The sequence below is a fragment of the Dysgonomonas sp. PH5-45 genome, from assembly GCF_029893235.1.
Lineage (GTDB): Bacteria > Bacteroidota > Bacteroidia > Bacteroidales > Dysgonomonadaceae > UBA1309.
This window is the reverse complement of the sequence record NZ_JARXWE010000013.1, coordinates 1-57,671: the sequence shown is the minus strand read 5'-3', so window position 1 is coordinate 57,671 and position 57,671 is coordinate 1. Positions and strand designations below refer to the sequence as shown.

General features: G+C 44.2%; 54 protein-coding genes (1 of these 54 running past the window's edge). 29 read left to right on the top strand and 25 right to left on the bottom strand.

Annotated elements, in window-relative coordinates; translation table 11 throughout:
- Together M2132_RS06490 and M2132_RS06485 are read right to left on the bottom strand one after the other, a co-directional pair.
- A protein-coding gene (locus tag M2132_RS06490; RefSeq protein WP_280672406.1) for a hypothetical protein crosses the window boundary here: on the bottom strand, nucleotides 1–179 show its 5' portion. 397 nt of this gene lie to the left of the window's left edge; 179 of the gene's 576 nt are visible here — the first part of the coding sequence; its start codon is at nucleotides 177–179; its stop codon lies beyond the left edge, outside the window.
- A 130-nt stretch (nucleotides 180–309) separates the two neighbouring features.
- Nucleotides 310–1,152, bottom strand: a complete 843-nt coding sequence (locus M2132_RS06485) for a polymorphic toxin type 23 domain-containing protein (RefSeq protein WP_280672408.1) — start codon at nucleotides 1,150–1,152, stop codon at nucleotides 310–312.
- A gap of 346 nt (nucleotides 1,153–1,498) precedes the next feature.
- Between M2132_RS06485 and M2132_RS06480 the strand changes: the two genes are divergently transcribed.
- The 10 genes from M2132_RS06480 to M2132_RS06435 all read left to right on the top strand — a co-directional run bounded on the left by M2132_RS06480 (nucleotide 1,499) and on the right by M2132_RS06435 (nucleotide 11,323).
- Complete coding sequence (locus M2132_RS06480; RefSeq protein ID WP_280672410.1) at nucleotides 1,499–2,191, top strand: NrtR DNA-binding winged helix domain-containing protein; 693 nt, start codon at nucleotides 1,499–1,501, stop codon at nucleotides 2,189–2,191.
- A 404-nt stretch (nucleotides 2,192–2,595) separates the two neighbouring features.
- Nucleotides 2,596–3,003, top strand: coding sequence for a methylaspartate mutase subunit S (glmS, locus tag M2132_RS06475; protein WP_280672412.1), 408 nt, complete (start codon nucleotides 2,596–2,598; stop codon nucleotides 3,001–3,003).
- Nucleotides 3,004–3,013: 10 nt separating this feature from the next.
- Nucleotides 3,014–4,393: a methylaspartate mutase accessory protein GlmL gene (glmL, locus tag M2132_RS06470; RefSeq protein ID WP_280672414.1), complete on the top strand. Its 1,380-nt coding sequence runs from the start codon at nucleotides 3,014–3,016 to the stop codon at nucleotides 4,391–4,393.
- 41 nt (nucleotides 4,394–4,434) lie between these two features.
- Nucleotides 4,435–5,901, top strand: coding sequence for a methylaspartate mutase subunit E (locus tag M2132_RS06465; RefSeq protein ID WP_280672416.1), 1,467 nt, complete (start codon nucleotides 4,435–4,437; stop codon nucleotides 5,899–5,901).
- A gap of 32 nt (nucleotides 5,902–5,933) precedes the next feature.
- Entirely contained in the window at nucleotides 5,934–7,178 is a 1,245-nt protein-coding gene (locus tag M2132_RS06460; protein ID WP_280672418.1) for a methylaspartate ammonia-lyase, read from the top strand.
- A 29-nt stretch (nucleotides 7,179–7,207) separates the two neighbouring features.
- Nucleotides 7,208–8,578: an acyclic terpene utilization AtuA family protein gene (locus tag M2132_RS06455; RefSeq protein WP_280672420.1), complete on the top strand. Its 1,371-nt coding sequence runs from the start codon at nucleotides 7,208–7,210 to the stop codon at nucleotides 8,576–8,578.
- Nucleotides 8,579–8,590: 12 nt separating this feature from the next.
- A complete protein-coding gene (locus M2132_RS06450) occupies nucleotides 8,591–8,908 on the top strand; it encodes a DUF4387 domain-containing protein (RefSeq protein WP_280672422.1) in 318 nt (105 codons plus the stop codon).
- Nucleotides 8,909–8,938: 30 nt separating this feature from the next.
- A complete protein-coding gene (locus M2132_RS06445) occupies nucleotides 8,939–9,880 on the top strand; it encodes an alanine-tRNA synthetase second additional domain-containing protein (RefSeq protein ID WP_280672424.1) in 942 nt (313 codons plus the stop codon).
- Nucleotides 9,881–9,894: 14 nt separating this feature from the next.
- The gene (locus tag M2132_RS06440) at nucleotides 9,895–10,737 is read left to right on the top strand and encodes a fumarate hydratase (protein WP_280672512.1); all 843 of its coding nucleotides are present in this window, start codon (nucleotides 9,895–9,897) and stop codon (nucleotides 10,735–10,737) included.
- A 22-nt stretch (nucleotides 10,738–10,759) separates the two neighbouring features.
- Entirely contained in the window at nucleotides 10,760–11,323 is a 564-nt protein-coding gene (locus tag M2132_RS06435; protein WP_348523150.1) for a Fe-S-containing hydro-lyase, read from the top strand.
- Between the two features lie 193 nt (nucleotides 11,324–11,516).
- Here the strand turns inward: M2132_RS06435 and M2132_RS06430 are convergent, their stop codons facing one another.
- The gene (locus M2132_RS06430) at nucleotides 11,517–12,977 is read right to left on the bottom strand and encodes an aminoacyl-histidine dipeptidase (protein WP_280672426.1); all 1,461 of its coding nucleotides are present in this window, start codon (nucleotides 12,975–12,977) and stop codon (nucleotides 11,517–11,519) included.
- Between the two features lie 219 nt (nucleotides 12,978–13,196).
- Here M2132_RS06430 and M2132_RS06425 point away from each other — a divergent pair, with 219 nt between their 5' ends.
- On the top strand, nucleotides 13,197–13,811 hold the full coding sequence (locus M2132_RS06425) for an OmpH family outer membrane protein (RefSeq protein ID WP_280672428.1): 615 nt from the start codon (nucleotides 13,197–13,199) through the stop codon (nucleotides 13,809–13,811).
- Nucleotides 13,812–14,101: 290 nt separating this feature from the next.
- Here M2132_RS06425 and M2132_RS06420 read toward each other — a convergent pair whose 3' ends face one another.
- The 5 genes from M2132_RS06420 to M2132_RS06400 form a co-directional block, all read right to left on the bottom strand.
- Complete coding sequence (locus M2132_RS06420; RefSeq protein WP_280672430.1) at nucleotides 14,102–14,473, bottom strand: hypothetical protein; 372 nt, start codon at nucleotides 14,471–14,473, stop codon at nucleotides 14,102–14,104.
- 26 nt (nucleotides 14,474–14,499) lie between these two features.
- A complete protein-coding gene (locus tag M2132_RS06415) occupies nucleotides 14,500–14,871 on the bottom strand; it encodes a hypothetical protein (protein WP_280672432.1) in 372 nt (123 codons plus the stop codon).
- Between the two features lie 81 nt (nucleotides 14,872–14,952).
- A complete protein-coding gene (locus M2132_RS06410; protein WP_280672434.1) occupies nucleotides 14,953–16,857 on the bottom strand; it encodes a hypothetical protein in 1,905 nt (634 codons plus the stop codon).
- A 319-nt stretch (nucleotides 16,858–17,176) separates the two neighbouring features.
- A complete protein-coding gene (gene yidC, locus M2132_RS06405; RefSeq protein ID WP_280672437.1) occupies nucleotides 17,177–19,141 on the bottom strand; it encodes a membrane protein insertase YidC in 1,965 nt (654 codons plus the stop codon).
- 56 nt (nucleotides 19,142–19,197) lie between these two features.
- The gene (locus M2132_RS06400; protein ID WP_280672439.1) at nucleotides 19,198–20,808 is read right to left on the bottom strand and encodes a CTP synthase; all 1,611 of its coding nucleotides are present in this window, start codon (nucleotides 20,806–20,808) and stop codon (nucleotides 19,198–19,200) included.
- 402 nt (nucleotides 20,809–21,210) lie between these two features.
- Here M2132_RS06400 and M2132_RS06395 point away from each other — a divergent pair, with 402 nt between their 5' ends.
- Nucleotides 21,211–22,896, top strand: coding sequence for a hypothetical protein (locus tag M2132_RS06395; RefSeq protein WP_280672441.1), 1,686 nt, complete (start codon nucleotides 21,211–21,213; stop codon nucleotides 22,894–22,896).
- Between the two features lie 117 nt (nucleotides 22,897–23,013).
- Nucleotides 23,014–24,327 (top strand): Fic family protein, encoded by a 1,314-nt coding sequence (locus tag M2132_RS06390; RefSeq protein ID WP_280672443.1) that lies wholly within the window; start codon nucleotides 23,014–23,016, stop codon nucleotides 24,325–24,327.
- A 19-nt stretch (nucleotides 24,328–24,346) separates the two neighbouring features.
- Here M2132_RS06390 and ubiE read toward each other — a convergent pair whose 3' ends face one another.
- From ubiE to gldG, 9 genes are all read right to left on the bottom strand, one after another.
- A complete protein-coding gene (ubiE, locus tag M2132_RS06385; protein ID WP_280672445.1) occupies nucleotides 24,347–25,087 on the bottom strand; it encodes a bifunctional demethylmenaquinone methyltransferase/2-methoxy-6-polyprenyl-1,4-benzoquinol methylase UbiE in 741 nt (246 codons plus the stop codon).
- Nucleotides 25,088–25,094: 7 nt separating this feature from the next.
- Entirely contained in the window at nucleotides 25,095–25,301 is a 207-nt protein-coding gene (locus M2132_RS06380; RefSeq protein ID WP_280672447.1) for a hypothetical protein, read from the bottom strand.
- Nucleotides 25,298–25,864: a zeta toxin family protein gene (locus M2132_RS06375; protein ID WP_280672449.1), complete on the bottom strand. Its 567-nt coding sequence runs from the start codon at nucleotides 25,862–25,864 to the stop codon at nucleotides 25,298–25,300. The genes M2132_RS06380 and M2132_RS06375 overlap by 4 nt, the downstream gene beginning before the upstream one ends.
- 194 nt (nucleotides 25,865–26,058) lie before the next feature.
- Nucleotides 26,059–26,697, bottom strand: a complete 639-nt coding sequence (locus tag M2132_RS06370; RefSeq protein ID WP_280672454.1) for a class I SAM-dependent methyltransferase — start codon at nucleotides 26,695–26,697, stop codon at nucleotides 26,059–26,061.
- Nucleotides 26,698–26,787: 90 nt separating this feature from the next.
- Nucleotides 26,788–27,732 (bottom strand): phosphoribosylaminoimidazolesuccinocarboxamide synthase, encoded by a 945-nt coding sequence (locus M2132_RS06365; protein ID WP_280672456.1) that lies wholly within the window; start codon nucleotides 27,730–27,732, stop codon nucleotides 26,788–26,790.
- 56 nt (nucleotides 27,733–27,788) lie between these two features.
- Nucleotides 27,789–28,769, bottom strand: a complete 981-nt coding sequence (locus tag M2132_RS06360; RefSeq protein WP_280672458.1) for a PhoH family protein — start codon at nucleotides 28,767–28,769, stop codon at nucleotides 27,789–27,791.
- Nucleotides 28,770–28,846: 77 nt separating this feature from the next.
- Nucleotides 28,847–29,701, bottom strand: coding sequence for a DUF6794 domain-containing protein (locus M2132_RS06355; protein WP_280672460.1), 855 nt, complete (start codon nucleotides 29,699–29,701; stop codon nucleotides 28,847–28,849).
- Nucleotides 29,702–29,794: 93 nt separating this feature from the next.
- Nucleotides 29,795–30,376 carry a rubrerythrin gene (rbr, locus tag M2132_RS06350; protein ID WP_280672462.1) on the bottom strand — a complete coding sequence of 194 codons (582 nt, stop codon included), beginning with the start codon at nucleotides 30,374–30,376 and terminating at the stop codon, nucleotides 29,795–29,797.
- A gap of 315 nt (nucleotides 30,377–30,691) precedes the next feature.
- Entirely contained in the window at nucleotides 30,692–33,100 is a 2,409-nt protein-coding gene (gldG, locus tag M2132_RS06345; RefSeq protein ID WP_280672465.1) for a gliding motility-associated ABC transporter substrate-binding protein GldG, read from the bottom strand.
- 93 nt (nucleotides 33,101–33,193) lie between these two features.
- On the opposite strand from gldG, the gene M2132_RS06340 reads away from it, so the two are divergent.
- From M2132_RS06340 to M2132_RS06330, 3 genes are all read left to right on the top strand, one after another.
- Nucleotides 33,194–34,528, top strand: a complete 1,335-nt coding sequence (locus M2132_RS06340; protein ID WP_280672467.1) for a hypothetical protein — start codon at nucleotides 33,194–33,196, stop codon at nucleotides 34,526–34,528.
- 108 nt (nucleotides 34,529–34,636) lie between these two features.
- Entirely contained in the window at nucleotides 34,637–35,062 is a 426-nt protein-coding gene (mscL, locus tag M2132_RS06335) for a large-conductance mechanosensitive channel protein MscL (RefSeq protein WP_280672469.1), read from the top strand.
- A 102-nt stretch (nucleotides 35,063–35,164) separates the two neighbouring features.
- Nucleotides 35,165–38,056 (top strand): PD-(D/E)XK nuclease family protein, encoded by a 2,892-nt coding sequence (locus tag M2132_RS06330; protein WP_280672471.1) that lies wholly within the window; start codon nucleotides 35,165–35,167, stop codon nucleotides 38,054–38,056.
- 14 nt (nucleotides 38,057–38,070) lie between these two features.
- On the opposite strand, the gene M2132_RS06325 is transcribed toward M2132_RS06330, so the two are convergent.
- The 6 genes from M2132_RS06325 to M2132_RS06300 form a co-directional block, all read right to left on the bottom strand.
- Nucleotides 38,071–38,619, bottom strand: coding sequence for a hypothetical protein (locus tag M2132_RS06325; protein WP_280672473.1), 549 nt, complete (start codon nucleotides 38,617–38,619; stop codon nucleotides 38,071–38,073).
- 218 nt (nucleotides 38,620–38,837) lie between these two features.
- On the bottom strand, nucleotides 38,838–39,656 hold the full coding sequence (locus M2132_RS06320) for an enoyl-ACP reductase (protein ID WP_280672475.1): 819 nt from the start codon (nucleotides 39,654–39,656) through the stop codon (nucleotides 38,838–38,840).
- A 116-nt stretch (nucleotides 39,657–39,772) separates the two neighbouring features.
- A complete protein-coding gene (locus tag M2132_RS06315) occupies nucleotides 39,773–40,933 on the bottom strand; it encodes a porin (protein WP_280672477.1) in 1,161 nt (386 codons plus the stop codon).
- 33 nt (nucleotides 40,934–40,966) lie between these two features.
- Nucleotides 40,967–41,725, bottom strand: a complete 759-nt coding sequence (locus M2132_RS06310; RefSeq protein ID WP_280672479.1) for an ABC transporter permease — start codon at nucleotides 41,723–41,725, stop codon at nucleotides 40,967–40,969.
- On the bottom strand, nucleotides 41,722–42,447 hold the full coding sequence (locus tag M2132_RS06305; protein ID WP_280672481.1) for an ABC transporter ATP-binding protein: 726 nt from the start codon (nucleotides 42,445–42,447) through the stop codon (nucleotides 41,722–41,724). The genes M2132_RS06310 and M2132_RS06305 overlap by 4 nt, the downstream gene beginning before the upstream one ends.
- A gap of 22 nt (nucleotides 42,448–42,469) precedes the next feature.
- On the bottom strand, nucleotides 42,470–43,417 hold the full coding sequence (locus M2132_RS06300) for an ABC transporter substrate-binding protein (protein WP_280672483.1): 948 nt from the start codon (nucleotides 43,415–43,417) through the stop codon (nucleotides 42,470–42,472).
- 504 nt (nucleotides 43,418–43,921) lie between these two features.
- Between M2132_RS06300 and M2132_RS06295 the strand changes: the two genes are divergently transcribed.
- The 5 genes from M2132_RS06295 to M2132_RS06275 all read left to right on the top strand — a co-directional run bounded on the left by M2132_RS06295 (nucleotide 43,922) and on the right by M2132_RS06275 (nucleotide 50,952).
- Nucleotides 43,922–46,312 (top strand): TonB-dependent receptor, encoded by a 2,391-nt coding sequence (locus tag M2132_RS06295; RefSeq protein ID WP_280672485.1) that lies wholly within the window; start codon nucleotides 43,922–43,924, stop codon nucleotides 46,310–46,312.
- Between the two features lie 227 nt (nucleotides 46,313–46,539).
- Nucleotides 46,540–47,718: a PepSY domain-containing protein gene (locus tag M2132_RS06290; protein WP_280672487.1), complete on the top strand. Its 1,179-nt coding sequence runs from the start codon at nucleotides 46,540–46,542 to the stop codon at nucleotides 47,716–47,718.
- A gap of 178 nt (nucleotides 47,719–47,896) precedes the next feature.
- Nucleotides 47,897–48,733 (top strand): AraC family transcriptional regulator, encoded by an 837-nt coding sequence (locus tag M2132_RS06285; protein WP_280672489.1) that lies wholly within the window; start codon nucleotides 47,897–47,899, stop codon nucleotides 48,731–48,733.
- Nucleotides 48,734–48,817: 84 nt separating this feature from the next.
- The gene (locus tag M2132_RS06280; protein WP_280672491.1) at nucleotides 48,818–50,023 is read left to right on the top strand and encodes a multidrug effflux MFS transporter; all 1,206 of its coding nucleotides are present in this window, start codon (nucleotides 48,818–48,820) and stop codon (nucleotides 50,021–50,023) included.
- Nucleotides 50,024–50,130: 107 nt separating this feature from the next.
- Complete coding sequence (locus M2132_RS06275) at nucleotides 50,131–50,952, top strand: DUF5672 family protein (protein WP_280672493.1); 822 nt, start codon at nucleotides 50,131–50,133, stop codon at nucleotides 50,950–50,952.
- 92 nt (nucleotides 50,953–51,044) lie between these two features.
- Here the strand turns inward: M2132_RS06275 and M2132_RS06270 are convergent, their stop codons facing one another.
- Entirely contained in the window at nucleotides 51,045–51,518 is a 474-nt protein-coding gene (locus M2132_RS06270; RefSeq protein ID WP_280672495.1) for a MarR family winged helix-turn-helix transcriptional regulator, read from the bottom strand.
- A 184-nt stretch (nucleotides 51,519–51,702) separates the two neighbouring features.
- Here M2132_RS06270 and rpsF point away from each other — a divergent pair, with 184 nt between their 5' ends.
- The 3 genes from rpsF to rplI are packed head-to-tail and all read left to right on the top strand — an operon-like array spanning nucleotide 51,703 to nucleotide 52,787.
- On the top strand, nucleotides 51,703–52,050 hold the full coding sequence (gene rpsF / locus M2132_RS06265) for a 30S ribosomal protein S6 (RefSeq protein ID WP_280672497.1): 348 nt from the start codon (nucleotides 51,703–51,705) through the stop codon (nucleotides 52,048–52,050).
- Nucleotides 52,050–52,319 (top strand): 30S ribosomal protein S18, encoded by a 270-nt coding sequence (gene rpsR, locus M2132_RS06260; RefSeq protein ID WP_280672516.1) that lies wholly within the window; start codon nucleotides 52,050–52,052, stop codon nucleotides 52,317–52,319. The genes rpsF and rpsR overlap by 1 nt, the downstream gene beginning before the upstream one ends.
- Nucleotides 52,320–52,343: 24 nt before the next feature.
- On the top strand, nucleotides 52,344–52,787 hold the full coding sequence (gene rplI / locus M2132_RS06255) for a 50S ribosomal protein L9 (protein WP_280672499.1): 444 nt from the start codon (nucleotides 52,344–52,346) through the stop codon (nucleotides 52,785–52,787).
- Nucleotides 52,788–52,881: 94 nt separating this feature from the next.
- On the opposite strand, the gene M2132_RS06250 is transcribed toward rplI, so the two are convergent.
- The gene (locus M2132_RS06250; protein WP_280672501.1) at nucleotides 52,882–53,535 is read right to left on the bottom strand and encodes an ABC transporter ATP-binding protein; all 654 of its coding nucleotides are present in this window, start codon (nucleotides 53,533–53,535) and stop codon (nucleotides 52,882–52,884) included.
- Between the two features lie 114 nt (nucleotides 53,536–53,649).
- On the opposite strand from M2132_RS06250, the gene M2132_RS06245 reads away from it, so the two are divergent.
- The 5 genes from M2132_RS06245 (at nucleotide 53,650) to M2132_RS06225 (ending at nucleotide 57,525) form a co-directional block, all read left to right on the top strand.
- Nucleotides 53,650–54,330 (top strand): TatD family hydrolase, encoded by a 681-nt coding sequence (locus tag M2132_RS06245; RefSeq protein ID WP_280672503.1) that lies wholly within the window; start codon nucleotides 53,650–53,652, stop codon nucleotides 54,328–54,330.
- A 76-nt stretch (nucleotides 54,331–54,406) separates the two neighbouring features.
- The gene (locus M2132_RS06240) at nucleotides 54,407–55,462 is read left to right on the top strand and encodes an asparaginase (protein WP_280672504.1); all 1,056 of its coding nucleotides are present in this window, start codon (nucleotides 54,407–54,409) and stop codon (nucleotides 55,460–55,462) included.
- Entirely contained in the window at nucleotides 55,446–55,940 is a 495-nt protein-coding gene (locus tag M2132_RS06235; RefSeq protein WP_280672505.1) for a YkgJ family cysteine cluster protein, read from the top strand. Before M2132_RS06240 ends, M2132_RS06235 begins: the two co-directional genes overlap by 17 nt.
- Nucleotides 55,937–56,938, top strand: a complete 1,002-nt coding sequence (locus M2132_RS06230; RefSeq protein ID WP_280672506.1) for a phospholipase A — start codon at nucleotides 55,937–55,939, stop codon at nucleotides 56,936–56,938. Before M2132_RS06235 ends, M2132_RS06230 begins: the two co-directional genes overlap by 4 nt.
- A gap of 194 nt (nucleotides 56,939–57,132) precedes the next feature.
- Nucleotides 57,133–57,525 carry a hypothetical protein gene (locus M2132_RS06225; protein ID WP_280672508.1) on the top strand — a complete coding sequence of 131 codons (393 nt, stop codon included), beginning with the start codon at nucleotides 57,133–57,135 and terminating at the stop codon, nucleotides 57,523–57,525.
- Nucleotides 57,526–57,671: the final 146 nt, after the last annotated feature.

The following is a 57,671-nucleotide window of genomic DNA, read 5'->3' as shown; positions in this document are numbered from 1 at the left end:
TATACCGAAAAGAACGAAGAGTCGCACCCCATTGGCGAAACATAACAGCCGTTTATATTTATACGATTTTCTAAGCCTGTATCTTTACCATCATACAAACAGGTGAAATTTCGGGGGCCAGACGCGCATGCCGAAAAAAGGATTATAAACAACAAACAAACAGATATATTTTTCATCATTTAAGTTTAATATAAAAATTGCTCGCACGTTTTTGTCGTGCTGCCAACAGGAAGCATATCGTGTACATCAAAAGGAGATTCTTCACTTCGGACGACTCAATGACATACGACAATAAAAAAATTTCATCACCTAATACAATGTATAAGGCTTATCGACACCCGCTTGTATAAAGTGGTTCGACGAACTGCCCGTTCTGAAATCGGGAGTATTGAAAAACACCCTATGCCACAAGTTCTGCCCAAGGAATCCCCCTACGGGGCTGTTAAACCCATAGCGCACAATAAGGTCGCGGGTGGTGTAACCAACATACACCGGGCTCGACACTTGCCGCCCCTTGGCATAAACACCCAGACTATTATCCGGCGAAACATCCGTGCGCGCGTCTATATCGGTAGTATAAACATTTGTTCCCGCAAGGAAACCCTTGTACCGTACTTCGAGCGCAGCCGTGCGGTATCGGTCATATATCTTGAATCCGGCGAAGGGGAAAGCCAGAATATCGTCCTCAAAATTTATATTGAAGTCGCCCAGACGCACGCCCAAAAGCCCCGAAAGCTGCTTATCGCCCTGATGATATTTGTTCAGATAGTAGGATGCGCCATATCGGCCATCGTCGTAATTTAGCCCGGCAAACGATGTCCCCACGCCAAAGTCCTGCTTTGCTTTATAGGCATCCGCTCCTGCCGAGAAAGTCCAGTTGCCAACCCTTTGCCACAGGGTAAGGCCTGCCCCCAGCCTAAAGCCGTTGCGGTCGGCTGCACCCGCTGTAAACATCGCTACCAGAGAGAGCGATATGCCAAATCCGTCACGGTTTTTACCTGCGCCGAAAGCCATAGTTGCAGCGTGGTCATTATCGTAACGGAGCTTATGCTGCGAAAAAGCTTTCGGAGTCATCACCAAAAGACAAAGCGACAAAACAGAATTCCGAAATATTCGCGAAAAACAATTTATATGTTCCTTACCCAATGCCATACTTTGCGTATTGTTATCTATTAGTGCTTTTAAAACTTATATTCAATGTAAAAAATATTTATAGTTTTTATCAGTCTAAGATACTTCGTTTCTCTCAGTATGATAAGATGATATTTTATATTATATTTCTGATAGTTAGAGTTCTTTTTTAATTCACTATAGGCTAATACAATTCTTAACAAACAGCCGCAAAGATAGATATTTTTTATATCATTGTTGTTTTATGACAAAGAACAACAAATTTAACGTATATTTGAAAAGTTAAAGAAATGTAATAAGTGTAAATTTCACACGCGCGTATTGTAAGGCAAACAATAAGTGTAAGATTTACAATCAATGTAATTCCATGAGATCTCTAACCCTCGAAAAACAAGAACGATTCTACGTTGTTGCAGATTGTGTTATATTAGGATTCAAAAACGGCAAAATATTTGTATTAATTGCCAAAAGCGACATTGACACACTAAAAGACATGGACTCTTTGCCCAATGTTTTTTTGATGAGTAACAAAGGACTAACCGAAACGGTGGTTCAGTTGGTACAAAAATATACGGGCATTGAAAACACGTATATCTGTCAAGCCAAGGTGTATGATAAGACCCTGCAAAGCGACTACCAGGTTGTGACGGTAGCTTTTTTCGCCCTTATAAACATGCAAGAGTTTGATCAACAACTATTAACCATGCACAACACCCGTTGGGTGGAACTTAGCTGTGCAAAAAATCTGATTATAGACCAAGACCAGATATTGAAGGAAACGGTAGCTTTCATGCAAAAAAAAGCTGCTGCCGAGCCTATCGCCTTCAGCCTGCTCCCCAAAAGATTCACCTTGCCACAAGTACAAAACTTGTACGAAGCCCTCTTTCGGATGACATTCGACAAGAGAAACTTCCGAAAAAAAATATTGGATATGAATATCCTCGATAAGTTCGACGAAAAAGATCGTGTCGGGTCTAAAAAAGGAGCATTCCTCTATAAATTTAACGAAGACAAATTTCAACGGTTTCTGAAGAAAAAGCATATATTCTCTCTTCGCTAAAAACCTCTTCAAAGAGATACGAAACAAATACCGCAATCATAAAATTGGTTAAATATCCGATTCACCCGTATAGCCTGCATGTTATCATTTCAGGCTTTTCCGTGTGATTTTGCTCCTTACCTTCGCTTCATTTTATTATGTTGCAAACAAATTTGCGATTTTAACGCGCGCCGGTTTATTTCAGAAACAGTCATCTGCCCTCGCTTTTGTAAAAAACTCTCCGTATATTCTGCTGTAAAATACCTAAAATCAGTAACACATTATTCAGAAATTTGTACTTTTGTATCGGTTTAAGTATTGTTCTGATAAGGATATTCCAAACAGACCCAAAGCGATGTTTCAGGAATGCAGATTTGAAGGGCAGTGCCAACTTGTGTAAATTATAAAGTATTTTAAAAACTTTTATGGAAAGAAAAACCATTGTTACGGGTGTAATAGGCGCCGATGTACATGCTGTTGGTAATAAGATTCTTGCTTACGCACTGGAAGATGCCGGGTTCAATGTCGTAAATCTGGGTGTGATGGTATCGCAAGACGAATATATAGCCGCTGCCTTAGAAACAAACGCCGATGCTATCGTTGTGTCTTCATTGTATGGACATGGCGAAATTGATTGCAACGGCCTCAGAGAAAAATGCGACGAAGCCGGGCTAAAAGATATTCCTTTGTTGGCCGGCGGAAATCTTGTGGTTGGTAAACAAGATTTTGCCGAAGTAGAAAAACGGTTCAAAGCGATGGGCTATACCCGTGTATATCCACCCGGAACAACTATCGAAACAACTATTCACGATTTGCATGAACTGTTAGATTAAAGCAATCAAAATGAATTACTTGACGGTTGATTTTGGCAGTACATTCACTAAACTGACCCTTATAAACGCCGAACAAGAAACTATTCTGGGCACTGCCAGCGCTTTTACAACCATCGACGTTGACATCGTTAACGGGTTCAATCAAGCGCTGCAAAATCTGGAAAAGAAGATAGGCACATTCAGCTACGACAAAATGCTTTGTTGCAGCAGTGCAGGTGGCGGGCTCAAGATGGTTGCCCTTGGCCTTGTGCCCGAACTGACGGCAAAGGCGGCCAAGATGGCAGCATCGAGCGCGGGGGCAAAAGTGGTTAGGACGTATTCGTTCGAAATATCGCCAAAAGAACAAACCGAAATATACGATATCAATCCCGACTTGATTCTTCTTTGCGGAGGAACAGACGGAGGAAACAAAGATGTAATTGTGGCCAATGCTAAACGACTGTGCAGCATAGACCGCAATTTCTCGATTATTGCAGCCGGAAATAAATGCGCTGCTTACGAGCTGGAGGAGATATTCCGGGCTTCGGGCAAAGACTATGTCATTACCGACAATGTAATGCCCGTTTTCAACAACCTGAATATAGCTCCTGCCAAGAAAAGCATCACCAATCTTTTTATAAAGAAAATAATTGAAGCCAAAGGCCTTTCGGGCGCACAGCAGATGGCTGCAAACGAAATCATACCCACACCGTTGGCCGTGATGGACGCTTGCGAGCTGTTGAGCAAAGGGACAAAAAAGACCGAAGGCTTGGGCGAACTCATAGCCATAGACTTGGGTGGAGCCACAACCGATGTGTACTCGATGGCAAAAGGCAAGCCGGCACACGAAAACGTTGTGGAAAAAGGCCTGCCCGAACCCTTCAGCAAACGCACCGTAGAGGGCGATTTGGGTATGCGATACAGCCTTATCTCTCTGGTTGAAGAACTGGATACCGAAGAACTGGAGGAAAAGCACGGGATAGAAAGCGGCGCCATCGCCCGTTGGGTGGAACGCTGCGCGACCTGCCCCGATACCATTGCCACCACCGAGGCCGAGTTCAGCATAGAACAACTTTTGGCTCACTGCGCGGTAGAGATAGCCGTTGAACGGCACTGCGGATTCATGGAAAGTACATACTCGCCATTGGGCGAGATTTTTTCCATAACCGGCAAAGACCTCACCACCGTACCATATGTATTGGGCATCGGCGGAGCCATGATAAGCAGCAGCAACCCTGCGGCCATACTGGATGGCGCACAATACAACATCCAGAAATTCAACTATATGAAACCAAAAAGTCCGGCATATTTGTTGGACCAGAAATATATTATCGCGTCCATGGGGCTGCTCAGTGCCGAAAATCCTGAGTTGGCCTTAAAACTAATGAAACAAGAAATAAAACAATTATAGCTTAATCAACAACCTAACCAAAGGAGGGTTAAAAAACAAAAATGGAAATAAAGAACATTAAGTTATCGAACGATGATTTTTTTGCCGAACGGAAAGAAATTCTGGAGCAATGGCCAACAGGGAAAGGCGTAGATTTTGACGAAGCGGTAAAATACCAAAAAAGTATTCCCGAAGAAAGACACTTCGGCCGCAAGATGGAAAAAGCCGCCCAAGAAGGTGTAACCCTTATCCAGCCAAGAGCAGGGGTAGCCCTTTACGACAAGCACATCGAACTCTTGCAATATCTTGAAAGCGAAGGCGGAGCAGACCTCCTGCCAAGTACAATAGACAGCTATACCCGCTTGAACAGGTATAACGAAGCTGAGCTCGGCATACAAAAAAGTAAAGAATCGGGACGGTCTATGCTGAACGGTTTTCCGGCCGTGAACTACGGTGTGGATATCTGCCGTGTTGTAACCTCATCGGTTAAAAGCCCAGTACAGGTACGTCACGGAACTCCTGACGCCCGTTTGTTGACAGAAATCACTATTGCCGGAGGTTTCACCTCGTACGAAGGCGGTGGTATATCTTACAACATTCCTTACTCAAAAAATCATTCACTCGAAAGCACTATTGCCCACTGGCAATACACCGACCGTCTTATCGGTCTGTACGAAGAAGCCGGTGTTTCCATCAACCGTGAGCCTTTCGGCCCGCTGACCGGAACGCTTGTACCTCCTTGTATTTCCAACACGGTAGCCGTTCTTGAAGCCCTTTTGGCTGCAACGCAAGGCGTAAAAGACCTTACTGTAGGTTACGGACAGTGCGGAAACCTTATTCAGGATGTGGCGGCTATCCGTTCGCTTAACATCATGACACGGAAATATCTCGATAAGTTCGGATTCAACGATGTACGTGTAACTACCGTATTCCATCAATGGATGGGTGGTTTCCCTCAAGACGAATCTAAATCGTTTGCCGTAATTTCGTGGGGTGCTGCCGCCGCTGTTTTGGCAAAAGCCACAAAAGTGATTGTAAAAACTCCGCACGAGGCAATAGGCGTTCCAACAAAAGAGGCCAATGCAGCCGGACTGAAAGCCACAAAACAGCTTACATCCATGTTGCGCGACCAAAGCTTTGTTGACATACCCGCCGTTGTTGCCGAAAGCGATATCATAGAGCAGGAAATGGAATGTATGCTCCGCAAAATTGAAGAACTTGGCAAGGGCGACTATGCCAAGGGAACAGTTGCAGCCTTCGAGGCGGGAGTTATAGACATACCGTTTGCGCCAAGCAAATTTAACGCGGGCAAAGTTATGCCGGCTCGCGACAATACAGGAGCCGTGCGTCTGCTCGATCCGGGTAATATCCCTCTCACCGACGATTTGCGTGCCTTCCACCGTCAAAAACTGGAAGAACGCGCCGCCTACGAAAACCGTCCGGTTACCTTCCAGATGGTGATAGACGACGTGTATGCCATCGGTAAGGGCTTCCTTGTGGGGCGTCCAAACGAACATATGCATATTTAATTAACAACCAAAAATATTAAAACATATATCTCATGAAAATCATTGATGTTGTATGCGCTCAAGGGAAAACAGGTTTCTTCTTTGACGACCAGAAAGCAATAAAGGCAGGAGCAAAAAACGACGGAGCTTTTTATTTGGGCAAACCCATGACCGAAGGCTTCACGGCCGTACGCCAGGCAGGTGAGTCTATCTCCGTGCTGTTCATCCTCGAAAACGGAGCTGTTGCCCACGGCGACTGCGCGGCCGTGCAATATTCGGGAGCCGGCGGACGTGACCCTTTGTTCCTTGCGAAAGACTTTATTCCTATCATCGAAAAAGAAATTGCTCCTTTGTACAAAGGCAAAGATATAACCAGCTTCCGCGAGCTTGCCGACATCGTTGATAAGAGAGTGAACCCTGCAACAGGCAAGGTGTATCACACGGCTATACGCTACGGTGTTACCCAAGCTTGTCTTGACGCGGTTGCCAAAAGCAAATCGAAACTGATGGCGCAGGTTATTGCCGAAGAGTACGGAACAAAAATTTCGGACTCTATCATACCTATCTTCTCGCAATCGGGCGACGACCGCTATATGAACGCCGATAAGATGATTATGAAAGGCGCGGACGTATTGCCTCACGCTTTGTTCAACCATGTGGAAGAAAAAGTAGGTTTGAAGGGCGAAAAAATTCTTGCCTATATTGAGTGGTTAAGAAAACGCATCCTCGACTTTAAACCATACGAAAGCTATAACCCAACCATCCATATCGACGTTTACGGTACACTCGGGCCGGTATTCAACAACGATTTCGCTAAAATAGCCGACTACATCGGTACGCTCGAAGCGGCAGCCCAACCATTCAAATTAAGAGTGGAAGGTCCTGTTGATATGGGCGAACGCGAAGCACAGATAGACGCGCTTGCCGAAATCCGCCGATTGATGGAAGAAAAAGGTGTGAAAGCCGAAATCGTTGCCGACGAATGGTGCAACACCCTCGAAGACATCAAAGACTTTGCCACACGCAAAGCCGGACACATGGCTCAGATTAAAACTCCCGACTTGGGCGGTATAAACAACTCTATCGAGGCGGTTATCTACTGCAAAGAAAATGGTATGGGTGCTTATCTGGGTGGTACTTGCAACGAAACAAACCGTTCGACCGAAGTATGCGCGCACATCGCCATGGCAACCCAACCTATACAATACCTTGCCAAACCGGGTATGGGTGTTGACGAAGGCTATATGCTTGTTTTCAACGAAATGCAACGTGTATTGGCACTAAAAGACAAATTATAAAAACAACCAACTTAAAGATAAAAAATAATATGGAAGAAATCAGAATTCTTTCTCCTACGGCCATACTTGGCTACGGATTCCCGATGGAGTCGTTTGTAGAAGGTATGAAGAGAAAACCTCACGTAATAGCCGTAGATGCCGGTTCGACCGACCCCGGTCCTTATTATTTGGGAGCAGGAAAATCGTTTACCGATTACAACTCCGTGAAACGTGATTTGGGCATAATGATTCCCGCAGCCATCGAAGCCGGAATACCTGTCATAATAGGTACAGGCGGCGGATGCGGAGGGCATCCTCACGTTGAGTTTGTTGTTAAGATTATAGAAGAGATAGTACAGGAAAGCAGCCTGAGCTTCAAATTTGCCGTTATACATTCGGAGTTAGATAAAACCCTGATAAAACAAAAATTGGCAAAAGGCGAAATTGAGCCGTTGCACCCTGCAAAGCAAATCACCGAAAAAGACGTTGACGAAGCCGTGCGCATAGTTGCCCAGATTGGCGAAGAGCCATACATAAAGGCTCTTGACGAAGGCGCGCAGGTGATACTTGCTGGCCGTTCGTACGACCCTTCGGTGTTCGCAGCCCTTGCCATCAAGGAAGGTTTTGACAAAGGTCTTGCCATCCACTTGGGTAAAATTCTTGAATGTGCATCTATCGCAGCCCTTCCGGGTAGCGGTAGCGATTGTATGTTCGGATACCTGCAAAAAGACGGCTTCGTGCTCGAACCTCTATCGCCTATACGTAAATGTACAACCCTTTCGGTTGCCGCGCATACGCTTTACGAGAAAACCAACCCTTACATACTACCGGGTCCCGGTGGCGCTATCGACTTGCACAACTGCGAGTTCACACAAATAGACGACAATAAGGTGCGGGTTACTGGTAGCCGCTTTGTGCCCACCGACGAATATTTTGTAAAGCTTGAAGGCGTTCGCAGTGTAGGTTACCGCACTATTTCGGTAGCTGCCCTGAAAGACCCTATCATGATAGAAAAGATAGACGATGTGGTAAAAAGCGTTCGCGAGCGTGTTGTCAACAATTTTGAAAGCTACGGGATAAAAGATTTCTTCCTCGATTTCAAGATTTATGGCAAAAACGGAGTGATGGGCTTATTCCCCGGTTCGGAAACCCGTGTGGCTCACGAGTTGTGCGTCATTATCGAGGCTGTTGCCGCAACCCAAGACCAAGCCGACACCATTTGCGGTTTCGCACGCAGCACCATGTTGCACTTTGGTTACGAAGGACGTATTTCTACTGCCGGAAACCTTGCTTTCCCGTTCTCTCCGTCCGACTGTAAAGTGGGCGAAGTGTTCGAGTTCAGCGTTTATCATCTGATGAAGGTAGAAAGTCCGACGGAACACTTCCCGATAATATACAGGCAATTTACTAACGGTAAATAAAAACACGAAGTCATGGAATATAACTTAAAAGATATAGCATCTGTTATACGCAGCAAAAATGCTGGACCTTACGAACTTACGTTCGACGTCATTTTTAAAGACTTCGATATGTATAATAAGGTAAAAGCCGCTAAGGCAATCAACGAAAAGGAGTTTGCCCGGTTGTATAACATCAAGGAGTCGGACGTCATCGCATTGGTGTACTTCGACCCCGCCAAAGCCGTAAAAGTGACCATCGTCCGCCCTATCCCATCGGGAGCTTTGGGCGAAACCGATGTATATGGCGCGCAGCAGCATTCGCCGCTAATGAACTATAAGTTCAGCTTGTGATATATACCGTTTTACGTATCACCTTAAACTATGCGTAACCCGATACAAGAATATTCGGTTTTTTCGCAATACTTTGCCCCGCGTGGCAGGGAGCGTTTATTGTATTTGGGAGAACAGATTTCGCAACGACATCTGACTTTCAACGACAGGCTTATCGGTATTGTAGGAGATGCAGGATCAGGAAAATCATCCCTTATAAAAGGGATGTTTCCCGGTCTTGAACTCTCTAACGACGACGATACGCTCAATCCGCGAAAAATAATGCAAGTGCGCGACCTCTTCGAAGACGTCCACGAAGCAACCACCTATCATATAGACATGCGCTTCCAGACAGCCTTCACGCAGATGCACGAAATTGTTGATTTTGTGAACAACGCTCTGGAACGTAAACGCAGGGTGATTGTGGAGCATTTCAATCTGCTTTTCCCGGCCTTGGAGCGCAACGCCGATATGATTGTGGGGATAGGCGAAGAAATAATCGTTACCCGCCCCAGCATTTTTGGCCCGCTACCGCAAAGTATTTACGAAATTGTGCACGAATCGCTCTGGTACCGGAAGATGGCGCATACCATCGAAGACATTACCATACTGATACTAACCACCGAGTTTGGTGTTGACGACAGCATGTACTTCAGCTCCGATATGCGCAATGGTTTCGTTCTGAAGTTTTTTAAAGAAATAGATATCGACTTCGAACGCCTGTCGCGGAGGGTTTGGGAAAAGATAAACAAACACCTGCCCGTAAGCTATTACGACGAAGACCATATAAAAATAGGAGACAGGATTGTGAACTGCAACGGCCCACGCCTGCATATCACAAATACATCGCAGGTAGAGCATTTCACCTTCATCAAGAGGTTCGTCTACGACCCCAAAGCCAACATGTATTGCTTGGTAGGCTTGCTGAGCGACAATTGCGATACACCTATCAACAACTTAAACACTATTCACTTTCTGAAAAGAGAGTTTTGAGCAAACCAGAAATGATGAGACAAATAAATACCGACAAAGTTACCGACCTTGTAGAGAAACTTTGTATCGAAGCCAATTGCAATCTGACCGACGATATTTACACCTGCCTGAAAGATTGCGGCAAGAAAGAAAAATCGGTTTTAGGAAAAAGCATTCTTAACACCCTTGTAGAAAATGCCGATATCGCCCGCCGTGGCACAGACCCTATCTGTCAGGATACGGGTATGACCGTTGTTTTTGTTACCATGGGGCAAGACGTCCATATTGAAGGCGGTTTTCTTGAAGACGCCATCAACGAAGGCGTGCGCCGGGGATACGAAAAAGGCTATCTGCGCAAATCGGTTGTGAAAGACCCTCTCGACAGGGTAAACACCAAAGACAACACTCCGGCCATTATTCACTACGAGCTGGTTCCGGGCGATAAGTTCCATATTACGGTTGCCCCAAAAGGATTTGGTAGCGAAAACATGAGCCGCCTCATTATGCTCAAACCAAGCCAAGGATTGCCAGGCATAAAAGACTTTGTGATAAACACCATATCGGAAGCCGGAGCAAACCCATGTCCACCCATCATTGTGGGCATAGGTATAGGCGGAACAATGGAACGGGCTGCCTACCTCAGCAAGAAAGCATTGCTACGCCCCGTTAACGAAAAAAACAGCCGCCCCGACCTTGCCGAACTCGAAGCTGAACTTCTGGACTCGATCAACGCCTTGGGTATAGGCCCTGCGGGATTCGGGGGAACAACCACAGCCCTGAGCGTAAGCATCCTGACCAATGCCACGCACATAGCCGGGCTGCCTGTTTCGGTAAATATAGGCTGCCACGCAACACGCCACGCCGAAGGAGATTTATAAAACGAAAAGAGCAATAAAAGATATGGATAAAAGAATCGAAATAACAACCCCATTCACCGACGAGGTAATAAAAAGCCTCAAAGCAGGCGATATGGTTTATATATCGGGTACTGTATATACCGCCCGCGACGCAGCCCACAAACGTATGTGCGAATATCTGGACGAAGGCAAAGCCATGCCTTTCGACTTTCACGGAGCGGCCATTTATTACGCAGGCCCATGTCCGCCCAAACCGGGAACACCCATCGGGTCGGTTGGCCCTACAACCAGCGGACGCATGGACTTATATTCGCCAAAACTCATGGAGCAAGGCTTGAAAGTAATGATTGGCAAAGGATTGCGCAGCAAAGAAGTGATTGATGCCATTGTTAAATATTCGGGCGTATATTTTGCTGCCATTGGTGGTGCTGCCGCCCTGATGGGCAAAAGCGTGCAGACTGCCGAAGTTATTGCTTACGACGAACTTGGCACGGAAGCCGTGCGCCGTCTTACAGTTAAGAATCTGCCCGTTATCGTGGCCATAGACTGCCACGGGAATAATATGTACGAAGAAGGGCGCAAAGAATTTGCAACCCAAAAAGCATAATCTATCCTCTCCGCACAAGACGGGGGATACACCCATAAAGAACAAAAGAGGCTGTCCCAAAAGTATTTTTATCTCTCTGAGAATTGAATATTTGAAAACGGTCTCAGATACAGACCCGAAGAAAAAGCATAGAAAAAGGGGCTTGTCCGACTTTTGGGACAGCCCCTTTCTATTTTAGTGTCACCGGAATATTTTATTTTTCTGCCGGAATATTTTTCAGTACATCCAACAAGAAAGGCCACCATTTAGCCACCGAAGGTATGTTTACTTGCTCGGCAGGAGAGTGAGCGTCAGTGATAGTTGGCCCACACGAAACCATATCCAGATAAGGATATTTTTCGAGGAACAAGCCACATTCCAATCCTGCGTGGATAGCCATTACCTTAGGTTCAGCATTATACAATCGTTTGTAAGAGGCCTTAGCCACATCGAGGATAGCGGAATTCGGGTTTGGTTTCCATCCGGGGTATCCCTCGCTTTGCTCAACTTTTGCTTTTGCCAGAGTAAACACGGCTGTTATCATATTAGCCACACTATTTTTGAGCGACTCGGTAGAGCTGCGTTGGCTTGTACCGATAACAATACGGTTGTTATCTTTCATCTTAACCGACGCAAGGTTGGTCGAAGCTTCCACCAATCCGGGAATATCGTTGCTCATAGCCATAACACCGTGAGGACAAGCGCATATAGCATTCAGCAGGTTGTGGGTTGTATCTTCGTCAATCACAAACGATGGTTCGGTAGCTGTTTCAACGTGTATCTTCACGTTTGGCTCCACACCACGGTATTCGCCTTCGATATCCGCCGCAAAAACATTTGCCCATTGTGCCACCATTTCTTTGTCGCCCACAGGAACGCCGGCTACGGCCGAAGCCTCGCGTGCGATAGCGTTGTGCAGGTTACCACCGTCTATCGTAGCCAAACGCATATCTGTTTTGCGCATCAAGGCCCACAGATAGCGGTTCAGTATTTTATTGGCATTGCCCAATCCCTTGTGAATTTCGCTACCGGAGTGCCCACCGTTCAAGCCTTTCACCTGAATGTTGAACCAATAATAGTTCATCGGAGTTTGGTCTTCCTTATAGTTGAAAGTAACGGTTGTACCCTTACCTCCTGCGCAACCTATATAAAGTTCGCCTTCTTCTTCGGTATCGAGGTTGATTAGTATTTTACCTTTCAAGAAGTCTTTACCCAAAGCATAAGCACCTGTAAGGCCGGTTTCTTCGTCTATCGTGAACAAGCACTCGATAGGTCCATGCTCAATATCGTCCGAAGCAAGGACAGCCAACTCGGCAGCCATACCCAACCCGTTGTCAGCACCGAGTGTAGTTCCTTTGGCTTTCAACCAGTCGCCGTCAACATAAGTTTGGATAGGGTCGTTTTCGAAATCGTGAACCGTATCGTTATTTTTTTCGCACACCATATCTATATGCGATTGTAAGATAACCACAGGCAGATTTTCGTACCCTTTGGTGGCAGGTTTTGTAATCAATACATTGCCTGCATCGTCTTTCACTGCATTCAGATTATTCTTTTTGGCAAATTCAAGCAGATACTCGATTATTTTCCCTTCTTTTTTCGAAGGTCTTGGCACTTGTGTTATCTCATGGAAGTATTTCCACACAATTTCGGGTTTCAGGTCTTTAATTGTCATGTATTATAAGTTTTTAAGTTAGAATTTATACGCTCGCAGCCATCCTATATTTTTCGATATGTTTTTCAGAAGGCAATATTCCTATAAAAATACAACTAAGAAAGGGATACTGCAAAGTATTTTCACATCTTTTAAATATGATGATATCCTTTTATTATAACATAATGCCTTATCTTTGTCAGGTTTTAAATAAGGAAGTTATACTAAAATAAAATCTTAATGAAGAATATTCTTTACATAGTTAATACCGTTCTTGCAGTTGCTGTGATAGTGTTGTTTATTTTATTTTTCACTTCAGGGAAAAACAACTCGGCTACGGGTCCTAGCCTAAAATTCGAGAAAGGGGATTCAGCCGCCACACTGCCAATAGCCTACGTCAACATAGACACGCTGCTTGTGAAGTATAACTACGCAAAGGATGCCAACGATGTTTTGATGCGCAAGTTTGAATCAACAAGAGCCTCTTTGAACCAAAAGAGAAAGAACTTCATTGCCGAACAGCAAGATTTTAATACAAAATACCAGAACAACGCTTTCCTATCGCCCGAAAGAGCCCAGGCCGAAGCCGAGCGTATCCAGAAAATAGGAATGGATCTGGAACAAACAATGGCGCGCATGGAACAAGAATTTTCTATGGAGCAGCACAAAGTAAATTCGCAGCTTGCCGATTCTGTACGCATATGCATAAAAGAATACAACCTTTCGGCAAACTATCAGATGATATTCAGCAACGCGGGCTTAGACAATATCCTTTTTGCGAAAGACAAATATGATATAACCGAAGCCGTGCTTACACTACTGAACAGCCGTTACAATCAGGCCGACAAAAAATAAGATTTAAAATTGCTGTACGTTTTCAGACACAGCAATGTTTTTTCAGATAAGTTGGTAAATTTTAGACAGGGGGTTACAAGCCGTTAAAGGAATGCAACCCTCTGTTTTTTATGCTTTCCCTTACTTATCGCCCCTCTCCTGCTCACCCTCCAGACTACCCTCATATGGTACTGACACCACAGGAAGCTACTCTTGGTAATAAGGACATCAAAGGATAGTAAGTAATCCTCCTATTCGGCGCAGGAAAGTCAATAGTTTTTTCATAATATGTAAGCTTAGCCATAACAAAACTACATTCTTATATATTTAGTATAGTTTTCACCATACTTAATGGCTAAAGTATCAGCATCCAGATAATATTCATTGCCTACTTTAGAGCCGTTAAACATTATATGGGTAGTGGTTAGCTTATACGTGGCAGTTTGCCTATTACCAAGCTGACCGCCTGTATATGTGTCGTATGAAACAGTCTCGCATCGACCTCTTATATTGTCAGCATCATACCAACCGAAAGTTTCTATGGTAGTGTTTGCTCCGTTAACCCATCTCCAAGAGCCTTCTATAAGCCGCGCATTAATATAATCGGGTTCCGCCTCTTTATCGTCATCGCTACATGCTGCAAACATGCAAGCAAGCAAAAGTAAAGTCAATAGTTTTTTCATAATATGTAAGCTTAGCCATAACAAAACTACATTCTTATATATTTAATGTAACTTTCACCATTTTTTATGGCTAAAGTATCAGCATCCAGATAATATTCATTGCCTACTTTAAAGTCATTGTACAATATGCGGGTTGCTGTTAGCCGATAATATGCCGTTTGCCTATTACCAAATTGGCTACCAGTATATGTGTCGTATGAAATAGTCTCACAAATACCCAATTTACGAACAGAATCGTACCATCCGAAAGTCTTAATATCTGTATATACCTCGTTAACCCATCTCCAGGAACCTTCTATAAGGCGGGGATCAATATAATCGGGTTCCGGCTCTTTATCATCATCGCTGCATGCTGCAAACATGCAGGCAAGCAAAAGTAAAGTCAATAGTTTTTTCATAATATGTAATATTAATTCTTGCAAATCTACAAAATATTTTAACACCAAAAAGAGGAGAGTTCAAAAAACTCTCCCCTTTCCTTAAGGCTTTTTATAGTGCATTTTCAGAGCCATGAGTCTTGTCAGCCCATTTTGCATTACAGTAACATTGATGGGCATGTAATAAGCTCCGTCAATAAATATGGGTATTGCGGGGTCGAAAATGGCGAGGTCGTACGAGTCGAGATAAACGTACCTCATCACTGCCCGTATGCGCTGAATCACTGTATGGTATCCACTATAATATTCGGGCAGTATGTAAGAGAACATCTGTTCCGGATGAAAGATACCTGATTTTTGAGGTATTGGATTATCTTCATTATCGGAAACATTATATTTCCATTCTCTCACTATTCTTGTTTTAATGTTGTTCGTATTGCCGTCTTCGTCAAAAAGGTTTATCTTGACATAGGTGTTGTCTTTATCGTCGGTAACGTTGTCGGTAGGCGAATATGGCAAAGTGATAAGGTTTTTTTCTTTTTCGAGTACTCGGCTATTTACTTCAAGCACAGAATCGGCATTTGTACGCACATTATCGTCAGCAGAATATTTAAAGTAATTCTTTTGGGCAAAATTAGAGTATTGAAAGGTCAGTTCATCGTCACCGTCGGCAATTTTGTTTGTCCAATCGAAAGCTTGTGATTTATAGTTGTAAATATCGTCAATGCTAACCAAACGAATCGTATTGTCCGATTTTTTATCATAATGAGCAAACAAGCCGAATTGCCACATAATAGACTTTAGAAAGTCGATCACCTTCATGTCGGGAAGGTTAGGCGTTATATAGTAAGGCATGCCAAAAGTTATAGAGTCCAGTTTTAGCGAATAATCTCCACTGACAAACACATAATCAGTCTTGAATGGATCGGCCGCCAATCCACCATCGACAAGCGTTGTCGTGTAATCCAAATTTCTCACCTTTTTCCCGTTCTGAGTTGCAATATACAAATCGGGATTATTAACAAAGCCAACCCTATGTTCATCTTGAGTATATATAAATTCATCGTCTATTACAGCTCTCCATCTATCACCACAGGGCATAAAATCTTTTAAATGAACCGAAACCAGCTTTTCATCAGGAACATTCTCCCCTTCATACGAGGCTATTGCGAGTTTATTATTGCCAGGATCTTTTTTTGTATAAACGTATCCGTAGTAGCGAATCTTATATTCACCCTGCCACCATACACGCAAATTGCCAGCTTCATCTATAATTTTATTTTCAAACCACCCTTTGCCATTCATTCGAGGATAAGCAATTACGTATTCGTCACCAAGTCCGGATACTGTTTTGGTAAGAAAAAATTTAGCCTGCGCCTCTTCACATTGCCGTTTGCTGGCATTTGTTTCAAGCAGCGGAATCCATAGCCTTTTAAAAGCATTGACAAAACGTTCTTCAGCCGCAAAGTGCACACCCGTACTTTCTGTTATGAGGTCTAATATCAAAGATACATTTACGCTTGGAAGGATGTACTGCATATCGTCAAAACCACGTCCAAAATCAACACGGAGGAATCCATATTTAGATTCACTTGAGACATCCATAAATTTAGATTCTGAATTCCAATCTAAAGCATGAATATCAATCAATTCACGCAATTTCATTTCGCGGATGGGGGCTAACTTATTGATATCTCCCCATACAACAAATAGAGTTATATCTTTTTTAGTGCAACTCAGCAGCCGGCATTGTCCTTTGATAAACAGTAGGCCGTCGCGCCATTCCTCATATTCGTGAAATTCATCAGGAAATTCGTTTACAATATCAGGCGTGTCAGATAACTTAATAATATTGATATTGTTTTGTGTTTTGGGCAGTTTAAAATTAGCTGTTCGGTTACTGAGAATAGATTCTATATTCTGAAATATAGGAGAACTAAAAATATATCCTTCCACATTATTTTCATTAACATCTACCCGCTGTTTGTTTATAAATACTTCTCTCATTATTAGTTTGTGTTAAGTATTAAGTTTGTGTTTCTTTCTAATATACAAAAAATAAACGAACTTCACAAGTGCCAATGAAAGCTCTTTGCAGTAAAAAACAGGAGAGGTTACTTCCTTGTCATGTTGAACGATAGTGAAACATCTCTTCTGTCAGAAAAGAGATTACTCCCTACGGTCAGAAACAACGTTCGAGGAGTGTGGGCGACTCAATGACAAAAAGAAGCCGAAAACCCGACATTTTACTGTTGGCTTCCGGCTACGATTTTATTTTTGACCTTTCCCTTACATATACCGTAAGCGTAGCAAGGCGATGTTTTACTTAGCGGTTTTTATTGCGGTTTTTGTTTTGTGACTTAGCTTGTTGTTGCTGTAAGCGTTGTGCTTCTTCCAAACGAGCCATGAATCCGCTTTTCTTTTTAGGTTTCAGCTTGTTTGCTTCGAGCTTAGCCAATACTTTTTCTTCGTTGATAGAAAAACGGAAGATAAGTGTCAGCACAATTGTTATCAGCGTAGACAAGAAATAGTAGTACGTAAGTCCCGACGGATAATCGTTCAGCACGAACAAGAACACCACAGGCATCAGATACATCATCCACTTCATACCCGGCATCTGTTGCTGACCGGTATTTGTGGCATCCATGTTGAATTTGGTATAAATGATAGTAGTAACCGTCATCAGTACACAAAACAGACTGAGGTGGTTGCCCAAAGCCCACGAAACGAGAGGAATGTTGCCGCTCCACTCAATGATGGCATCGTAGCTCGAAAGGTCGGTTGCCCAAAGGAAGCTTTCGTGACGCAACTCTATGGCCGAAGGGAAGAACGAGAACAGAGCCAGCAACACAGGCATCTGCAATATCATGGGCATACAGCCCGCCATAGGGCTTACCCCTGCCTTATTATAGAGGCTCATTGTGGCTTTTTGCCTGTCCATAGCCTGCTCTTGCTTCGGATATTTAGCATTTATTTCTTCAATTTGCGGACGCAGCACACGCATCTTTGCCGACGACATGAACGACTTATAGGTAAGCGGCGAAATTATCAACTTCACTATCAGCGTCAACAACAGGATAACCAATCCCAGAGCCAATCCCGATGAATTAAGCAGCGAGAAGAGAGGGATTACAAAATACTGGTTCACGATGCGGAACAACCACCAACCGAGCGGAATCATCTTGTCGAGGTCGAGCTGCTCTTCGCTGGTCTTTGCCCCATCGTCAAAGCCTTTCAGCAAGTAATATTCAAGCGGACCTGCAAAAATGCGGTATCCGGTGCTTAGCACGCCGTTGTTTTCGAAATTCACGGGGCTGTATAGTGTTGCCTCAAAGTCTTTCAGGCGGTCGTTAGGTGCGTTTTCGTGGTATCGGGAATTCAGAACGGATGTTTCGAAAGCATTATCGCCAATGATAGCCGTTGCGAAGAACTGGTCTTTGAAAGCCACCCAGCGCACGGGCGAGCCCACTTCTTCTTTCTGGGTTTTGTTTTCCCCGAATTTTTCTACATCCTGTCCGTCAAGCTTGTAAACGATGTGCGAATAGCGTTGTTCGTTCTTCACACTTTTTTCCTTGCGCATCAGCCCTTGTTTCCATGTTATAGGAAAAGAAGCTTGCGACTCGCGGCTAAGGATATCCTTCATACCCACAGCCACTATATTGAACTTAATCATATAGCTATCGGGCATGATGGCATAAATGAAGTCGATATACTGCTCGTTGGTATAAACAAGGCGCATGGTCATGGTTTTACCGTCTTTGCCGGGTATGGGCATAAACATCGCATCCTCCGTATCGAGCGATTTACCCATCTTGTTGTCGAGAAGCAAAGACATAGAACTGTTTTTGCCAAACACGCTGAGAGGCGCGTCCTTGTGGTCGGTATATTCTTTCAGCTCTACGTTCACGATCTGTCCGCCTTTGGTAGAGAGCGACACTTTCATTTTATCGTTTTCGAGCAGGAATGTTTCCTCTTTTTTCTGTTCTGCCAACTGCGGAGCCGGAGCAGATACCGAATCGGTTGCGGCAGTGGCAAGGCTATCGCCGGCCGCGTTTTGGGTTTTGGGTGCTGCATCGAAGAAGCCATCAACAGAACTTTCTTTCTTTTCGCCACTCATTGCCTCATTGGCCTTGGCTACTTCTTCTTTTACCTGCGCTTTCTGAACGGCTGCTATCGAATCGTTGTATCTTTTTTCGGCAGCTATTTCGGCTTCGGTTGGTTTTGTGAAATAGAAAAATCCTAAAACCACTGCAAAAATCAATACAAAGCCGACAATCGTATTTCTATCCATCTATTTTAAATATGTTTTTCTTATGTTCCTTTCGGGTTACGGGGGGTTAATGTAATTTATTTCTCTTTGCTATCCGTAATGGCTTTTATAAAACTCATAAACAACGGATTTGGCTTCAACACCGTGCTGTTGTATTCGGGGTGGTATTGCGTGCCCAAATACCAAGTCAGGGTAGGAATCTCAACCACCTCAACCAAGCCGGTGTCGGGGTTTATGCCTGTACACTTCATGCCTGCATCTTCAAACTGCTGCTTGTAGTCGTTGTTAAATTCAAAGCGGTGGCGGTGGCGTTCCTCCACAATATCTTTCTTATAGGCATCGTACACCTTCGAGCCTTTTTCAAGTTCGCACTTATAGGCTCCTAAGCGCATAGAACCTCCCATATTGGTAACGTTTTTCTGCTCTTCCATAAGGTCTATAACCTTATAATCGGTATTGGGGTTCATTTCGGTAGAATTGGCATCTTCGAGCCCCATTACATTGCGGGCATACTCTATAACCATACATTGCATACCCAAGCAGATACCAAAGGTAGGTTTATTGTTTTCGCGCGCATATTTCAAAGCCACAAACTTGCCTTCGATGCCTCGCTGCCCGAATCCGGGAGCGATAATCAAACCGTCCATCGACGAAAGCTGCTTCGCTACGTTTTCGTCCGTCAGCTTATCCGAATGGATGAAGTGAAGATCCAGTTTACGGTTGTTGTAGGTCGCGGCCTGCAACAACGATTCGTTTATCGACTTGTAAGCATCGGGCAACTCCACGTATTTGCCCACAAGACCTATACGTACGGTTTGGGTTGCGTTTTTCTTTTTGTCAAGGAAATCGCGCCACGATTGCAAATCGGGTTTTTCGCCAACAGGCATTCCCATTTTGCGGAGAACAATCTCGTCCATTCCCTGCTCTTGCATCATCAGCGGAACCTCGTAGATGGTAGGCACATCAACCGACTGCACAACAGCGTCTATGTCTACATTACAGAACAGAGCCACTTTTTTTAGTATGTCTTTATTCAACAAGTGTTCCGTCCGCAGAACAAGCATATCGGGCTGTACCCCCGATTCTTGCAACTGCTTAACCGAGTGTTGCGTAGGTTTTGTTTTCACCTCTTTGGCCGCCGCTATGTAAGGCACGTAGGTAAGATGCACACAAAGGCAGTTCTTGCCCAAGTCCCAACGCAACTGGCGCACACTTTCTATAAAAGGCAGCGATTCGATGTCGCCCACCGTACCGCCAATTTCGGTGATAACAAAGTCGTACTTATATTTCGCGCCCAGCAGCTTAACGTTGCGGCGTATCTCGTCTGTGATGTGAGGTACAATCTGAACGGTTTTACCCAAATAATCGCCTTTGCGTTCCTTGTTTATAACATTCTGGTAGATACGCCCCGTGGTGATATTATTGTCACGGTGCGTAGGCTGGTTCAGAAAACGTTCGTAGTGCCCAAGGTCGAGGTCGGCCTCATGCCCGTCTACTGTAACATAGCATTCGCCATGTTCGTAGGGGTTAAGCGTTCCGGGGTCGATGTTTATATAAGGGTCTAATTTTTGGATGGTTACCTTATAGCCTCTGGCTTGTAGTAGCTTGCCCAGAGAAGAGGCTATAATGCCTTTACCTAAGGAGGAAATCACTCCACCTGTAACAAAAATATACTTTGTATCGCTCACAATTGTATTCCTTTTTAAATAATAGGTCTGATTATGAAAACGCAAAAATACAAAAAATAATCGATAGAGAGGCTTTTACCCCTACCCTACCAATCAAAAAAATCATAAAATAAATAAGGGTTGATATAATTTGAGAGAAATGTGTCCGTTTTAATATCAAATCAACTCATAGTGCATTTAGAAAATAAAAGCTCGTTATCTGAAAAATCACGATAAAGAGAGTGGCCTAAAAGTAATTTTTGATTTCTTTTTGTCATTGAGTCGCCTACACTCCTCGAACGTTGTTTCTGACCGGTAGGGAAGAATCTCTTTTGAGGGAAGAGATGTTTCACTATCGTTCAACATGACAACGGAGAGTATTAATTTGATAATTAGATTAAATAATTAAAATCCGGTTAAACAATGAATTATAAACTAACAATACTTTCCCTGCTTGCGGCAACAGCTTTTGCATCGGCAACAGCTCAAGATGGTTTTGCCACAAAATCGCTTTCCATTTTCAAGAACGGACAATCGTTTGTCGTTAAAGAAGGGACGGTAGATGCCGTGAACCGTCAGTACAAGATGAGCAGTCAGCCAAAGGCGTTGTTCGGTACGTTTTGGTTCTCGGGCGAGAACGAGTCTATCACCGCCGTAACAAACCGGATAGAAAGTTTCACCGAAAAGCAAGAACGCAAAGCCAACAGCTTGCTCGATATTTTGCATGCCAACAAAGGGAAGCAAATGACTATATACACTACCGACAAAAAGGAGTTTACAGGAACGGCCGAAGACTTTAACCTACCCGAAGAAGTGAGCAGCCAACTGCAAGTACAGAAGTTGCAGCTTTCGGACAAATACGGTGGGGCATACGATTTCAGCAAAATCTATACCGAGAGCGTAGACCCCGTTCTGATGATAAAGATGGACAGCAAATGGATTACGCTGAGGCCAAGCGATATTCAACGTATCGAATTTGCGGAGAATCCCAACCGTACCACCACAGCAAACATTCTGGTGCAGAAACCCATTATAACCCTTCACTTCAAGAAAAACGGAGCGCAAAAAGTCCGCATGATGTATCTTCAGAACGGACTGTCTTGGACACCCGTGTACAGACTCGAACTCAAAAACGATACCGAAGGCAGGCTCTCACTTCAGGCAGAAGTAAAGAACCATGTAGAAGACATCGCCAATACGGATATCGACTTCGTTATCGGTGTGGCCAACTTTAGTGCCGCCAATGCTCCGGCTACGCTACTGAACCTGTCGGCATCTTCGCCTTCGTCCTCGATGTTTGCCAGATCGTCTTCAACCCAGATGTTCTCGAACGCCATAATGAGCAAACAGATGGATTACGACTACGAAGAAGAAATGGTGAGCATGCCAGATTACAAAATCACCACTTCCGAAAACGAAGACCTCTACTTTTACACCGCCCGAGGCATAACCCTGCCCAACGGGAGCACGGCAAACTTTCCCCTTTTGGAAAAGACCGTAAAGATACGCCACCTTTATACTTGCAATCTGTCGGCATCGGCTTTTAAAGATTATAGGGTGCACAACGTGCAAGACGGTGAATACGAAGATCGCTCCACAAACACAATTGGCGGCGGCAACCAGAGTGCGGTGAATCATTATGTTGAGGTGACTAACAGTACGGAGAATCCGCTGACATCGGGGCCTATGCTCATTGTTCAGGACAAAACGCAGAAAGCCCTTGCCCAGAGTACGCTCTATTTTACACCCAAAGGGAGTGCTTCGCAAGTTTTTATCACCAATTCGCCCGACGTCAGCGTGAAAGACAGCGAAGAGATAACAAACACAAAACTCAATGCCAAAAAGATAGACGGTTACAATTACGCCCTGCTCACCATAAAGGGTACTGTTTGGGTGAACAATACAAAGTCGAAAGACGTAGAAATGGAACTAAGCAAGGTCGTAGCCGGAAAAATCGTATCGGCTCCCGATAAATACAAAGTATCGGTGACCGACAACAGCAGCAATCTGAATAAACAGCAAAAACTGTCGTTCGGCGCAAAACTGAAAGCAAACTCTAAACAAACCTTCGAATATACCTATCAAATGTATTCGAGACAGTATAATTGAGTGGAAGTTTTGAATAATAGAAACACCAAAGATGAAAATGTGAAAAAATGAAAATTGCGAGATTTTGCCATAATCTCGCAATTTTTACTATCTTTGGTATCCGTAAAACTATTTCTTATGATAGAACAACCGCCCAAATTCAACAAAAAAGACAAAGCTGTACTAAACAAAACAATACCGTTAATGGTAGAGTTGCAGGTAAATGGTCTTTTAAAAAAAATACAAGACGATTATCTGTATTGGGACAAACTGAAATATAAAACTAAAGGATACGAAGCCGCTGAGCTTTGGAATGCCGTTAAATTTCATCGGATTCTAAATTACAGAAAAGTGACATTCGGCAAATATGAATTCTGTTTCGTAATTACCGATTATATACAAAGAGCCTTACATCTGTTCGATATGCATATCGGAGGTACTCTTGGCAGTAATATTGACATTGCCGAAACTGATAAAACGAAATATGTTATCAGTTCAATTATGGAAGAAGCTATTTCCAGTAGCCAAATGGAAGGAGCAAACACCACTCGCCGAAAGGCTAAGGAAATGATTCGGCAGGAAATAAAACCAAGAAGCCGATCCGAACAAATGATATTGAACAACTTCATTACTATGAAGCATATCGTTCAGTTCAAAACCCAAGATATAACCCCCGAAGAAATTCTGCACATTCATAAACTGATTACGAACAAGACACTCGATAACGTCAGCGATGAGGGAAGTTTCAGGAACAATGATGAGATATATGTTGTCAATCACTCGAATAGCGAGGTAGTCCACACTCCACCTCCAAAAGAAGAAATTCCCCAACTCATCAACGACCTGTGTACATTTTTTAATGAAGATGGAAATCGTTTTATTCACCCCATTATAAAAGGTTGTATCATTCATTTTATGATTGCTTGGATTCACCCTTTTTGCGATGGAAACGGACGGACAGCGAGAGCCATTTTTTATTGGTATATGCTAAAAAAAGGGTATTGGCTAACAGAATATCTTTCAATATCGAGAATCATTAAAGACACAAAAGCACAATACGAGAAAGCATATTTATATTCCGAATCGGATGATAATGATCTAAGCTATTTCATCACTTATCATATCAGAACGATGGAAAAGGCATTCGATGCTTTGAAAAAGTATATCGATAAAAAACAAAAAGAAGTTTTTCAGGCTGCAAAATTTATGAAGATTCCCGGTGTAAACGACCGAATGGCTCAACTACTGAAACTTGTTTATGAAGATTCCGATAGGATTTTGAATGTAAAAGAAGTTGAAGCCCGATTCAGTATATCAAGCTATACAGCAAGAGCGGATTTGAATCATCTTGTTAATTTAGGTTTTCTGGATGCTATTCAAGTCAATAAGAAAAAACAAAGTTTTGTGAAATCCGAAAGGTTTGAAGAGAAAATAAAAAAGTTTAATGTCTAATAAAACACAGCCACCCTTTCTACTTTTCGCCTATATACATAGAGCAGATGCCGAAAGTATAGGTTTTGCAACGGGCATTGCGGAAGCCGTTTTTGGTAAGCACATCAACCATTTCTTTTCCCTGTACAAAAGCTTCGATCGAAGCCGGCAGGTATCTATAAGCTATTTTGTCTTTCGATATCAACCGCCCTATGGTGGGGATAAAAAGTTTTGAATACATCCAATAGCCCTGCTTCATGGGGAAGTGCCGGGGGGTGGATAGCTCCAGAATCATGAGTTGCCCGCCGGGTTTCAGCACCCGGAGAATTTCGCCGATGCCCTTGTCCAGATTTTCGAAGTTGCGCACCCCAAAAGCTACCATGGCTGCATCGAAACTATTGTCGGCAATGTCGAGAGCCATACAGTCTTTCTTCTGGAAACTGATTTTGGACGAGAGCCCCAAAGCTTCTACCTTTTGCCGCCCCACGTTCATCATCCCTTCCGAAATATCTATACCCACAATCTGCTGTGGATGCAAAAGGGCGTATGCTTGTATGGCAAGGTCGCCCGTGCCGGTTGCAATATCTAATATGTTTTGTGGATTTTTTTCTTTCAGGGCGAGAATCCCTTTTTTCCGCCATCCCCGGTCTATACCCATAGATAGGGTGTGGTTCAGTGTATCGTAGTTTTCGGCAATAGAGTCGAACATGCGCTCTACCTGAGTTCCTTTATTTTCGTCCGAATTACCGTACGGTACAATTTTTTCTGCTTTGTAGGTCATTTTTCAATCAGATAGCAGCTTTAATCCTTGTCTGCCGGGGAGCAGGGGCAGTGCCCTGATTAAGTTTGCGTGCTTTGATTTTTACTATTTTCCCGTTCTCAGAGAAGATGAGGTTGCCATCTTCCCTCTGTTTTTTTTCTATCAATCGTGTATAAGATACGTTTAGGCCTATCAGTAATCTGTTACGCAGTTCTAATTCCTCAGTACGACTCATATATTTATTATTTGATTAAGAACTTCCGAATTATATTCTTCCAATACTTTTTCTTTTTTTCCTTCAATTACAATCTGAAAAGGATTTTCCGAATTATTTACAACCATCCAATAGTCTGCAATAGGGGTATAGATCGTGAATAGATTTTGAATCCCCGACTTATACCTTCGTCTTATTACATCTTTTGGAATATTGTGTCCTCCACATCGAACTCTCTCTTCCACTCTTTTTATAGCAAGTTCCGGAGAATTCAGCCAAAAATACAATAAAGTAACAAAATAGCCTAATTTTTGAGCTTTTTTAATAAAAGACGCATACGATTTTGTGGCAAGTGTAGTTTCTATCGCAAAGTCTTGTTTTTGCCTCAACATATCTTCCATGCGCATAATCATGATGCGTCCGGCGTCGATCGAAGCCCTTTCGGGTTGGAACGGCGAAAGCCCCCGCGCTATCTCGTCGGCATTTATAAATTCCTTACAGCCGAGCATTTCGGGCAAGATGGTGTACGAGGCCGTTGTTTTTCCGGCTCCGTTGCACCCTGCTATTATATACAAATTTGGCATACCTTATCGTTTTTTTGTTCCAATCAGATTGGGAGAGAGTGTGGAAAACATCTCTCCGTTTTTTTATTTACCTAAGAAACACAAGAAGCTGCCTTTAGAGCCTCATCCTTGTGTATTCAGTTTTTTGCATATACTTCTGAACTTTTGCTTTGGGGATAAGCCCAAGCTACTGCTTTCGGTCTTTATCCAGATGGCTATACCCGCATTGTGTCGGCGTTGTATCCGTTCATCGTGAATGCTGCCGGAGCAGGAAATATTTCTTGTGCCCGTGGGTCGGTCAGTATGACGCCGCATCCAAAATCGCAATCGACCGTGAAGCAAGTATTTCTGTTATCTTTATTGACCTCCCATTTGTAATGGACAAACGCCTTGTAAACATCTCCGTTCCAGTTAAAGCCCATATGGCGGGTCGATTGTCTCTTCAGCTCATCGTATGGAGTTGCGGCTCTCTCGTCTTCCGGAGAGCAGTCATGCAATACGATGGCGCCATTGGGATTCAGGTAGCGAAGGCTGTTTTCGATGTCTTTGCGCACTTGCTTGTCTTCGTGCATACCATCAATAAAAATGATATCGTATTTGCTCTTCTGCCGGGTTTCAGCGTCTTGTTGGTCCAGAAAACTAAAGTACTGGTCGGACGTTCCAAGGAAATCGGGCTCGGCATCTGCCTCCGGGTCTATACAAAAGCCCTCTACATTCTTTATCTTGTTGAAGTTTTCGTCCCTTTTAGATGTCCCTATCTCCAAATAGCGTTTATAACCGTACGTCCCAATCAGCAGATTTATAACGTCGGCTCTTAGCATATTATCCCGTAAATATTTTCGTATTCTTATCATAGGGTTTTCTTTTTTTACTAAAAAAGACGGGTATTCCTAAATTTTATACACTTAGAAATTTAACTCAACTCTTAAAAGTAGGCAATATTTTTATTTTTTCAAATAATCGGTTACATTCTTTTCTATCCGAGCCTCAACGTTGTTGATGTCGGCTTTCACAAACGGCTCGCCTACAATCTTTTCGTAAAGCTCAATATAACGGTCGGACACCGAGTTGCAATACTCTTCGGTCATTTCGGGTACGGCTTGCCCTTCTTTTCCTTGAAATCCGTTATCCATCAGCCATTTGCGAACAAACTCTTTCGACAATTGACGTTGCTCTTCGCCTTTAGCAAACAGTTCTTCGTACGTATCGGCATAGAAGTAACGAGACGAGTCGGGTGTATGTATCTCGTCTATCAGATATATTTTTCCATCTTTCTTACCAAACTCGTACTTCGTATCCACAAGTATAAGCCCTTTCTGTGCAGCTATTTCCGTTCCACGGGCAAACAATGCTTGGGTGTATCGTTCAAGCTGCTCGTACTCATCTTTCGAGACCAAGCCTTGTGCAATAATCTCGTCTTTCGAGATGTTTTCGTCGTGTCCCTCATCGGCTTTTGTGGTTGGGGTGATGATGGGTTGAGGAAATCTCTCGTTTTCCTTCATTCCATCGGGCAAAGCCACACCGCAAAGAACGCGCGCGCCGGCTTTGTACTCACGCCATGCGCTTCCTGTAAGGTAACCGCGAATCACCATCTCCACCTTATAAGGCTCGCAACGGAGACCTACGGTAACCATCGGGTCGGGCACGGCCAGCTTCCAGTTAGGAACAATATCGGCAGTGGCGTCCAAAAACTTTGCTGCAATCTGGTTCAACACCTGTCCTTTGTAGGGAATGCCCTGTGGCAGAATCACATCGAAAGCCGAAATACGGTCGGTTGCAATCATCACCAAAAGATCTTTGCCAATCGAATACACATCCCTCACCTTACCGTGATAAACATTCGTTTGGTCGGGGAACTTATAGTCTGTTGTCACTAATGTATTTTTCATCTGTCTGTCTTTATTATATTGTTTATTACTTTTCTGTGTCACAATGAACTCACTGTTCAAGCAGGCTTAATTTTGCTTTCCCGTTCTTTTTCTTTGCGGCGGCGTTCATCGTCCTTCTCGTAGGCGTCAACAATGCGCTGCACCAGTTTGTGACGAACGATGTCTTTCTTGCCGAACTCTACTTTGCCGATACCCGGAACTCCGTCCAACACCTTCAAAGCATGCTTCAAACCGGAGGTTTGCGATGGCGGAAGGTCTATCTGCGTCACATCGCCCGTTATTATCATCTTGGCATTCATGCCCAAACGGGTCATAAACATTTTTATCTGGTGGGTAGTAGTGTTTTGCGCTTCGTCCAGAATTATCACCGCATCGTTGAGCGTGCGCCCACGCATAAAGGCCAAAGGCGCTATCTGCACGGTTTTGTTCTCCATATAATCGCGCAGACGGGCGGGGGTAATCATATCTTCGAGCGCATCGTAGAGGGGTTGCAGGTAAGGGTCTACCTTATCTTTCATGTCGCCGGGCAAAAAGCCCAGTTTCTCGCCTGCTTCTACGGCAGGGCGGCTCAGTATGATGCGTTTCACCTCTTTGCTTTTCAGAGCCTTTACGGCAAGGGCAATGGCTACATAGGTCTTTCCGGTTCCGGCAGGGCCCAGGGCAAACACCATATCGTTCTTTGCAAACGAATCGACAAGCCGTTGCTGGTTATCGTTGCGGGCAAGGATGGGTTTACCGTTCATGCCGAAGATGATAAGATTGTCTTGCTTCACCACGTTGGGCGATTTGCCCTTTACGATGTCGATAATGTTTTCTTCCGAAAGCGTGTTGTGATCTACGCAAAACAGTTCCAACTCCCTGATTTTTTCTTCAAAGGCCGGAATCTCTTCGGCGTTGCCAATTACCTTTATAATGTTTCCTCTTGCTATAATCCGTAGTTTGGGGAAAAGAGTTTTGAGTAGTTGCAGATTGCTGTTGTTCACCCCAAAGAAAACCACTGCATCCGCATTATCGAGTACTATTATCTGTTCTATCATTCAGTCTCATAAAATATCTACCCTACAAAAATAATATTCTTTTTCGGGAACGTTGCCTCTATGGGGATACAATTTTTCTAATTAGCAATCCCCCAATAATTATATCTCTCATCATAGTAAAACCAAAATTCTTCATTTTCTTTCATATAAAAAGTTTTGCGTCCTTTTTTAGTAACCATTTCTCCCTTATCATCATAATAATTTTCATCTTCAGAAAATCTATAATAGTGCGTATCATAAATAATTACACCTCTATCGTTACAGCTTTTTATCAATTTTACTTTTATCAATCCGGTTTCAATATCTACATCTGTAATTTTGCCTATAGCCTCACATTTTCTTTCATCGTAATCATCTTCCTCCTGTTCGGTAGAAAAGCCGTATGGATAATTGTAATATACAGCTCTATCTCGCTCATACCCTACCATTTCTTTACTCATATACTCTATACGTTTTACAAGCCACTCTGCATCGTCATCTTTTTTTACTTTTTCCCAATAGTTTTTATAATATAAGATTTGTTCATCAAGTTTTATATCAGCACCACGTAAATACCTACAATAAGAATCAAGAATTATTCCCGACATATCATCGGGATGGAATATACCGAAATCTTCGAAATATTTAGAAAACCTTGATCCATGCCATAACGCCCAATTATTACGCATCCACATTCCGAAACCAAAATGGGCACGCGCGGAAAAATCCTCCTCCGACATATTTTTTACTTCTTGTTTCACCGAATCAGGCCAGAATGTATCTATTTGCTTAAAAGCATCATAAATATCGTAAGGGATATATTCACCGTCAATACTATCCAACTGGTAGCGGATAGAAGTTATCACATTAATCTTTTCTTGACTATGAACATTAAAAGCAGAAGTCAAAAAAAATAAAGGAAAAAGGAAAAATTTAAAAGCAGATTTCATCATTTAATAAGGTTATAAGGTATTAAAACAACAAAGCGCCTCTTTGCGGTTAACAAAAAGACGCCTTAAATATAGTTATAAATTATGCGATTCTGGTTAGAAATTCCACTTCAAAGGCTCGAAATATGCTTGCGGGTGCAAACATGCCGGACATTGCTTGGGCGGAGTTTTACTTTCTATAACCCATCCGCAGTTGCGGCATTGCCATGCAATAACTTCCTCACGGGCAAATACTTCGCCTTTATTCAAACGGTCTAATAGTTTTAGGTAACGCTCTTCGTGCATTTTTTCTACTTGGGCAATCATGCGATACATAACGGCCACTTGCTTGAAGCCTTCTTCTTCGGCTATATCGGCAAAGGCAGGATAGTCGAGCGACCATTCTTCGTTTTCGCCGGCAGCTGCTTCGGCCAAGTTTTCGGCTGTTGTGCCGATACGTCCCGCCGGATACGATGCTGTTATTTCTACCATGCCACCCTCCAGGAATTTAAACATACGTTTGGCATGTTCTTTTTCTTGGTCGGCTGTTTCTAAGAATATTGCGGCTATTTGTTCGTAACCTTCGTTTTTTGCCACACTGGCAAACATTGTATAGCGCATACGGGCTTGCGATTCGCCTGCGAAAGATTTAAGAAGACACTGCTCGGTACGGGTGCCTTTCAGACTTTTTTGTTCCATAAATTTAGATAGTTTCTTTAACGTTGATATATTCTTATAACAAGTATCGTGAAAAATTGTTTTATTTTTTAACAGAAAAATATATTTGATACAACCCGTAGTGTATTTAGAAAGTTTATATAAAAAACTTATTATAAACATTTATAGTGTTTGTCATTGAGTCGCCTACGCTCCTCGAACGTTGTTTCTGAACAAAGTGAAGAATCTCTGTATTATTTAATTAAAGATCCTTCGTCACACTCAGGATGACAAAAATGATTATGTTGTTTTATCTTTTGTTTCCTAAATGCACTACGAGTTTGATATAATATCAATTCACCGCTTGCCGTATCTGAATTTGCGCCAGAGGTTCACTGCGCCTACAATGATGGCGATGAGCAGGATAGGGAGGGCGGTATTAAGTGCGGCATAGGTATTGCGTTTTTCGTAAACCAGTTTCTTGTCCAGAAGCCGCAGTGTTTGTTTTTTGTTGCGCAGGTTCATCCACTGGCTGTCGTTGGCAAGCCAGTTAACGGCATTCACTATAAAGCTGCGGTTGCCATAGAGCTTACCTGTGGCGCGGTCAAAACCCATAGGTAAGACCTGAGTTTGCTCACCCTGTCCCACTACTTCGTTACGGATAATGTCTGAACAAGCCGCTATAATCATCTTAGAGTTGCCCTTCGGTGCTATTGCCATCTGCCCGTGCATGTTGACAGCCGGAAGAGCCCTGTTGAGGAAAACCGACCGGAATTCGCCTTGCAAAGCCACTGCCACAGGCAGGAATTGTTCGTTAAAGTAACTCTCCGGAGCTTGTATGTCGGGGGGAGTGAAGCCCACCGTTTCGGGTACTTTCACTGTATGGGTATTGCCCGACGTTGTAAGCAACACCCCTACTGTACGCAGATTCGATTTATTAACCAAATGTACCGAGCTGGCAAACACGCCCCGCACTTCGGCTACATCCTTCGTGATGGGGTTGTTTGGCGAGGGTAGTAACAGGGGCGCAAACAGAAACGGCACGGCTGCCGGTTGGTCGGTTTCGCCTCCTGCCGAAAGCAGCATGGGCGCGCACTGTACGTCCTGCAACAATACGGGATTGATGCGTATGCCATACGAAAAGAGCATGTCGTCCAGATTGGTTTCGTTTTTCATCGTTGCCGATTCGCCCCGTTGGGCAAGGTCGTCGGCCGATAGGTAAACCCCGTCAATGAGCCACAGCACCTTACCGCCCCGCATGATGTATTGGTCTATCACAAATTTTTCTTCTTCGGTATATTTTCCGGTTGGCCCTGCAATCACTATCACCTCAAAGCCTTCTAAAGCCTTCACATCGGGAGCGATAGCCCCACGATTCACCGAAAAATATTTAGACAATGCTATGGCCGCATCCTCAACGTAAGGCTCGGCCAGTTCGTTATGCCCCTCTATGAAAGCTATTTGCTGTCCTTTCTGGGTGCGCAACAGGCGGATGGCGTCGATAAACTCGAACTCCAAAGCTTCGGCCGAGGCGTTGAGGTTTTCTTCGGCCGAGTTGCCCTGTACGCGTTTCAGAAAATCGACCGTCAGCGTATCGCCTCCAAAAATCACTTGCCCGTAGGGGTAGATAACCCTTTGGCTGGTTCTCCCATCACGGTCTACCTCGTTCAGCACGATGCCCCCCATACCACGGTTGTACATTTGTTCGTAAACTTGCTTTGGAGTGCCGGCAAGCGTCATGGGGTTTATATACACGGCTTCGGTTTTTCCTCCGGCATAGCGGTTGAAGTCGTGAAGCAGGTCTTTGAGCGAGTTTTGTAGTCGTTTAAATCCGGGGTTGAGTTCCCCCTCCAGATAGATTTCTATTTTCAGCGGTTGCTCGCCTTCGCTTATTTCGGCCAAGATGTTTTTTGAATAATCGCTCAACGTAAACCGCCCATCTTCGGTAAAGTCGGCACGGTGATTAGGAGCAAACAATATAAGCAAGTTAACAATAACAAAAACCGACAGACTGAAAGGAAACATCTTTGCCAGATTCAACCGGTACAGACGCAACTTTGTGCGGGTGAGCATATAGAATATAAGAATGTAGTTGATGGCCGTCAAAACGTCTTTGAGCTGAACCACACCCCGTTGTGCCAATTGGTAATGGTGACTCAAACCGAAGGAGGCTATCGTGAGGCGTGTGTTCCCATCGGTAAACAAGCCGCCTATGAGGTCGAACCCGAAGTAAATCAGCACATTTACCAATACCGATATCAGCAAGGCCACAATCTGATTGCCGGTGAGCGATGAAGCAAATACACCAACCGTCGTAAACACCAAGGCCAGCAAAGCCAAAGCCCCGTAGCTTGTCCATGTTTCGGGCATACCCATGCCATGCCCCGCGATAGACAGCGACTGCACAGACCATACATACACCAAGGTAACGGCCAGCGTAAGCAGCACATAAAACCAAGCCGACAGTATCTTGCTCCAAACCACCGAAGCGAAGCTTACGGGGCGCGAATAAAGCAAAGCTATCGTAGCCGTGCGTTTTTCTTCGGCCAAGCTACGCATCGTAAGGGCGGGAATCAGCACGATAAACAACAGGGGCGAGAGTCTGAAAAACTGCTCCAACGAGGCATACCCTCCCTCAAGCACATTATATGCTCCGTCAAAAAGCCAAAGCAAAATGCCGCACATCAACAAATAGGCCAGCGAAAAGGCTATACCTGCCGGAGAACAAATTATCGTTTTCAGTTCTTTCTTTATCAAAACCTCCATACCATGCTTTATAATTTTGACGAGTTTTTAGTAATTGTTTAGTTCGGAAAAAATAATAAATTATCTTTGTGCTTAACGGATTACAATTCTACCATGAAGTTAGAACGGAGTGTAAAGATAATTATTTTATCTGTTTTTGCCATTGCCGCCCTTATCGTTGCGGTTAAGCTATTCCAGAAGCCGGACAACAAGCCGGCCGAAGGGAACAGCCTCCGCATGTTTGTACCGGCCTCGACTTCAAGCCTGTGGATTGTAAAAGAAAACCTGAACCAGATACAGCCTTTTCTTCGTAACCTGAAACCCATTGTAGGAGGGTTGCAAGACGGCCTCCGCTATCCGATGGGCATTCTTTATAAAGACAAAGATATAACCTTCATTGCCTCAACAGACAAAGGAAGCGACCTGTATATCCGCACAAAGCTAAAAACGGAGCTATTCCCTTACTTCCCCCCAAAAAAACGGCAGTATAAGGGGCAGGAGATATTGTTTTTTACATCGGGCAGCAACGATTTTTTTTCGTGCGTTTTTCTGGATGGAATCTTTGCTTGCGGCTACAATTACAAGGTGTTGGAAGACATAATAGACACACGACAATCGGGCGAAGGCTTTTTTGCCGACAAAGAGATGGTCGTGTTGGCCGATAAGCTGGCTGTATCGTCATACATATCGTTTTTTGCCAAAGACAGCCATACAAACCTCAGAATGGCCTACTCGGCCACCCTTAGGGACGATGCCTTGATGTTGGACGGATATGCCTCGCCACGTACATTCATTGCGGGCGATTGTTGCGATTCGCTCGTCACGAACACCCCCTTGAGCCTCGATTTCGGCTCGTTTCCCGATTCGCTCCTTGCTTTCGAGGTGCAAAAAAATACGGCTTTCATTCCCGATTCATTCGCGCACTATTTTATGTCCCCTTCGTATCGGTTCTTCCTGCCTACGGACAATGCCGAAGCGGTACACCTCGTCGGGTTTCATGGTTCGCGGTTCTATATGCTCGACGAAATGATACGCATAAACCGCCGCGCATCCTCGGGTGCCACCCCCATCCGCCAAGCTTCGGCTATCTGGACAAGGAAGGGGCTATTCCGTATTTACCGGGGGACGGAGCAATTCAATAAGCAGTTTTTCGGGAAACGTGAGGATGTGTTTTTTACCTTCCGGCAAAACCGGCTCATATTTTCGGGCAGCGAAAACAACCTGAAGGCTTACCTTTCGGCGTTTGGCAACTTCAGAGTGCCACAGCGTATAGACACCAGTCCGCTTACGCCCTGCTCGTCGGCCATATATTCCATAAAAAGCGGCTTGCAGGAGTGCCAGTGTTCGTTGTTCCCGATACGGATACTGATACCCGACTCGGAAGTGAATATACTGTGCCACCCCGAAAACGATTTATTGAAGGTGAACGTAACTATAAACAATTTTTAAGGAACTTATGTTATACTCTCAGAAGGCAAACTAAATTTTAGTAAGTTTGCAGGCTTATAAATAACGATTATTAATTTCATTAATTTCATTAAAACATAGATATAAAGTATGGCGGTTTTAAAAGAACTCAAAGAATTTATGATGCGTGGCAACGTCGTTGACATGGCAGTGGGTGTTATCATTGGCGGCGCATTCGGTAAGATAGTATCATCGTTTGTGAGCGATGTAATTATGCCCCCTATCGGGCTGTTGCTCGATGGTGTGAATTTTTCGGACCTGAAAATGACACTCAAAAACGCAACCGTCGATGCCGCAGGGCAAGCCGTTCCGGCCGTAACGCTCAACTATGGGGTGTTTATCCAAACCATTCTGGACTTTGTAATCATTGCCACCGTTATATTCTTTGCCATCAAAGCAATGAACACCTTCCGCAAAAAACAGGAAGAAGCACCTGCCGAACCTGCCGAACCAACCAAGGAAGAAGCCTTGCTGGCCGAGATACGCGACCTGCTGAAAGAACAGAAAAAACAGTAAGGAATTCCCGTAGCGCATTTAGAAAATGAAAAAGGATGTTTTTCGGAGTCCGATTCGCATAATTTATTAACTTGCGCCCGTAAAAAAAATGGCGAGTGCCGTATGACTCCTTTTCTCTATAATGTAGCTGAGGCATACTACAAGGCTTATGGCCAAGATGTGAGCCGGTGTACGTTTGTTTTTCCGAACAGGCGTGCCGGATTGTTTTTCCAGAGATACCTTTCGCAGATAGCGGGGAGGCCTTTGTTTTCGCCGGAGATACTGACCATTGCCGATTTTTTTACCGCCCTGAGTCCTTACCGCTTGGCAAACCGTATAGAGATGCTTTTCATACTGTACGATATCTACAAAGCGGAAAGCGGCACGAGCGAAACATTCGACGAATTTATTTTCTGGGGCGAAATGCTGCTCAACGATTTTGACGATGTAGACAAATACATGGTGGATGCCCGCCAACTGTTTCGCAATATATCGGACCTCAAAGAGATAGACGCGGGCTTCAGTTTCCTTACCGAAGACCAAGTGATGGCCATACGCCGATTTTGGGCGAACTTTCACCCCATTGGCGACAGTAAGCAGAAAAAAGATTTTCTGGAAATGTGGCAAGTCCTGTACACGCTCTATTCCTCGCTACGTGAGGCTTTGCATGAAAGAGGGATGGCATACGAGGGAATGATATTCCGCCATGTGGCCGAACGGGCCAGGGAGAAAGAAGATATAGACCTCCCTTCCGAAAAGATTGTGTTTGTGGGGCTGAATGCCCATAGCAAAACCGAGGAGGTGGTACTCCGGTACTTGCAACAGGCGGGTGTGGCCGATTTTTATTTCGACTATTCTTCGCCCTTGGTCAGCGACAGCCATAACCGGGCATCGCTGTTCGTAGGCAAAAACAAGACGATGTTTCCGTCTCAACTGACTTTGGAGGCCGACGAACCCCCTGTCGGAAATCCCCATGTTGAGGTTGTTGGCATACCCTCGGCCGTGGGGCAATCGAAACACGCGGGCACGATACTGAAAACGCTGGTGGATGCCGGAGCGATATCATCACCCAACGATGCCCTGAAAACGGCGGTAATACTTCCGGACGAGAACCTGCTGTTGCCCATGCTCTATTCTGTACCCGCCGGAATTGATAAGATAAACGTAACGATGGGTTACGGGCTGCATCATTCGGCTGTGTCGGGCTTGATGGAGCATATTTTTGACCTGCAACGCAACATAAGGAACAGTAACGGGAAGGATGGTTTTTATTTCCGTTTTGTACTCCCCATTCTCGGTCACCGTTATGTGGCCTTACTTGCCGGGGAGCAAGCGCGACTTTTGCGGCAAAACATAGTGCAGTATAACAAGATTATTGTTACCTGCGATGAATTTGCCGTTCATCCGCTTCTTGAGTTGATTTTTACACCTATCAGGGAATGGAACGCTATTTCGTTTTACCTCAGGGAGATACTTTTGCGCATCAGTGCCGCTTTGGCAAGCCAGATAATAGACCACGAAGACGAGGGCAGCACCACGGCGCTCGATATGGAGAGGGAGTTTGTTATAGAATACTATAAAACCCTCAACAAGATGAACGAGGCCTTGAAAAACGCCCCTTTGCCCGAAATGAAACCCGAAACCTATTTCCGCCTGTTACGCAAGTTGGCGGCGGGAATCAGCATCCCTTTCAGTGGCGAGCCTTTGTCGGGCTTGCAGATAATGGGTGTTCTGGAAACACGGGTACTCGATTTCGAAAACCTCATAATCCTGTCGATGAACGAGGGCGTGTTTCCCCAGCGGAAGGCGGCAAACTCGTTCATTCCTTACAATTTGCGGCAAGGCTTTGAGCTGCCTACTTACGAACATCAGGACAGTGTTTTTGCATATCACTTCTACCGGATGATAAGCCGCGCACGCAACATTTACCTACTCTACGATACCCGTACAGACGGTTTGCAGACCGGCGAAGTGAGCCGGTACGTCAATCAACTGAAATATTTGTATGGCAACCGATTCGACATTCGCGAGCGTTTGGCCGTATATGAAGTATCGTCAACAGCAAGCCAGCCCATAAGCATGCAGAAGAACGGACAGGTGATGCAAAAACTCGGACGGTTCCTTTCGGGGGGCGACCGCAGCCTGTCGGCCAGTTCAATTAATATGTATCTGGATTGCCCCCTGCAATTCTATTTCTCGGTAGTGGAGGGCATAGGCCAAGAAGATGAGGTGTCGGAAGTAGTAGAGGCAAGCACCTTCGGCAGCATTTTTCACTCTGTTATGGAATGGCTGTACGAGCCGTTTAGGGGCAAAACCGTGACTGCCGATTTGCTCAAACTGATTGCTAAGAACGAAAAGCTGCTGAGCGAAACCATAGAACGCTCATTTGCCGAAAACTATTTCAAGACGAAGGACATCCGCGAGCTTACGGGGCAGAACTTCCTCACGGGCGAGGTAGTGCGCCGGTATGTGAAGCAAGTGCTGAAAACCGATATGAAGCTCACCCCTTTTGTTTATCTGGATGCCGAGGAGCGTATAAAAACAGAATACCACCTGGCTTTGGGCAAGGTGGTTGTTCTGAAAGGTATACTCGACCGTGTTGACGAGGTGAACCGCAACACACGCATCATCGACTACAAAACCGGAAAAGGCTCTTTGCGTTTCAAAGATATGCCACAACTATTCGATAAGGAAGCAAAAGAGCGTCCCAAAGCCGTGATGCAGGTTTTTATGTATGCTCACCTGTACCTGACGAAACATCCGGACAGGACGGTAGAACCCGGCATATACTATCTGCGGAATCTGTTTGACGACAAATTTGATGCGGATGTCGTCCATAAGCCAAATATGAAGGAAACACATAGGGTTACCGATTTTGCCATGTATCGCGAAGAATTCAAATCGTGTTTTGACGCGTGCCTCGAAGAAATATTCAACCCCGATATACCTTTTACACAAACCCAAACCGGTAAGCCCTGCCAGTGGTGCGCCTTTACTAATATTTGTAAGAAATAATTTGCCTCGTAGCCTTACTTACCTTGTAGAACTATCTGGAAATCTTCCTCCGGCATGAAGTCGTACATGTTCCACAGAAAGAGGTTTTCAGACTCCACGTCGGGCGCTAAAGATAGTGCTTCTATCTTGAGGTCGTCTTCCAAGCGGAGCGAGTATTTTACTTTTTGCAACGGAACTTTCCATTTCTGGGCAGCGGTAGAGTAATACACGTTTACCTTCTGCTTGGGTTGCCTGTAAACAAGGTTTATGGCCATGCTTTCGTTGGCGGGAATCGTGAAATCGACATAAATCTTATTCCCTTTTACCCTGTACTTAAGACTTTTTTGGTCTGTAATGCTATAAACCTTGTCAATAATCACATTCTTGATTTTTGCCGAAAACGAATATGAAATCCCGATATTCACAGGACGTTCGGACGAGTTTTTATAAACATATGTCCCATTTACGGTAAAGGTTGTGGCATTGAGAGTAAAGTCTACATACTCTTCAACAAAAGCGGGCGCAGCCCTTAGGCCTAACGACGAGCAGACCAATAACAATAGCGAAATAAATACGTTTTTCATTCTGATTTTGTATTTGAATAAAAATTTTACCTTTTTAGTTTTGTATTGAACTTATGCAAATATATAAAATTTATGGAATAATGCTATATGGTTTAAAATTGATGTGAAGAACAATATCCCCTCCTACCGGCTGTTATGGGGCACAGGTATGCCAAAAAGCCGGATTCTAAAATAAGAATCCGGGCTTTATGTTATGTATATTACGTTTGGCGAGCGCGTTATTTTTTCTCGATATAGTCCTCAACGATGGCTTGTGTAAGCCCCATGTTTGAGAAACCTCCGTCGTGAAACAAATTTTGCATTGTAACCATACGTGTAAGGTCAGAAAACATTACGATGCAATAGTCGGCACACGAATCCGCACTGGCGTTACCAAGTGGCGACATTTTTTCGGCAAAATCGAAGAACGCGTCCATTCCGCTGATTCCCTGTCCGGCGGTTGTGAGCGTAGGCGATTGCGAAATTGTGTTCACGCGCACTTTTTTGTCGCGGCTGTAAACGTATCCGAAGCTACGGCCGATAGATTCGAGCAGTGCTTTTGCGTCGGCCATGTCGTTATATCCGGTAAAGGTGCGCTGTGCGGCTATATGCGTAAGGGCAAGGATAGAACCGCCTTCGGCGATGGCATCCATTTTTTTTGCCACTTGCATCATTTTATGAAACGATATGGCCGATATATCCAAGGTTTTGTCAAGGAAACCATAGTCCAGATTATCGTAATCGCGGCTTTTGCGCACGTTTGGAGACATACCTATTGAGTGAAGAACAAAATCTATTTTTCCTCCAAGCACTTCTTGCGACTTGGCAAATACCTGTCCCAATTCTTCAACGTTGGTAGCATCGGCCGCAATCACAGGCGCGTTGAGCTGCTCCGAAAGCTTGTTTATTTCGCCCATTCGCAAAGCCATCGCTGTGTTAGACAGTGTTATTTTTGCGCCTTGCTCTACGGCTTTTACAGCCACTTTCCATGCGATAGACTGTTCGTTTAAGGCTCCGAAGATAATACCTCTTTTACCTTTCAATAAATTATGACTCATCGTCTTTTCGGTTTATTTAATGAATACTATTTATTTTTGTTTTGGCACAAATTTACAAAAAATGTGCAATATTGAACCTTCCATATCATAAAAAACGATAACGGCTCAATAAATATTTAGAAAACAATCTGCATTTGGGCAGCTATGTTGTGCGAATCTTTGCTTCCCCAAACCTTTGAGTAGTCCGAATAGGTATAGTTAAGCTGGAAACGGCAAGCCTTATAGAAATAGTAGTTCACGGCGGCCGTATAGTCTATAACCTCGCTGCCGGTGTCTTTGTTGTTGTTCATGTAATCGACCTTTGCGGCAAAGTTAAGTTTGTTGGGAACAACGTAATACAGGGCAGTACCGTAAAGCCCTTCCTTCTTTATTCCGCCATCGTTGCCGTGTATCCATTCGGCACGGGCATAAAATCTGTCCGATTGGTAATCGGAGCTTATCAGCCAACGGTTGCGTACGTGGGGTTTTTCCTGTCCGGTGAGGTTGGTCGAATAATTTGTCTGCCCAAAGTAAACACTACCCCCGATGCGGAATTCGCTGATGGGTTTCAGATACAAGGAGCTTACAAAGTCTTTCGTATTGTTGTTTTCGAACCAGTTGCCGTTGGTTTTCTTTATACCTGACCCCTGAAACACCCCTGCGGCATATTGTACCAACTCGTGCCCGTTTTTCTTGAAGAGGTTACCATGCAGCATGATACCCAAGTCGCGCCCCGAGTTATTGAAGCCGTTTTGGAGTTGCATCACGTCGCCGGTCATACCTATCAGGTTCGATACCGAACGGGTGTTCGATACGGTTTCTAAATCTATCAGCGAAATAGGGTTTTCGAGTGCGTAGGGAACTTTCATCAAACCGCCCTTCAGTTTTATGGCGTCCGATGGCGCCCATTCGCCGTAAAATTCATAGACGCGTGGGTCTACAAATTCCGAAAGGATAAAATACCTGAATTTGTTGAACTGCCCGGTCATTGACACAAAAACCACACGGGGGTCTACCTTGTGTTTAACTTCTTGGGTGTTGCTGTATTGATACATCATCAGGGCATAGCCTCCAAACTTCATATAGGGAGTTGAAAAAGCTTCCCTTATTTTCCGGGTGGTTTGCTCAAAAGAGCCGTTTGTTTCTGTTTGTTGGTCTTGAGCCAACTCATCGGCTTCGTCTTGGGTAAGAACATTTTTTTCAACCAGTTTCTTTAGCAACTGGCTGTCATTGTTTTGGGCATGTGCACATACCGCTACTGAACAAATGAAGGAGATTAAAAGTAAAAGTTTTTTCATAAAAGGACTTTTTGCGTTAAATTATGAATTAGGTTAATTTTTCCATTTACAAACGATTGTTTCTAACACGTCGAGCAGCAAAAAAAGCAGGAAGCCCAACATGGAGAGAACAAATATGCCGAAATACATTTGCAGGTAATCTATCCGCATCCACGAATCGGTTATGTAAAAGCCCAGACCCTTGTCCGTACCGAAAGTTTCGGTAAAAAACAATGCCGAAATGGCAATTCCGGAACTGATGCGCAGCGACGATAGAATTTCGGGCATGATGGCGGGCAGCGTTATGTGCCGCATTTGCTGCCACTTAGTGGCTTTGAGCGAGATAAGGACATGATAGTCGCCTTTGGATATGCCTGCAATGGCATCGCGTATTGAAATAATGAGCTGAAAAACAATGATAAGCACAATTATTATAACTTTCGATACCTCGCCTATCCCGAAAATAACCATCACTATGGGTAGCAATGCCAGTTTGGGTATCGGGTAAGTGAAGTATGTGAAAGGGCTTAGTATACGGTTTGCCGCTTTGTTTGTTCCCATCAGCAGCCCTATGGGCAGGGCTATTGCCAGCGATACGGCTATGCCTTTCAGCACCCGCCACAGGCTGGCCAAGGTGTGGTCGGCAATGTCGTTACTGATAGCTTGGTTGTAGGCCGAATACACATCCAAGGGATTGGGCAGGGCTTTCAGGTCAAAAATACGAGCGCACACCCACCAAACCAGATTGAAGAGAACGAACCCTACGATGATGAAGACCAGATAATTGACGATATTTTTTTCCTTTTTCCTCATTTCTCCTCCTGATTGTTTTCCGCAAAAATATCGAGTATCCTGCTGCCAAAGTCGAAGCGGAGGTTGTTGCTGGCCTCCTCGCCAAAAGCGGGATTGGGCAACTGGTGGGTTATCTGCCCCGACTGCTTGTCCATTATCAGTATATGTTGCCCCAGCCGCGCGGCTTCCCTTACGTTGTGGGTTATGAGCAGGGTGGTTACTTTATACTTTGACCATAGCCGCAAGAAAAGCTTTTGGGATGTTTGCGAGGTGAAAGCATCGAGTGCCGAAAAAGGTTCGTCCATGAGTAGCAAATCGGGTTGCGACACAAAAGCACGAGCCAAGGCTATGCGCTGGCGTTGCCCCCCACTCAGGTCTTTGGGGTAACGCTTCAGCAGGTCTTCTATCTCAAGCGAGCGAAGCACGCCGGTTATCTCTTGCGTGTTTGGCAACTTTTTTTTCAGCCGCAGGGGCAGCAATATGTTCTGTTCTACGGTTTTCCAGTCGAGCAATCCGTACGATTGCGGAACGTACCCTATGCTGATGTCTTTTTCCTGCGTTCCGTATTCTATCGTGCCCGATTCTTTGGGTACGATTCCGCACAAGACTTTCAACAGTGTTGATTTTCCACAACCCGAAGGCCCTATCAGCGCGTATATCTGCCCACGATTCATACTCAAAGAAAAATCTTTGAGCACCACCCCTTGGGGATATCTTACCGATAGGTTTTTTATGGAAATCACAGACAGGGAAAGGTTCGTTTTTTTATTTCACAAATTGACCGTCTACAAGGCTTGCCTTGTCGAAGCCCGCGTCTATCAACCCTCTGGCGGCAAGCCAGTCTGTAACGAGTTGCAGGTCTTTATCGGTAGGCACTTCCGCTTTTGTATAAACAGGCAGTTTGACAGAGGGGATGATTTCTTTTTTGAAGCGGAGATCCTTTTCCAGAATATCGGCAATGTCGTTTACGGTATGCGTTTTCAGATAATCGACACCTTTGTTGTAGGCCGCGTACATGCGCTTTATGGATTCGGCTTTTGTGTTGATAGCTTCTTCCTTAAACATAATGCCTGTGATGGCAAACCGGAGGCTGTCGTTCGATACAAGCACTTTCGCCCCTTCGCTTTGTGCCATCAGTGCAAAGGGATTGGGCAACCCTGTTGCGTCTATCTTACCGTTCATCAGCATCTCGAAACGGATAGGTATTTTGTTTATCTCAACCTTGTGTATGTCTTTTGCTGTCATCCCTGCCGAAGCCAAAGCCATATCCACGCAGTAGTCTATAACCGTGTTTTGAGATACGGCCACTTGTTTGCCCCGCAATCCGGCAAGGTCGTTAATGCCAGAATTCTTGCTGGCCACAATATAAAAAGGGGCATCGCATTTTGAGGTGAGCTTTAGGGGTATCCCTCCGGCTTTTTGCAAAACGGCTCCCGTATAGTCTATTACCACTCCGTCAACGTTTCCGCTCTGGAAGGCGGCATCGCGCTCGTTGGCCGAGTAAAAGTTCTGAATAGTGATGTCAAGCCCTTCTTCCTCGAAGTAGCCCTCGCGCTGGGCAACTGCCAGCGGCAGGAAGTCCATCGACGGCATAACCCCTACCGTAAGCGCGGGCAAGCTTCCGGTCGATTGGTTGCTCGTTGTTTTGTTTTTGCACGATGCTAACAGCAGAGCCACGGTGCAAACAAGAAAAATGTAAACTGTTTTTTTCATTTTAGCCTGATATGTTTGTTATTCTACGTGCAAAAATAGGAAATATAGGCATATGTATGAGACAAAAGACAAACTTTCTGCAAAACGCTAAGGCTTACCCCCTTCAAAACACCTACCCGTAGTGCATTTAGAGAGTCTTTGTCAAATAATTTATTATAAACATTTTATAGCATTTTCTCTGTTGTCATGTTGAACGATAGTGAAACATCTCTTCTGTGTCAAAAGAGATTCTTCCCTGCGGTCAGAACCACAAAAAGAAATCAAAAATCACTTTTAGGCCACTCTCTTTATCGCTTATTCAAGATCCTTCGTTACACTCAGGATTACAGATAACGAGCTTTTTATTTCCTAAATGCACTACGGGTAAATACCTATAAATAATTATCAGAGGGGGGGTGATAGGTGTGTTATTCATCATTTTTTGCGATTGTATTATCGGCGGGCAGTACAGACCTTTGCAGGGTGTTTTTATAAATAATTTTAAGCTAACATTAAATAAAAAAAATGTGTAAGAAAATCCAATTATTATTGATTGCTTTTTTGTTTTGCATCACCTCTGCACCGGCGCAGGTGGTGAAAGGAAAAGTACTGAACGAAAAAGGCGAACCTTTGGTTTATGCCACCGTGTTTGTGGATGGAACAAACAATGCTGTTTCGACCAACGAAGACGGTAAATTCCGGCTTAAACATCTGCGCCCCGGCGAAGCAAAAATAACCGTTTCCTTTATAGGGTATCAGAATAAAACCCTATCGGTAAAACTTGCCAAGGGGCAGGATGCTACTCTCACCTTCAACATGGAGGTAAGCAATACTTTAGACGAAGTAGAGGTGTTTGGCGAACGCTACAAGCAGCCCGAAAAACTGGATGCCATAACCCGCATGCCTCTGCGCCCGAGCGAACAGATACAGAGCATCTCCATTATTTCGGAAAAAGTTATTGCCCAACAGGGCGCTCTGACTATAACCGATGCTGTGCGCAACGTTCCGGGGGTAACGCTTTTTGGGTCGTACGGGGGTGTAAAGGAGAGTATGTCTTCGCGCGGGTTTCGGGGTATTCCCGTACTGAAAAACGGAGTGCGTATGGATTCGCAGTTCCAGACGGCTTCGGGCATAACCGACATGCAGGGTGTTGAAAGCATACAGATGATTAAGGGGTCGGCAGCCGTTACGCAAGGCGTTATAACCGACTTGGGTAATGCGGGCGGTGTTATCAATGTAGTAACCAAAACCCCTAAGTTTGTGAATGGCGGCGAAGTATCTGTCCGTACAGGCAGTTGGGGGCTGCTGCGTGCTACTGCCGATTATCAGTCGGTTCTTGACAAAAACCGTACGGTTGCTTTCCGTATGAACGGGGCTTACGAGCGTTCGGACAATTACCGCCCTGTGGTATCGGCCGATAAGGTTTATGTGAACCCTTCGTTGGAATGGCGTCCCGACGATAAAACAACCATTAATTTGGAGATGGACTATCTGAACAGCAACGCAACCCCCGTAACAAGTACCGTTAACTTTGCCGGGCAAGACGTAAACGCCCTTTATGAAATGCCGCACAATAAGTTTTTGGGGTTCGACCAAGATAATGTGAACACCAAACTGACAACTTATTCCGCCCGCATTAACCGCAAGTTGAACGACCTGTTCAGCCTAAGGGCTACGTATATGGGTTCATCGTACAAAGTGGATAATACTTCAACCTCTTTAGGGCTTATAAACAAAAGTAACGAATCGCCCTTGAGAACACGTACAATAGGCCGTTCTTTGAGGAATGACAAAAACTCAACTTTCCAGTTAGATTTTGTTGGTAAAGACGTATATACGGGCTCGGTGAAACATACTTTTCAGGTAGGATTCGATTACAGAACCGCGAATGCAACTACACAAAACCTTGGCGAATGGTTAATTGATACCATTGATGTAATAAACACAATACCCGGCAACAAAACACCTCAAAAACTTCCGGCAGACACTCCTGCCAGTGCGCCTGTTGTGAGTAAATATAGTACTTATGGCATTATGGCACAAGAAGTGATGACCATCAACAAATACGCAAAAGTGATTCTGGGGTTAAGATATAGTTCTATATCCACAACAAATGCAACGATTGGAATGACAAGGGATGATGCTTGGGACCCTAATGTTGGAATCATGGTTAGCCCGTTCGAGAACGTGAATCTCTTTGGGTCGTTTACAACAAGCACCAGCTTACGCAGCGCGGCCAATGTGTTGACAGACAGCGTTACAAAAGCGGGGCCTTCGCGAACAAAGCAGTGGGAGTTCGGCATCAAGTCCGATTGGCTGGACAACCGCCTGCGTTTTAACTTCACTTACTTCCATATCCGAACCGACAATCTCACTAATTCGGAATATCGCCCCAATTCAAACATTTCTACCGGATATTATTATAAGGCGGGCGATTTAGTACGCGATGGTATAGAAGTGGAATTGAACGGACGCATCCTCGACAACCTGCAAGTGATGCTTGGATATGCTTACCTGAACGCCCGTTATAAAAACAGCCCTTCGTACGTAGATGGCTCAGCTCCGATGAACGCTCCTAAGCATACGGCAAACGGGTGGGTGCAGTACACTCTCGATAAAACAGCGCTCAAAGGCTTGTCGTTGGGTGTGGGTGTATATTATGTAGGCAAACGCCCTGTAAACGAATATAGCCTGAAACCAGACGGACACGGAAATATGGGCGGAACCAAACCTTTCGATATGCCGGCCTATACAACGGTTAACGCACAGTTGGGATATACTTACAATAAGCTGACGGCACGGGTATTTGTCAATAATATATTCAACAAGTTGGGCTACAACGCTTACTTCCGTGGCGGATATATCAATCAGATAGCCCCTTGTAATTTATCGGCAACAGTGTCTTATAGGTTTTAATCACTATTAATTGTTATCATAATATATAAAAAATCATTACTTTTGGTGATTGTGGCCTTCAATTATATGCCCGACATTTGTAGTGTAAATATTAGGTGCAAGACTTAATTTATAAATTTAGACTAACTTTGATATAGATGTTGCCGGTATTATAATCACGATAATACCGGCTCATTTTTTTTAAGCGATTTTAGTCAATAGGAACAAAATACAATACATATAACATTATGAGAACTTTTTTCAAACTGGTGCACAAATGGCTGTCTATACCGGCAGGTATAATCATTTTCATTGTCTGTTTGACCGGCAGTATCCTTATCTTCGAGAAAGAGATACTGAGGCTTATATACCCCGAACGCTATGAGGTAGAAAGCGCGGGGCGAACGCCTTTGCCCCTGAGCGAACTTATACCTATGGCAAACAAACAACTGAAGAATAATTCGGTTGCGGGTATCACCGTTTCGTCCAACCCTAACACAACTTATACCATCCGCCTCTCGGAAGGTTTCCGTTCATCGGCCTTCATAGACCAATATACAGGCAGGGTTACGGGGGTATATATGTATAACGAAGGCTTCTTCTATAAAATGCTCACCTTGCATCGTTGGCTTATGGACGGCAGCCGCACATGGGGAAAATATACGGTTGGTATTTCTACCATCCTCTTTGTGGTGATACTGATAAGCGGGGTTGTGGTATGGGTTCCCAAGAAGGGGCGCAAGTGGAAGTCGCGCTTCGTTGTCACTGCCAAAAAAGGCCGCCGCCGGCTTTACTACGACCTCCACGTTGTTTTGGGGATATACGTTTGCATATTCCTGCTTGTATGTTCTCTGACGGGGTTGATGTGGTCGTTCCAATGGTATCGCGACGGTGTGTTTTCGTTGTTTGGTGCTGAGGCCAAAGTGGAATCGGCGCATGGAGGCAAAGGTGGCAACCAGAATGGCAAGGGCGGTGGTGCTGGAGGCAAAGGCAAAGCCGCAGGCGAAGGCCGGAAAGGTAAGGCCGGAAATCGTGCCGAAAAACAAGAAAGCATCAATATAGCGCACTGGGACGATGTTTTGGCAGAACTGCAAATAAGCGTGCCCAACTACAAAACGATATCCCTTCAGGATGGTTCGGCAAGCGTTCTTACAAAAGACGCTCCCCATTTGCGGGCAAACGATAGTTACAGATTTGATGCCCAACAGGGCAATATTACCGAGGTGTCACTCTATAAAGATGCCGAAAAGGGGTCGAAAGTCATGCTTTGGGCATACAACCTGCATGTGGGCGCTTATGGGGGTATCTGGACAAGGATACTTACCTGTATAGCCTGTCTGATAGGGGCAAGCCTACCCATAACGGGATATTATCTGTTTTTTGTGAAAGAAAAACGCAAAAAGGATAAAAAGGCGACAACGAACTAACCGAATTTAAATGATTGAGTGGTACGGTGGTTACCACTCTTCATTGTCTCCGGGCAAGCTGTCCGTTCTGATAGCTTGCTCCAAACCGTCGACAGAGGCGTGCCTGCATTTTTTCTGTGTCCTTAAAACTCTTTGTAGTATATTTGTTGGGAGTTAAGCTGATTAACGTATATGGAAAATGGATAATAAGAAGAAAGCAACACCGGGCGGCTTGCGCGATAAACCTTTTGTCGATATTTTCTTTTTGGAAAGTATGGACGAAACCATTTTCTACAATTATCAGCGGTACGATTTCTACCAGTTGCTTTGGTTCAAAAAAGTGGGAAGCGACAACAGATACCTTATCGACTTCCGCGAATATGAAGTGGCCGACAATCAGGTGGTAGTAGTTTTTCCCGGACAGATAGACCGTTTGAATATACAGGGAAAGGAAGGCGTGCTGTTTGCCATACACAACGATGTGTTTTTCAGGATAAACCAACACCTGAAGTCGCCTTACCTAAGTGGCTACCTGTCGAATATTTTTATTGACTTAGACCAGAGGACAACCAATATACTGAACACGATTGTAGAGCTGATTCTGTTGGAACGCGAAGCCGCAAACCGGCTGACAATCATGGAAACGTACACCGAAGCTTTTCTTTTTCATGTCGCGTCTCTGTTCGAAACAAAGAACCAAAGGATAAAGGTCGATTCGCTGGTGGCCGAGCTGATGAGGCTCATAGACCGTAACTTCATCCATGAGCGCGAAACCTTGTTCTATTCCAACCAATTGGGTATCACTCCCAAAAAACTGAATCAGGCTTGCATCCGGGGGACAGGCAAAACCCTGAAACAACACCTGCAAGAACGATTGGTGCTTGAAATAAAAAAAGAAATACGTATGGGGCAAAAAAGCCTCAAGGAGATTGCCTTCGACCTCCGCTTCAACGAGCCTGCATACTTTACCCGTTTCTTCAAACAACATACCGGATACACCCCCACACAGTTCAAAGAGCAAGAATCGGTCTTATAAGTCCAAGTATTTGTCCTATTTGTGTAAGCGCATGCCATTTCTACTTTCTTACTTTTGCATTCTGTTTTTTTAAAGTAAACGAAAATGAAGAATCTCAGCATCATGCAATGGGTTGTAATAATTATCCTGGCACTGCTTACAGCTCTTGAACCGCTAAGTATCGACTTGTATCTCCCCGGATTTATTCCTATGTCCAATACATTTGGCGTTCCCCTGTCGACGGTACAGATTTCGCTGTCGACCTTTTTGGCAGGCTTTGCCATCGGGCAATTGCTGTGGGGACCTTTGGCCGACCGCTTCGGGCGAAAAAAGCCGATTTTGGCTTCGCTCTTTATTTTTATCATCGCTTCCGTTGCCTGCATATATGTGCGGGATATCCATCAGTTGTGGGTGGTGCGTTTTGTACAGGCAATAGGCGGTTGTGGCGGGGTGGTTATCTCCCGTGCTGTGGTTACCGACTATTTTGACAAAACAAAAACCCTGAAAATATATTCGCTGCTGGCCGTGATTATGGGTGTTGCCCCTATCATTGCCCCTTCTATCGGGAATGCCGTTCTTTCGTTTTTCAACTGGCAGGCCTTGTTTGGGACTCTTGCGGCCTTGGGTGCGGTTATATTTATTTTCACCCTGTTCTTTCTTCCGGAAACAGGCGGGGGCAGTTTGCGGGTTGAACAGAAAAATGTTTTCAGAAGCTATCTGGAAGTTCTGAAAGTGAAAAAGTTTGTGGTGTATTCCATTGTAGGCGGTATAGCCAATGGCGCACTGATGCTTTATGTATCGAACGGGCCGTTCATTATTATGGAAGAAGGGGGCTTTGACCGTAATGCCTTCAGCGTGATTTTTTCGGTAAACGCACTCGGATTGATGGTAAGTTCTTACCTGACGGGTGTTCTTCAGAAATATATGTCAACACCCAAGCTGGTGAAGTATTCGCTCGTGTTTATGTTCGCGGTGAGTGTTTTCCTGCTGTCTTTTATGTACCTGAAGGTAAGCGTTTATCCGGTATTGGTGCTGTTATTTTTGTATGTTTTCCCGATAGGCGTTCTGTTTTCGGCCTCAACCGAGCTGGCTATAACGCCCTTCAGCGGAAGCAGCAGCGGTACGGCTTCGGCGCTCTTTGGGTCTATACAGCTTGGCGTATCGTTTGTTTGCACCCTGCTTTTCGGGTTTGTAAACAATGGCACGATGACGGTTGTGGGCTTGGCTTTCTTTTTGTGTAGCCTGACGGGGCTGTTTACCGTATACGGCCGATTCAGCTATAAGGAAGAAAGCGAATGCCCTGCGATGTAGGATGATACAAAGTTAAAATCATTACTTGCCTTGCGATAATTGCAACAATTCGTTATGTCTTTGTCGATTGTTGTGTATATTTACACGGAATTTGTACATAATCGAGAATGACATATACGTATTTATCGAAGGCTGTAGTAATACCAGTCTACAAAGAATCGGTGAGCCATAATGAAATTATTTCGCTTTCAAGATGCTTTGAAATTTTAGGAAAAAACCCCATTGTTTTTGTCTGCCCTTTAGGGTTAGACCTTACCGAGTATTATGCTATTGGAGATAAGCATCGGGTGTCGATAAGCAAAGAAGAGTTTGAACCTTCTTTTTTTGAGGGCTTGGGTGGCTACAATCGTTTGATGTTGAGCAAGGCTTTCTATGAGAGGTTTTGCCAATACGACAGGATTCTTATTCATCAAACGGATTGTTTTGTTTTTAGCGATAGTTTTGACTACTGGTGCAACTTCGATTACTGTGGCGCACCTTGGATATTTAATACTGAGGCAAAACATGTTGCAGCCAACCTATTTATTTTGTCGGTGAGGCGATTCCTGAAAAAAATATTATCGAAACCAAACCATTGGGATACCGTACAATACAAGGTGGGTAATGGGGGGTTTTCGATAAGGAATCCTAAACGGTTTGTTGAGGTAATAGGCCAATTTGAGAAAAACGGAATAATTGAAAGATATAGAAATCCGGCCTCACATTACTATATGGAAGATGTTTTTTGGGGTGTGGAGGTCAATCGTAGCAGTAGCCGAACGTTAAAGGTGCCGGGCTTCAGTAAAGCTCTTGAATTTTCTTTCGAAAGCCTGCCTTCTGTTTGTTATGGCTTAAATAAGGAACGATTGCCTTTTGGCTGTCATGCGTGGGCAAAATACGATATCAATTTTTGGAAACCTCACATCAATAAGTTGGGCTATGAGTTATAGCCGGATTTAACGAATCCGAAAGAAAACACCCAAACAACATACAATACAGGGGGCTTTTACTTAATAGGTTGTAAAATCTATTGAGTTTCTGTTTATGGTTTACGTGGATTGTCGCCCAAGGCTTCCTGCACGTTGTCGAAAATCAGTTTGAGTACGGTTTTCACCCTTTCCAAGCCTTCGGCGTTTATGCCGATAAGGGCATCGTGCATGGTGGCTTGCATAGCCCGCCGGGCAGCCGGTTGAATGCCGCGGCCTTTGTCGGTCAGATAGATGAGGTTTGAGCGGCGGTCGTTGGGGGGCGTCAGCCGGAACACAAAGCCCTGCTTCACCAGATTGTCAATGAGGCGCGTCATGCTTGGCTTGTCTTTGAAGGTGGCCTCGCATAGCTTTTGCTGAAGCACACCGTCTTCCTTCCACAGAAAGTAAAGCACGCTCCATTGTTCAGGTGTAATGTCCAGCCCTTCTTTACGGAAGTTACGGAACATTTTCCGGTTTATGGCCGTAGATACTTTTCCGTTGATGATAGGGAAAATGTATTCCAGGTCATTGTCGATGTATTCTTCCATAACTTTTAGGTTTATTTTTTTTTGAGTGAAAATTATTCAAGCGGATACTTACGGATACAAATTTAAGATAACAAATTGTTTTTAGCAAGCATATTTTTTTCTTTGACAGTTGGTTTGTAAGCAAAAAAGGGCTACTTTTGCACCTCAAAACTTTATTTGTTTAATTAATTTAATTATATCATTTATGAATAATTATGAAACCGTTTTCATTTTAACTCCCGTTTTATCTGACGTTCAGATGAAGGAAGCGGTAGATAAGTTCAAGACTATTCTTACTAATGAAGGCGCGGAAATCGTGAACGAAGAAAATTGGGGCCTTAAAAAACTGGCTTACCCAATTCAGAAAAAATCGACAGGATTTTATGCCTTCCTTGAGTTTAAAGCCGATCCTACTGTGATTGAAAAACTGGAGCTTAACTACCGTCGCGACGAGCGAGTGATCCGTTTCTTGACATTCCGTCAAGACAAGTATGCACACCAGTATGCAGAAAAGAGAAGAAGTCTTAAAACAACAACTAAATCAGAAAACTAATCATGGCACAACAATCAGAAATCAGATATCTGACTCCTCCTTCAGTTGAAGTGAAAAAGAAAAAATACTGTCGCTTCAAAAAAAGTGGTATTAAATATATCGATTACAAAGATCCTGAATTTTTGAAGAAATTCTTGAACGAGCAAGGTAAGATACTTCCTCGCCGCATCACCGGAACTTCTTTGAAATTTCAACGTCGTATTGCTCAGGCAGTGAAGAGAGCCCGTCATTTGGCTTTGCTTCCTTATGTAACTGATTTAATGAAATAATTTAAAGAAGAGGAGAAAAAGACAATGCAAGTAATATTAAAAGAAGACGTAACGAATCTGGGATTTAAAGATGATGTTGTAACAGTGAAAGACGGTTACGGACGTAATTATCTGCTTCCTCAGAAAAAAGCGGTGATAGCAACCGAATCGGCAAAAAAAATGTTGGCCGAAAACCTGAAACAACGTGCCCACAAATTGGAGAAAATCAAACAAGACGCGCAAGACCTTGCTGCTAAGCTTGACGGTGTATCTCTAACTATCGGTACAAAAACCAGCTCAACAGGTACTATCTTTGGTTCTGTTACCAACATTCAGATTTCTGAAGCTTTGGCAAAACAAGGATTTACTGTCGACAGAAAATCTATCGTTATCAAAGATTCGGTAAAAGAAGTTGGTTCTTACAAAGCTATTGCCCGACTTCACAAGGAAGTTTCGGTTGAAATTCCTTTCGAAGTAATTTCTGAATAAGAAGAGGAAAAAGCTTAAAGCAAAATATATATGCAAAAAGAGATTGCCCACGAGCAATCTCTTTTTTTATGTAGAAAATATATAGCTTTTACTCTTATTCCACAATCATCCCGTCTTTTATGTGGATGATGCGGTCGGTCATTTTGGCGAGTTCTTCGTCGTGGGTAACAATGACGAAAGTTTGCCCCAACTTGTCGCGAAGTTCAAAGAACAGCTTGTGCAGCTCCACTTTGTTTTCGGTATCGAGGCTTCCCGATGGCTCGTCGGCAAGTATCACCGCCGGATCGTTTATTAGGGCACGGGCAACGGCCACCCGTTGTTTTTCGCCGCCCGACAGCTCGTTGGGCTTATGCTCCGAACGGTCTGCCAGCCCTAACAATTCCAGCAATTCTTTGCTTTTCTGCTTTGCTTCCCGTTCTTTCTTTCCGGCTATCAGAGCGGGTATCATCACGTTTTCGAGAGCGGTAAATTCGGGCAACAGTTGGTGGAACTGAAAAACGAAGCCTATATTCTTGTTTCTGAACTCAGAAAGTTTGCTGTCGCTCATCCTTGACACTTCCTGCCCATTAATGGCAACCGACCCTGAGCCGGCTCTGTCGAGCGTGCCTATAATTTGCAAAAGGGTGGTTTTGCCTGCACCGCTTGCGCCAACGATGGCTACAATCTCGCCTTTGTTCACACTCAGGTCTATGCCTTTGAGCACTTGCAGTTGGTCAAATTTTTTTGTTACTCCTTTTACCCGAATCATATTTTAAGTGAAGTCTGTTTGAAAATTAAATGTATGCAAAAATATGAATAATATTAATTATTTACGTAGTTTCTTATTAAATTAGCGGACGTATTTCAACAGTTAAACTTATTTATGGACCTTTATGACGTACACACCCACTCAGCGCCCCTTCCCTCGGACGATGATGTGGAGCCGGAGGGGAAGAAGATAAATTACATACTTGATGTTTACCCTCTCGGTTTTGAAGATGCCAAAGATATGGCATCGCTCAATTGTTTTTTTTCGTGCGGAGTACACCCTTGGTACTCGGAAGACGCACAGCCCCAGCTCGATTTTCTGAAAGAGATAGCCAGCAATCCACGCATTATTGCCATCGGCGAGGCCGGCTACGACAAGCTGAAAGGAGCCGATATAGAAACCCAACGCACCGTTTTTGAGCAGCAAATACAGCTATCCGAACAGTTGCACAAACCCCTTATTATCCACTGCGTGAAGGCTTGGGACGATTTGTATGCCTCGTACAGGAAATACAACCCCCGCCAACCTTGGATTTTACACGGATATAGGGGTGGTGAGGAATTGACCCGGCAGTTGCTCGACATGGACGTGTATTTTTCGCTTGGCGCGAAATACAATAAAGATTCGCTGAGGGTTATTCCTACCGACAGGCTATTGTGTGAAACAGATACCCAAAACTGTACAATTGAAGAAATTTATGCAGATATTAGCGCGGCTTTAAATATACAAATGCTCGATTTTTCCGAAAAAATAGAGCAAAATGTCAGGCGTATATTCCCCCAGTTTGCTGTTTAAGGACTGTTTTACATCATATTAATATGAATATTGCTGAAAAAGGATTAACTTTGTGTTTCACGATTAAATGCTGGTTATGGTTGATTCTAATGTAAGTATCCTATTAATATATACGGGTGGAACCATAGGAATGGTTGAGAATAATGTAACAGGTTCTCTCGAACCTTTTAATTTTAGCCATATAGATAGTAATTTCCCTGAATTGCAGGAACTTAAATTTAAGGTCGATACGGTTGTTTTTGACCCTGTTATCGACTCGTCCGAAATCAGCCCCAAACACTGGCAAAAGCTGGTAGGCATCATAGAAGAGTATTACGAACGCTACGATGGTTTTGTTATCCTTCACGGAACCGATACGATGGCATACACCGCCTCGGCATTGAGTTTTATGATACAAAACCTGAACAAACCCATTGTGCTTACAGGTTCGCAGCTCCCTATCGGAAAATTGCGGACGGATGCGAAGGAAAACCTGATAGCTGCCTTAGAGATAGCCGCCGAAAAAGACTCGCAAGGCAACCCGATGGTGCCCGAGGTGACTATCTTTTTCGAGAATTGCCTGATGAGAGGTAACCGCAGCAGCAAGATAAACGCCGATAACTTCAAAGCATTTAAATCGTACAACTATCCATCCCTTGCAAAATCGGGTATAAAAATCCGTTACCAAAGAGGGTTGATTCTGAAGCCCGAACCACACACAAGAGTGAAGTTCCATTACGAAATGAAGAACCGTATCGTTATCTTGAAGTTGTTTCCCGGAATGGAACAGAGCATCATAGAAACAATACTGGGCTTGGAGTTGGTCGAGGCTGTTATCCTTGAAACATACGGCTCGGGAAACGCTCCCCGGAAAGAGTGGTTTTTAAAAGCCTTGCAAACCGCCGTGAAACGGGGCGTAATCATAGTCAATATAACGCAGTGCGAGATGGGCTGTGTAGACATGCAACGCTACGAAACGGGGCACGAACTGCTCAAGGCAGGGGTCATCAGCGGATTTGATATGACTTGCGAAACGGCTGTAACCAAACTCATGTTTCTGATGGGCTGCGGCTACTCGCGCGAGGAGGTGATAGCAAGGATGCGTACGCCTTTGGCTGGCGAGATTACCAGACCCGATGAAAGAGATGTGTGACGGCAAATATGCCGACCTTGAACAACGGGCCGAAAAACTGACGCCTCATTTAACTCTCTTTTATAAAAAGAACAAAAAACGGCTCGAAAAAATGGACAACCTTGTCCATGAGTTGCACCAAGAACATTCTGCCGCCATCAATTGTTTAGAATGTGCCAATTGTTGCCGCTGCTTAGGGCCTGCAATTTACGATAAAGATATAGAACGGATGGCTAAAGCCTTGCGGATGAAGCCGGTTGATGTAGTGACAAATTATCTGCGGATGGACGAAGACGGCGATTATGTTTTCAACACCATGCCTTGCCCCTTCCTCATGCCCGACAATTATTGCTCCATATACGAAGCCCGTCCCAAAGCATGCCGCGAATATCCGCATACCGATAGGAAAAAGTTTTTCCAGATATATAAACTTACGGTTAAAAATATATCGACCTGCCCCATAGCCTTCGAGGTTATGGCTCATTTAATAGAGGAATGAAAATCAAGATAATCAAAATAATGAACAAAAGGTATTTACTTCTGTTCGCATTGCTTGTTTGCTGCTTGTCGGGCACGTTAGCCCAGACGGAAGCTGAGGCCGACTCGTTGAGGTCGGGACGGGAAAAATCCCTTCCTTTTCTCACTCAAGACTCTGCGCTTATTTACCGGAAAGCCCATAAGGATTCGCTGTCGGTGTTTAAGCAAAAAACGCACGAGTTGATGGGTACGCTCTTCAAGCCCGACCCGCAATTGAGGGCCGACAGTGTGTTTAAAGCTTTTGACGATACCCCCTCGTTTGGTATCTATAAGAACAACTATATTACGGTGGGTACAACGCTTTTTAAAACGCCAACGGCCTACAACTCGGACGCGAAGTTCCAGATAAGCGTCATGCAACGCCTCACAAACAGTGTGCTGCCCTTCCGCACCTATCTGTTCCTGACATACACCCAGTTGGCGTATTGGAATATTTTTAGGGAGTCGTTTCCTTTTGGCGATATCAACTTCAATCCCACTCTCGGTATTGGTAGGGCTTTGGTTTATAACAACCGCTTTGTGGGAACATTGGGTTTGCAGCTCGAACATGAGTCGAACGGTAAGGATGGCCCCGATTCTCGTAGTTGGAATAAGGTCAGTTTTATGGCCTTGCTGAAGTTTAACCGCAACTGGACTTTTCAGACAAAGGCTTGGATTCCCATTGTTGACGGGAACAACAACAAAGATATTGTCGATTACAAAGGATGGGGCTTCATGGCTGTCGATTTCAACCATAAATCGCGCTACAACATCGGGCTTATCGTTACTAAGCGTGGTGGAAGCAATCTTAATGCAAACGTAACGCTCAACTGCTCTTTCAGGATTACGCCAAAATCGAACCAATACTTATTCCTCGAATATTATAACGGCTATGGCGAAGAAATGCTCAACTATAAAGAGTTCCGCCAACGAATCCGTTTAGGCTTTGTAATAAAACCAAACTTCCTGTTCTTCTATTAAGCGAAAATCTGTTTTTCGATGTTCCTCCTTTTTTTTGAGGGTAGATAGGAGAGTATTGACTATTATTCTTAATTTATATTAAATATTAACTTGTTTATTAATCTTTTTGCAAAACATTTCATCTTAGATAGCAGAAAATAAACCGCAATCCGCACGGGTGTGGCTCGTCAGTCTAATGAAAAAAATACATGATAATGAAACACAAAATTTTACTTCTTTTATTTATCTTTCCTTTATTTGCCGCCAAATGCGAAGGGCCATTTCCTGAGGACGACAGCGTTATTGAAGAATATGTGGTTGGCAACTGGACGCTCACACACGTAAACGAAGGCGAGGGTTTTGAGGAAATATGGCACAACCAAAGGTCTAATTATATAATATTCTATCAGGACGGGACTTTCGAGAGTAGCGGATACTTTGGCAATACCGGTGGTTATTATTACATACAGGATGGCATAATAGAATGCTCGGCCGATGACCGAAGGCACATGCGCTTTAAGGTATGGAGCATCTGCTACAACAAGATGGAAGCCAGTCTTTATGAAGACGGTTACGACACGGTGAGGATAAAAATGAAAAGACGGTGAGGTTGATGCGCCCCCGCAGGTCAACATGCCTCAACCGAGGGGAAGCAAAAAAACTTAACGACTATGGATTGGAAATCCATAGGTTAGATTACGAATAAAATTCGTGTGAGTGTCGACTATAAGTCGATTAAAAAGCGATAACTAAA

Excerpts from the sequence above, each read along its gene's own strand:
- M2132_RS06485 (WP_280672408.1), bottom strand. The coding sequence starts at position 1,152 with ATGGCATTGGGTAAGGAACATATAAATTGTTTTTCGCGAATATTTCGG.
- M2132_RS06480 (WP_280672410.1), top strand. The coding sequence starts at position 1,499 with ATGAGATCTCTAACCCTCGAAAAACAAGAACGATTCTACGTTGTTGCA.
- glmS (WP_280672412.1), top strand. The coding sequence starts at position 2,596 with ATGGAAAGAAAAACCATTGTTACGGGTGTAATAGGCGCCGATGTACAT.
- glmL (WP_280672414.1), top strand. The coding sequence starts at position 3,014 with ATGAATTACTTGACGGTTGATTTTGGCAGTACATTCACTAAACTGACC.
- M2132_RS06465 (WP_280672416.1), top strand. The coding sequence starts at position 4,435 with ATGGAAATAAAGAACATTAAGTTATCGAACGATGATTTTTTTGCCGAA.
- M2132_RS06460 (WP_280672418.1), top strand. The coding sequence starts at position 5,934 with ATGAAAATCATTGATGTTGTATGCGCTCAAGGGAAAACAGGTTTCTTC.
- M2132_RS06455 (WP_280672420.1), top strand. The coding sequence starts at position 7,208 with ATGGAAGAAATCAGAATTCTTTCTCCTACGGCCATACTTGGCTACGGA.
- M2132_RS06450 (WP_280672422.1), top strand. The coding sequence starts at position 8,591 with ATGGAATATAACTTAAAAGATATAGCATCTGTTATACGCAGCAAAAAT.
- M2132_RS06445 (WP_280672424.1), top strand. The coding sequence starts at position 8,939 with ATGCGTAACCCGATACAAGAATATTCGGTTTTTTCGCAATACTTTGCC.
- M2132_RS06440 (WP_280672512.1), top strand. The coding sequence starts at position 9,895 with ATGAGACAAATAAATACCGACAAAGTTACCGACCTTGTAGAGAAACTT.
- M2132_RS06435 (WP_348523150.1), top strand. The coding sequence starts at position 10,760 with ATGGATAAAAGAATCGAAATAACAACCCCATTCACCGACGAGGTAATA.
- M2132_RS06430 (WP_280672426.1), bottom strand. The coding sequence starts at position 12,977 with ATGACAATTAAAGACCTGAAACCCGAAATTGTGTGGAAATACTTCCAT.
- M2132_RS06425 (WP_280672428.1), top strand. The coding sequence starts at position 13,197 with ATGAAGAATATTCTTTACATAGTTAATACCGTTCTTGCAGTTGCTGTG.
- M2132_RS06420 (WP_280672430.1), bottom strand. The coding sequence starts at position 14,473 with ATGAAAAAACTATTGACTTTACTTTTGCTTGCTTGCATGTTTGCAGCA.
- M2132_RS06415 (WP_280672432.1), bottom strand. The coding sequence starts at position 14,871 with ATGAAAAAACTATTGACTTTACTTTTGCTTGCCTGCATGTTTGCAGCA.
- M2132_RS06410 (WP_280672434.1), bottom strand. The coding sequence starts at position 16,857 with ATGAGAGAAGTATTTATAAACAAACAGCGGGTAGATGTTAATGAAAAT.
- yidC (WP_280672437.1), bottom strand. The coding sequence starts at position 19,141 with ATGGATAGAAATACGATTGTCGGCTTTGTATTGATTTTTGCAGTGGTT.
- M2132_RS06395 (WP_280672441.1), top strand. The coding sequence starts at position 21,211 with ATGAATTATAAACTAACAATACTTTCCCTGCTTGCGGCAACAGCTTTT.
- M2132_RS06390 (WP_280672443.1), top strand. The coding sequence starts at position 23,014 with ATGATAGAACAACCGCCCAAATTCAACAAAAAAGACAAAGCTGTACTA.
- ubiE (WP_280672445.1), bottom strand. The coding sequence starts at position 25,087 with ATGACCTACAAAGCAGAAAAAATTGTACCGTACGGTAATTCGGACGAA.
- M2132_RS06380 (WP_280672447.1), bottom strand. The coding sequence starts at position 25,301 with ATGAGTCGTACTGAGGAATTAGAACTGCGTAACAGATTACTGATAGGC.
- M2132_RS06375 (WP_280672449.1), bottom strand. The coding sequence starts at position 25,864 with ATGCCAAATTTGTATATAATAGCAGGGTGCAACGGAGCCGGAAAAACA.
- M2132_RS06370 (WP_280672454.1), bottom strand. The coding sequence starts at position 26,697 with ATGATAAGAATACGAAAATATTTACGGGATAATATGCTAAGAGCCGAC.
- M2132_RS06365 (WP_280672456.1), bottom strand. The coding sequence starts at position 27,732 with ATGAAAAATACATTAGTGACAACAGACTATAAGTTCCCCGACCAAACG.
- M2132_RS06360 (WP_280672458.1), bottom strand. The coding sequence starts at position 28,769 with ATGATAGAACAGATAATAGTACTCGATAATGCGGATGCAGTGGTTTTC.
- M2132_RS06355 (WP_280672460.1), bottom strand. The coding sequence starts at position 29,701 with ATGATGAAATCTGCTTTTAAATTTTTCCTTTTTCCTTTATTTTTTTTG.
- rbr (WP_280672462.1), bottom strand. The coding sequence starts at position 30,376 with ATGGAACAAAAAAGTCTGAAAGGCACCCGTACCGAGCAGTGTCTTCTT.
- gldG (WP_280672465.1), bottom strand. The coding sequence starts at position 33,100 with ATGGAGGTTTTGATAAAGAAAGAACTGAAAACGATAATTTGTTCTCCG.
- M2132_RS06340 (WP_280672467.1), top strand. The coding sequence starts at position 33,194 with ATGAAGTTAGAACGGAGTGTAAAGATAATTATTTTATCTGTTTTTGCC.
- mscL (WP_280672469.1), top strand. The coding sequence starts at position 34,637 with ATGGCGGTTTTAAAAGAACTCAAAGAATTTATGATGCGTGGCAACGTC.
- M2132_RS06330 (WP_280672471.1), top strand. The coding sequence starts at position 35,165 with ATGACTCCTTTTCTCTATAATGTAGCTGAGGCATACTACAAGGCTTAT.
- M2132_RS06325 (WP_280672473.1), bottom strand. The coding sequence starts at position 38,619 with ATGAAAAACGTATTTATTTCGCTATTGTTATTGGTCTGCTCGTCGTTA.
- M2132_RS06320 (WP_280672475.1), bottom strand. The coding sequence starts at position 39,656 with ATGAGTCATAATTTATTGAAAGGTAAAAGAGGTATTATCTTCGGAGCC.
- M2132_RS06315 (WP_280672477.1), bottom strand. The coding sequence starts at position 40,933 with ATGAAAAAACTTTTACTTTTAATCTCCTTCATTTGTTCAGTAGCGGTA.
- M2132_RS06310 (WP_280672479.1), bottom strand. The coding sequence starts at position 41,725 with ATGAGGAAAAAGGAAAAAAATATCGTCAATTATCTGGTCTTCATCATC.
- M2132_RS06300 (WP_280672483.1), bottom strand. The coding sequence starts at position 43,417 with ATGAAAAAAACAGTTTACATTTTTCTTGTTTGCACCGTGGCTCTGCTG.
- M2132_RS06295 (WP_280672485.1), top strand. The coding sequence starts at position 43,922 with ATGTGTAAGAAAATCCAATTATTATTGATTGCTTTTTTGTTTTGCATC.
- M2132_RS06290 (WP_280672487.1), top strand. The coding sequence starts at position 46,540 with ATGAGAACTTTTTTCAAACTGGTGCACAAATGGCTGTCTATACCGGCA.
- M2132_RS06285 (WP_280672489.1), top strand. The coding sequence starts at position 47,897 with ATGGATAATAAGAAGAAAGCAACACCGGGCGGCTTGCGCGATAAACCT.
- M2132_RS06280 (WP_280672491.1), top strand. The coding sequence starts at position 48,818 with ATGAAGAATCTCAGCATCATGCAATGGGTTGTAATAATTATCCTGGCA.
- M2132_RS06275 (WP_280672493.1), top strand. The coding sequence starts at position 50,131 with ATGACATATACGTATTTATCGAAGGCTGTAGTAATACCAGTCTACAAA.
- M2132_RS06270 (WP_280672495.1), bottom strand. The coding sequence starts at position 51,518 with ATGGAAGAATACATCGACAATGACCTGGAATACATTTTCCCTATCATC.
- rpsF (WP_280672497.1), top strand. The coding sequence starts at position 51,703 with ATGAATAATTATGAAACCGTTTTCATTTTAACTCCCGTTTTATCTGAC.
- rplI (WP_280672499.1), top strand. The coding sequence starts at position 52,344 with ATGCAAGTAATATTAAAAGAAGACGTAACGAATCTGGGATTTAAAGAT.
- M2132_RS06250 (WP_280672501.1), bottom strand. The coding sequence starts at position 53,535 with ATGATTCGGGTAAAAGGAGTAACAAAAAAATTTGACCAACTGCAAGTG.
- M2132_RS06245 (WP_280672503.1), top strand. The coding sequence starts at position 53,650 with ATGGACCTTTATGACGTACACACCCACTCAGCGCCCCTTCCCTCGGAC.
- M2132_RS06240 (WP_280672504.1), top strand. The coding sequence starts at position 54,407 with ATGGTTGATTCTAATGTAAGTATCCTATTAATATATACGGGTGGAACC.
- M2132_RS06235 (WP_280672505.1), top strand. The coding sequence starts at position 55,446 with ATGAAAGAGATGTGTGACGGCAAATATGCCGACCTTGAACAACGGGCC.
- M2132_RS06230 (WP_280672506.1), top strand. The coding sequence starts at position 55,937 with ATGAAAATCAAGATAATCAAAATAATGAACAAAAGGTATTTACTTCTG.
- M2132_RS06225 (WP_280672508.1), top strand. The coding sequence starts at position 57,133 with ATGAAACACAAAATTTTACTTCTTTTATTTATCTTTCCTTTATTTGCC.